This is a genomic window from Photobacterium sp. GB-56 (assembly GCF_003026105.1).
GTDB lineage: Bacteria > Pseudomonadota > Gammaproteobacteria > Enterobacterales > Vibrionaceae > Photobacterium.
Window position 1 is genome coordinate 57,672 of record NZ_PYNW01000012.1, and the last position, 57,671, is coordinate 115,342.

General features: G+C 38.8%; 50 protein-coding genes and 3 pseudogenes (2 of these 53 cut by a window edge). 23 read left to right on the forward strand and 30 right to left on the reverse strand.

The features are described 5' to 3' along the window. Positions 1–1,304: the 3' portion of a S9 family peptidase gene (locus C9J42_RS15610; RefSeq protein WP_107302137.1), read on the forward strand. The gene continues 625 nt to the left of window position 1, outside the view; the window shows 1,304 of its 1,929 coding nt (coding positions 626–1,929); the start codon falls outside the window, past its left edge; the stop codon is at positions 1,302–1,304. Positions 1,305–1,538: 234 nt separating this feature from the next. Further along, a complete protein-coding gene (locus tag C9J42_RS15615; protein ID WP_005364537.1) occupies positions 1,539–1,916 on the forward strand; it encodes a DUF2541 family protein in 378 nt (125 codons plus the stop codon). 75 nt (positions 1,917–1,991) lie between these two features. On the opposite strand, the gene C9J42_RS15620 is transcribed toward C9J42_RS15615, so the two are convergent. Beyond that, positions 1,992–2,330, reverse strand: a complete 339-nt coding sequence (locus tag C9J42_RS15620; protein ID WP_107206857.1) for a gamma-glutamylcyclotransferase family protein — start codon at positions 2,328–2,330, stop codon at positions 1,992–1,994. A gap of 210 nt (positions 2,331–2,540) precedes the next feature. Between C9J42_RS15620 and C9J42_RS15625 the strand changes: the two genes are divergently transcribed. Together C9J42_RS15625 and C9J42_RS15630 are read left to right on the forward strand one after the other, a co-directional pair. Further along, positions 2,541–4,187, forward strand: a complete 1,647-nt coding sequence (locus C9J42_RS15625) for an ABC-ATPase domain-containing protein (RefSeq protein ID WP_045127646.1) — start codon at positions 2,541–2,543, stop codon at positions 4,185–4,187. 339 nt (positions 4,188–4,526) lie between these two features. After that, positions 4,527–5,825, forward strand: a complete 1,299-nt coding sequence (locus C9J42_RS15630; protein WP_107247257.1) for a DEAD/DEAH box helicase — start codon at positions 4,527–4,529, stop codon at positions 5,823–5,825. Positions 5,826–5,898: 73 nt separating this feature from the next. On the opposite strand, the gene C9J42_RS15635 is transcribed toward C9J42_RS15630, so the two are convergent. Beyond that, positions 5,899–6,921: an HAD family phosphatase gene (locus C9J42_RS15635; protein ID WP_233217792.1), complete on the reverse strand. Its 1,023-nt coding sequence runs from the start codon at positions 6,919–6,921 to the stop codon at positions 5,899–5,901. A 75-nt stretch (positions 6,922–6,996) separates the two neighbouring features. Next, positions 6,997–8,847 carry a beta-ketoacyl synthase gene (locus C9J42_RS15640; RefSeq protein WP_107302138.1) on the reverse strand — a complete coding sequence of 617 codons (1,851 nt, stop codon included), beginning with the start codon at positions 8,845–8,847 and terminating at the stop codon, positions 6,997–6,999. 156 nt (positions 8,848–9,003) lie between these two features. Between C9J42_RS15640 and C9J42_RS15645 the strand changes: the two genes are divergently transcribed. After that, the gene (locus C9J42_RS15645; protein ID WP_107302139.1) at positions 9,004–9,981 is read left to right on the forward strand and encodes a GlxA family transcriptional regulator; all 978 of its coding nucleotides are present in this window, start codon (positions 9,004–9,006) and stop codon (positions 9,979–9,981) included. A gap of 165 nt (positions 9,982–10,146) precedes the next feature. Here the strand turns inward: C9J42_RS15645 and C9J42_RS15650 are convergent, their stop codons facing one another. Beyond that, the gene (locus C9J42_RS15650; protein ID WP_107206853.1) at positions 10,147–12,051 is read right to left on the reverse strand and encodes a DEAD/DEAH box helicase; all 1,905 of its coding nucleotides are present in this window, start codon (positions 12,049–12,051) and stop codon (positions 10,147–10,149) included. Between the two features lie 739 nt (positions 12,052–12,790). On the opposite strand from C9J42_RS15650, the gene C9J42_RS15655 reads away from it, so the two are divergent. The 4 genes from C9J42_RS15655 (at position 12,791) to C9J42_RS15670 (ending at position 17,512) form a co-directional block, all read left to right on the forward strand. Continuing rightward, positions 12,791–14,815, forward strand: coding sequence for an exoribonuclease II (locus C9J42_RS15655; protein WP_107292204.1), 2,025 nt, complete (start codon positions 12,791–12,793; stop codon positions 14,813–14,815). Positions 14,816–14,889: 74 nt separating this feature from the next. Continuing rightward, complete coding sequence (locus C9J42_RS15660) at positions 14,890–15,465, forward strand: DUF1415 domain-containing protein (protein ID WP_105062492.1); 576 nt, start codon at positions 14,890–14,892, stop codon at positions 15,463–15,465. Between the two features lie 145 nt (positions 15,466–15,610). After that, the gene (locus C9J42_RS15665) at positions 15,611–16,852 is read left to right on the forward strand and encodes a GGDEF domain-containing protein (protein ID WP_107206850.1); all 1,242 of its coding nucleotides are present in this window, start codon (positions 15,611–15,613) and stop codon (positions 16,850–16,852) included. 474 nt (positions 16,853–17,326) lie between these two features. Next, entirely contained in the window at positions 17,327–17,512 is a 186-nt protein-coding gene (locus tag C9J42_RS15670; RefSeq protein ID WP_045147560.1) for a hypothetical protein, read from the forward strand. 57 nt (positions 17,513–17,569) lie between these two features. Here C9J42_RS15670 and C9J42_RS15675 read toward each other — a convergent pair whose 3' ends face one another. Further along, positions 17,570–17,845 carry a PepSY domain-containing protein gene (locus tag C9J42_RS15675; RefSeq protein WP_107206849.1) on the reverse strand — a complete coding sequence of 92 codons (276 nt, stop codon included), beginning with the start codon at positions 17,843–17,845 and terminating at the stop codon, positions 17,570–17,572. 469 nt (positions 17,846–18,314) lie between these two features. Here C9J42_RS15675 and C9J42_RS15680 point away from each other — a divergent pair, with 469 nt between their 5' ends. Further along, a complete protein-coding gene (locus C9J42_RS15680; protein WP_107206848.1) occupies positions 18,315–18,806 on the forward strand; it encodes a hypothetical protein in 492 nt (163 codons plus the stop codon). 74 nt (positions 18,807–18,880) lie between these two features. Here the strand turns inward: C9J42_RS15680 and C9J42_RS15685 are convergent. Then, positions 18,881–20,619, reverse strand: a pseudogene (locus C9J42_RS15685) (amidohydrolase). 224 nt (positions 20,620–20,843) lie between these two features. Here C9J42_RS15685 and C9J42_RS15690 point away from each other — a divergent pair. The 3 genes from C9J42_RS15690 to C9J42_RS15700 all read left to right on the forward strand — a co-directional run bounded on the left by C9J42_RS15690 (position 20,844) and on the right by C9J42_RS15700 (position 23,142). Further along, complete coding sequence (locus C9J42_RS15690) at positions 20,844–21,170, forward strand: hypothetical protein (protein WP_233218490.1); 327 nt, start codon at positions 20,844–20,846, stop codon at positions 21,168–21,170. 152 nt (positions 21,171–21,322) lie between these two features. Next, positions 21,323–22,024, forward strand: a complete 702-nt coding sequence (locus tag C9J42_RS15695; protein WP_107206846.1) for an HAD family phosphatase — start codon at positions 21,323–21,325, stop codon at positions 22,022–22,024. A 344-nt stretch (positions 22,025–22,368) separates the two neighbouring features. Continuing rightward, on the forward strand, positions 22,369–23,142 hold the full coding sequence (locus C9J42_RS15700; protein ID WP_107206845.1) for a DUF2076 family protein: 774 nt from the start codon (positions 22,369–22,371) through the stop codon (positions 23,140–23,142). 60 nt (positions 23,143–23,202) lie between these two features. Here C9J42_RS15700 and C9J42_RS15705 read toward each other — a convergent pair whose 3' ends face one another. Together C9J42_RS15705 and C9J42_RS15710 are read right to left on the reverse strand one after the other, a co-directional pair. Continuing rightward, positions 23,203–23,961, reverse strand: a complete 759-nt coding sequence (locus C9J42_RS15705; RefSeq protein WP_107206844.1) for a hypothetical protein — start codon at positions 23,959–23,961, stop codon at positions 23,203–23,205. A 44-nt stretch (positions 23,962–24,005) separates the two neighbouring features. After that, entirely contained in the window at positions 24,006–24,419 is a 414-nt protein-coding gene (locus C9J42_RS15710; protein ID WP_107206843.1) for a septal ring lytic transglycosylase RlpA family protein, read from the reverse strand. Positions 24,420–24,665: 246 nt separating this feature from the next. Here C9J42_RS15710 and C9J42_RS15715 point away from each other — a divergent pair, with 246 nt between their 5' ends. Next, a complete protein-coding gene (locus tag C9J42_RS15715; protein ID WP_005364493.1) occupies positions 24,666–24,917 on the forward strand; it encodes a DUF2999 family protein in 252 nt (83 codons plus the stop codon). Positions 24,918–25,016: 99 nt separating this feature from the next. Here the strand turns inward: C9J42_RS15715 and nirD are convergent, their stop codons facing one another. From nirD to C9J42_RS15760, 9 genes are all read right to left on the reverse strand, one after another. After that, positions 25,017–25,388, reverse strand: a complete 372-nt coding sequence (gene nirD, locus C9J42_RS15720; protein ID WP_107302140.1) for a nitrite reductase small subunit NirD — start codon at positions 25,386–25,388, stop codon at positions 25,017–25,019. Beyond that, positions 25,385–27,901, reverse strand: coding sequence for a nitrite reductase large subunit NirB (nirB, locus tag C9J42_RS15725; protein WP_107302141.1), 2,517 nt, complete (start codon positions 27,899–27,901; stop codon positions 25,385–25,387). The genes nirD and nirB overlap by 4 nt, the downstream gene beginning before the upstream one ends. A gap of 9 nt (positions 27,902–27,910) precedes the next feature. Further along, positions 27,911–28,744, reverse strand: coding sequence for an ABC transporter ATP-binding protein (locus C9J42_RS15730; protein ID WP_005364475.1), 834 nt, complete (start codon positions 28,742–28,744; stop codon positions 27,911–27,913). A 20-nt stretch (positions 28,745–28,764) separates the two neighbouring features. Next, positions 28,765–29,691: an ABC transporter permease gene (locus C9J42_RS15735; protein WP_107206973.1), complete on the reverse strand. Its 927-nt coding sequence runs from the start codon at positions 29,689–29,691 to the stop codon at positions 28,765–28,767. Between the two features lie 57 nt (positions 29,692–29,748). After that, a complete protein-coding gene (locus tag C9J42_RS15740) occupies positions 29,749–31,209 on the reverse strand; it encodes a CmpA/NrtA family ABC transporter substrate-binding protein (RefSeq protein WP_107302142.1) in 1,461 nt (486 codons plus the stop codon). A gap of 255 nt (positions 31,210–31,464) precedes the next feature. Beyond that, positions 31,465–32,040: an ANTAR domain-containing response regulator gene (locus C9J42_RS15745; protein WP_107302143.1), complete on the reverse strand. Its 576-nt coding sequence runs from the start codon at positions 32,038–32,040 to the stop codon at positions 31,465–31,467. Positions 32,041–32,163: 123 nt separating this feature from the next. Then, a complete protein-coding gene (cobA, locus tag C9J42_RS15750; protein ID WP_107302144.1) occupies positions 32,164–33,051 on the reverse strand; it encodes a uroporphyrinogen-III C-methyltransferase in 888 nt (295 codons plus the stop codon). A 15-nt stretch (positions 33,052–33,066) separates the two neighbouring features. Beyond that, on the reverse strand, positions 33,067–35,766 hold the full coding sequence (locus C9J42_RS15755) for a nitrate reductase (RefSeq protein WP_107302145.1): 2,700 nt from the start codon (positions 35,764–35,766) through the stop codon (positions 33,067–33,069). A gap of 247 nt (positions 35,767–36,013) precedes the next feature. Further along, positions 36,014–37,051, reverse strand: coding sequence for a potassium channel family protein (locus tag C9J42_RS15760; protein ID WP_107302146.1), 1,038 nt, complete (start codon positions 37,049–37,051; stop codon positions 36,014–36,016). A gap of 417 nt (positions 37,052–37,468) precedes the next feature. On the opposite strand from C9J42_RS15760, the gene C9J42_RS15765 reads away from it, so the two are divergent. Then, positions 37,469–38,047 carry a hypothetical protein gene (locus C9J42_RS15765; protein WP_107302147.1) on the forward strand — a complete coding sequence of 193 codons (579 nt, stop codon included), beginning with the start codon at positions 37,469–37,471 and terminating at the stop codon, positions 38,045–38,047. A gap of 775 nt (positions 38,048–38,822) precedes the next feature. Here the strand turns inward: C9J42_RS15765 and C9J42_RS15770 are convergent. The 4 genes and pseudogenes from C9J42_RS15770 to C9J42_RS15785 all read right to left on the reverse strand — a co-directional run. Continuing rightward, positions 38,823–38,945, reverse strand: a pseudogene (locus tag C9J42_RS15770) (ISAs1 family transposase); the annotation flags it as partial. Positions 38,946–39,491: 546 nt separating this feature from the next. Next, positions 39,492–39,902: pseudogene (locus C9J42_RS21855) on the reverse strand (JmjC domain-containing protein); the annotation flags it as partial. Between the two features lie 15 nt (positions 39,903–39,917). Then, a complete protein-coding gene (locus C9J42_RS15780) occupies positions 39,918–40,280 on the reverse strand; it encodes a hypothetical protein (RefSeq protein ID WP_107302149.1) in 363 nt (120 codons plus the stop codon). Further along, the gene (locus tag C9J42_RS15785; protein WP_107302150.1) at positions 40,264–41,490 is read right to left on the reverse strand and encodes a hypothetical protein; all 1,227 of its coding nucleotides are present in this window, start codon (positions 41,488–41,490) and stop codon (positions 40,264–40,266) included. The genes C9J42_RS15780 and C9J42_RS15785 overlap by 17 nt, the downstream gene beginning before the upstream one ends. Positions 41,491–42,007: 517 nt before the next feature. On the opposite strand from C9J42_RS15785, the gene C9J42_RS15790 reads away from it, so the two are divergent. The 5 genes from C9J42_RS15790 (at position 42,008) to C9J42_RS15805 (ending at position 44,856) form a co-directional block, all read left to right on the forward strand. Continuing rightward, positions 42,008–42,211 carry a hypothetical protein gene (locus tag C9J42_RS15790; protein ID WP_107206832.1) on the forward strand — a complete coding sequence of 68 codons (204 nt, stop codon included), beginning with the start codon at positions 42,008–42,010 and terminating at the stop codon, positions 42,209–42,211. A 65-nt stretch (positions 42,212–42,276) separates the two neighbouring features. Continuing rightward, positions 42,277–42,402: a hypothetical protein gene (locus C9J42_RS21810; protein WP_255418314.1), complete on the forward strand. Its 126-nt coding sequence runs from the start codon at positions 42,277–42,279 to the stop codon at positions 42,400–42,402. Positions 42,403–42,878: 476 nt separating this feature from the next. Continuing rightward, entirely contained in the window at positions 42,879–43,478 is a 600-nt protein-coding gene (locus tag C9J42_RS15795; RefSeq protein WP_107302151.1) for a LemA family protein, read from the forward strand. Continuing rightward, a complete protein-coding gene (locus C9J42_RS15800) occupies positions 43,478–44,236 on the forward strand; it encodes a YgcG family protein (RefSeq protein ID WP_107302152.1) in 759 nt (252 codons plus the stop codon). The genes C9J42_RS15795 and C9J42_RS15800 overlap by 1 nt, the downstream gene beginning before the upstream one ends. 2 nt (positions 44,237–44,238) lie before the next feature. Beyond that, on the forward strand, positions 44,239–44,856 hold the full coding sequence (locus C9J42_RS15805; RefSeq protein ID WP_107247242.1) for a TPM domain-containing protein: 618 nt from the start codon (positions 44,239–44,241) through the stop codon (positions 44,854–44,856). 49 nt (positions 44,857–44,905) lie between these two features. Here the strand turns inward: C9J42_RS15805 and C9J42_RS15810 are convergent, their stop codons facing one another. Next, positions 44,906–45,232 carry a hypothetical protein gene (locus C9J42_RS15810; RefSeq protein WP_233220750.1) on the reverse strand — a complete coding sequence of 109 codons (327 nt, stop codon included), beginning with the start codon at positions 45,230–45,232 and terminating at the stop codon, positions 44,906–44,908. Between the two features lie 532 nt (positions 45,233–45,764). Here C9J42_RS15810 and C9J42_RS15815 point away from each other — a divergent pair. After that, positions 45,765–47,864 carry a S9 family peptidase gene (locus tag C9J42_RS15815; protein WP_107287803.1) on the forward strand — a complete coding sequence of 700 codons (2,100 nt, stop codon included), beginning with the start codon at positions 45,765–45,767 and terminating at the stop codon, positions 47,862–47,864. A 165-nt stretch (positions 47,865–48,029) separates the two neighbouring features. Here C9J42_RS15815 and C9J42_RS15820 read toward each other — a convergent pair whose 3' ends face one another. Together C9J42_RS15820 and C9J42_RS15825 are read right to left on the reverse strand one after the other, a co-directional pair. Continuing rightward, entirely contained in the window at positions 48,030–48,380 is a 351-nt protein-coding gene (locus tag C9J42_RS15820) for a GlpM family protein (protein ID WP_107206825.1), read from the reverse strand. Between the two features lie 108 nt (positions 48,381–48,488). Continuing rightward, positions 48,489–48,986 (reverse strand): DUF2867 domain-containing protein, encoded by a 498-nt coding sequence (locus C9J42_RS15825; RefSeq protein WP_107247240.1) that lies wholly within the window; start codon positions 48,984–48,986, stop codon positions 48,489–48,491. Between the two features lie 726 nt (positions 48,987–49,712). Between C9J42_RS15825 and C9J42_RS15830 the strand changes: the two genes are divergently transcribed. Next, complete coding sequence (locus C9J42_RS15830; protein ID WP_107291226.1) at positions 49,713–50,642, forward strand: VirK/YbjX family protein; 930 nt, start codon at positions 49,713–49,715, stop codon at positions 50,640–50,642. Between the two features lie 466 nt (positions 50,643–51,108). Here the strand turns inward: C9J42_RS15830 and C9J42_RS15835 are convergent, their stop codons facing one another. Both C9J42_RS15835 and ppsA read right to left on the reverse strand, forming a co-directional pair. Next, complete coding sequence (locus C9J42_RS15835) at positions 51,109–51,513, reverse strand: DUF2007 domain-containing protein (RefSeq protein WP_107206822.1); 405 nt, start codon at positions 51,511–51,513, stop codon at positions 51,109–51,111. Between the two features lie 111 nt (positions 51,514–51,624). Then, on the reverse strand, positions 51,625–54,000 hold the full coding sequence (gene ppsA, locus C9J42_RS15840; protein ID WP_107206821.1) for a phosphoenolpyruvate synthase: 2,376 nt from the start codon (positions 53,998–54,000) through the stop codon (positions 51,625–51,627). Positions 54,001–54,168: 168 nt separating this feature from the next. Here ppsA and C9J42_RS15845 point away from each other — a divergent pair, with 168 nt between their 5' ends. Beyond that, on the forward strand, positions 54,169–55,002 hold the full coding sequence (locus tag C9J42_RS15845; protein WP_107206820.1) for a pyruvate, water dikinase regulatory protein: 834 nt from the start codon (positions 54,169–54,171) through the stop codon (positions 55,000–55,002). Positions 55,003–55,162: 160 nt separating this feature from the next. Here C9J42_RS15845 and C9J42_RS15850 read toward each other — a convergent pair whose 3' ends face one another. The 4 genes from C9J42_RS15850 to C9J42_RS15865 form a co-directional block, all read right to left on the reverse strand. Continuing rightward, complete coding sequence (locus tag C9J42_RS15850) at positions 55,163–55,588, reverse strand: lysozyme inhibitor LprI family protein (RefSeq protein WP_107206819.1); 426 nt, start codon at positions 55,586–55,588, stop codon at positions 55,163–55,165. 91 nt (positions 55,589–55,679) lie between these two features. Beyond that, entirely contained in the window at positions 55,680–56,222 is a 543-nt protein-coding gene (locus C9J42_RS15855) for a DinB family protein (RefSeq protein ID WP_107302153.1), read from the reverse strand. Positions 56,223–56,297: 75 nt separating this feature from the next. Continuing rightward, positions 56,298–56,723, reverse strand: coding sequence for an N-acetyltransferase (locus C9J42_RS15860; RefSeq protein ID WP_107206817.1), 426 nt, complete (start codon positions 56,721–56,723; stop codon positions 56,298–56,300). Positions 56,724–56,919: 196 nt separating this feature from the next. Beyond that, positions 56,920–57,671 carry the 3' portion of an HAD-IIB family hydrolase gene (locus C9J42_RS15865; RefSeq protein ID WP_107302154.1) on the reverse strand. 61 nt of this gene lie beyond the right edge of the window, so 752 of the gene's 813 nt are visible here — the last part of the coding sequence; the start codon falls outside the window, past its right edge; the stop codon is at positions 56,920–56,922.

The window sequence follows — 57,671 nt, forward strand, 5'->3', positions numbered from 1 at the left end:
TCGCTTATATAAAAGATAACAGAAAAATATATCAATTCGGCACTGATAAATTATTATTTGATGCAGGTGAAAATGGTAAGGTTACCAATGCTAAGATGAATCATAGCAAGAATACCCTCACTATTTTAGCCAACAATAATTCAGACAAGATTCAACTTATTGAGCTAGATCTTGCAACAAATGACGTTATTACTCTTTATTCAAATGATACTGTTGATGTAGACAAATATTACTATGACAATAATCATGCTCCAGCATTAGCAGCCAGTTATCCTAATTATCAAGAAATCATAACTTTTAACCCTAATTATAAAAAATTAGCCTCTACTTTTTATCAAAAAGGTAAAAATGGAATATTTATTTTTAGCACTGACAATAAAAATGAGAAATTCACAGTTAAGCAATATAATGAATACGGCTATAACATTTATCTATATGATACAACTAACAACAAGAAAGAACTTTTATCACAAAGTAAATCAAACAATTACACGCAGTTTCTTGCCAGCCAAAAGCCCATTCAATTCACGAGCCGAGATGGTTTAACCCTCAACGGTTATATCACCCTACCTAAGGGTATTAAAGCTAATAACCTTCCAACGGTATTACTGGTTCACGGTGGCCCACATGCGCGCGACTACTGGGGCTTTTCTCACGAGGCACAATTACTTGCCAACCGTGGCTATGCGGTTATTCAAGTTAATTTCAGGGGATCTACAGGTTACGGCTATGCGTTTACATCTTCAGGCTATGGTGAGTTTTCTAAAGCTATGCATAACGACCTAATTGATGGTGTAAATTGGGCAGTAGAACAAGGAATAACAGATCCGAACAATGTCGCAATTATGGGCGCTAGTTATGGTGGATACGCAACCTTAGTCGGCATGACACAGACTCCAGATAAGTTTGCTTGTGGTGTTGATATTTTCGGCATATCAGATCTTGAGCTGATGGTAAAAAACTTCCCTGAACCATGGAAGCGATATGAAGATATTTGGGTAAACTATATTGGTGATTTCAACGATCCAGAGATGAAACAACAGCGTGCACAGCAATCGCCAATCAATTTCGTTAATAATATGAATGCACCTCTGTTAGTCATTCAAGGTGACAGTGATGCTGTTGTGATCCCAGAGCAATCTCGTCGTTTTGTTGAAGCGGCAAAGAAAGCAGGAAAAAATGTACAGTACTGGGAAATGAATAATGTTGGTCACCATTATGGAACACCAAGGCAAGCAAGGAAACTTGCGAGAAAAGTTGATAATTTCTTAAGCCAATGTATTGGTGGTCGCTCAGCTGGCTAACTATTAATAATAAACGGTGTCATCTCCTTTCAGATGACACCACGTTTTTTCTTATGCATTATTGCTCAAACTGATTTTCAAGTGACGACAACATAACCAAAATAAAACAAAAAACACCCAACTATTTGACATATGTTCTGTATTACTAAATTACAGATACTTACAACAAATTATTTAGCCATTTCGAATTTATCTCATTATAATCAGTGCAGTTTTTACTTGTGAGATTTCTTTATGAAACTAAAAGCGACAATGGCTGCTGCAATCATGCTTTCTACGATGGCATTTTCAACAACAGCTTCAGCTGATACATTTACATTAGGTCGTACTATTCTTCTTGAAGCTAAAAATAGTCACGCTAAGATCCCTGTACCACTTTGTCGTAATACTAAATCGATTCAGATTAAAGCTGAACGTGATGTGTTTTTAACAAAAGTCGTCTTTAAATTTCAAAATGGCTCTTCGCGCGTATTCCAGTTTCAACGCAAATTAGATAAAAACGAAAAAACAGATTGGCGTCGATTCTCTTATGAGCGCTGTGTAACAGATATTCAAGTGCATGGCCGTGCTGAAGATGGCAGTGCTGGCATTAAAGTTCTCGGTCGTCGATAAGCCAATTTATTTAAAACAAGATCGCTATTAATAGCGATCTTGTTTTTTATATCTCTATAATCTTGCCAGACTGACTTACATTTCACTTGGACTTAAACGATACACAAATGCCGATTGTTCAGAGCCATCGTCAAGCATAACGGTGATCACTACACGGTCATACCCCTCGCCTTCGAAATCATCAATACGCTGCCAATGCGTTGTCAATTCATCAGACGTAAAGAGTAAGCCTTGAACACGTTCCCCTTCTGATTGCGGTACAAAAGCAGGATAACCTAATGTCGCTCCTTTACCGTTTGGGTAAATAAATCCAATTGCACTCGCTTTTTTCCAAGAACCTTTCAAATCAGAAAGCACATAGGCATTAGATTGTTCTGGCGCCAAAGTGCCATAAACAAATAATGTATTAAGCACGAAGAATGAGTCCTCACTATAAGTCACATCTTATTAACTAAACTATAAACCTAAGGACAAAACATATTTAAAGCCATAATGAAAAAGCACTAATTATTGTGATCTCGTTTAAAGTTTACATGCTAACTATCAGACTTTAGTGTAATATCCAGCCCCCGAACACACTAGATTTTAGGTGCTGTGCACCATAACGAACGATATCGAGGCGATATGCAATTACTCGAAGCCAAACTCCATAAAATTGACCGTCATAATTACCGCAGCTATACGAGTATGCGCGGTGAATACCACTTCGTTGATTTCGACTTTTATATTGATACCGTTCAATCGGACCCGTTTGCGCCGGCTTCTCGTGTACGTGCCCGTCGAGCATGGTCACTCACCGATCTAGAATGGTTACGTGAAAAATCTTCAGTCTATCAATGTGCAGCACGAGATTTTATTGCTCGCTTTTTTGCAGATTTATCGCAACAAGATAATGCAGTACTTATTGATATGCCAGGACAGGTGATCCTTGACCGTACAGCGGTGGTATTTGATGACGAAGGTATCGAATTACGTTTTCGTGTAAACCTTCCGGCTGACGGTCGTACCATCATTGCTAAGCGTACAATGAATCTATTAACTTTCCACCTACCAAAAATGATCCGCCGTGCAACGATTGCACGCGAATTACCAATGGAAGAGTTAAAAGCCCACTGTGAAGCAGCAGAAGATCAAGTAGCACTTCGCGCACAGTTAAAAGAACATAAACTCTTAGCTTTTGTTGCTGATGGAAGTATTCTTCCTCGCCTTGCGGGTAACAGTGATTTACCACTTCCGAACGCTGTACCTTTTACAAGCCCTGATAACCTAGCAGTAGAGCTTGAAGCGCCACACAAAGGTAAAATCCGTGGTATGGGTATTCCTGAGGGCATTACTTTAATTGTTGGTGGTGGTTTTCATGGTAAATCAACGTTATTAAGTGCCATTGAGCGTTCTGTTTACGATCATATCCCTGGTGATGGTCGTGAGTACGTCGTAACCAATTATAATGCCGCTAAGATACGCGCTGAAGATGGTCGTTGCGTTCATAATGTTGATCTATCGCCTTACATCAGCAACTTACCTATGGGTAAAGATACCACAGCCTTTACTAGCCAAAATGCATCAGGTTCAACCTCACAAGCTTCTTGGTTACAAGAATCGATCGAAGCTGGCGCTGAAGCATTATTGATTGATGAAGATACTTCTGCATCAAACTTTATGATCCGTGATGAGCGCATGCAGGCACTGATTTGTAAAGATGATGAGCCAATTACGCCACTTGTTGACCGTATCGCTTTACTTCGCGATCAGCATGATATCTCAGTAATGCTTGTTATGGGTGGCTCTGGTGACTATTTAGATGTGGCCGATACTGTTATTCAGATGCATAACTATGAAGCAGTAGATGTAACAGATAAAGCACGTGAAGTTGTTGCTTCTCACCCTACCCGACGTAAAGCTGAAGGTACAGAAGTGATTGTTCGTCCTCGTACACGCCAAATAAACCGTAGCGCGCTGCAAGCGTTACTTGAAGAAGGAAAATTCCGTATTCAAGTAAAAGATAAAACATCGTTACGCTTTGGTCGTGAATACGTTGATTTGCAAGCGTTAGAACAAGTGGCTCATCCTAGTCAGTTACTTGCTATTGGTTACTTATGGTTCCAACTTGCACAACTTAAAGGTTGGGAAAAAGTCCCTGCGCGTGCATTTGCTAACATGCTGCATGATAACTGGGCTGATATGATGCCTAAATACGGCGAAATGTCGAAACCTCGTGTCATTGAGGTAATGGCTGTGCTGAACCGTATGCGCAAAGCTGAATTTAAGTAATAAGTTTAAATCTCAATAGCAATAAATGATAAAAGCCCACATATCGTATTAAGCTATATGTGGGCTTAATATTATCTAGGCTTATTTTAAGACCTGACATATTAATAAAGCCATCTTCTGATAATGGTTTGCTAAAATAGTAACCTTAAATCAAGTCAATTGATAAATAATACAAATGAAAAAGGCGTAACTCAAAACCACTAACATATTACGTTAAGATAGCGAATTAACCTAAAATCAACTATAATATGCGACCATTTTAACGGCAAGATGATTACATTCATAAGCAACTGAGTTTATGAATGTAATCGGCTATAGCCGACAGTTTAGGAACAAAGCATGTCATTCTTATCACAAGGTTTTTCTCAAGATTTAGTTAAAGCATTAACTGAAATCGGTTATGAAAAACTCACACCAGTGCAACAAAAAGCTATCCCTCAAGCACGTCGCGGTGCTGATATTCTTGCACTAGCACAAACAGGTACAGGCAAAACTGCCGCTTTTTCACTGCCAATTATTCAAAAATTAATTGAAAAACCAAAATCAAAAAGCCGCTTCAATGTTCGTGCTCTAATTTTGGCACCGACTCGTGAACTGGCAGAGCAAATTGCAAATAACATCAGCGACTACACTAAATACACTAGCATCACTTGTACTGCTGTTTTTGGCGGTAAAAAAATGTCGTCACAAGAAAAACGCCTAGAACAAGGTGTTGATATTCTTGTTGCTACACCTGGCCGTCTGATCGAGCATATGGAACTAAACAATGTTTCACTAGCAAACCTTGAATTCCTTGTTTTCGATGAAGCAGACCGTATGTTAGATATGGGCTTCATCGGTGCGATCCGTGTGATCCTTGATGATATCCGAACCAAGCCTCAAACCATGTTGTTCTCAGCAACGTCTTCAGCACAAATGAATGCTCTGGCTGCTGATATTCTTCATAAACCACAACGTATTACGGTAACCCCTGAGAATAGTACAGCTGATACCGTCTCTCACGTGGTTTACCCTGTTGATGAAGATCGCAAGCGTGAAATGCTGTCTGAATTAATTGGCAAAAAGAACTGGAAACAAGTACTCGTTTTCGTCAATTACAAAGAAACAGCGAATCAACTGGTTAAAGAGCTTAAACTAGACGGTATTAAAGCAGTACTTTGTCACGGTGATAAAGCACAGAGCGCGCGTCGTCGTGCATTGGAAGAGTTTAAAGAAGGCAAAGCACGTGTAATGGTTGCAACAGAAGTTGCTGCCCGTGGTCTTGATATTCAAAACCTGCCGTATGTTGTTAACTACGACATGCCTTTCCTTGCAGAAGATTATGTTCACCGTATTGGTCGTACAGGCCGTGCAGGACAAAAAGGTAATGCCATTTCTTTTGTTAGCCGTGAAGAAGAGCTAACACTAGTGCAAATTGAGCGCTTGATCGGTCAACGTATCCACCGTGTTCAATTAATTGGCTATGAACCAAAAAGCCGCGATGCCTTACTAGAGCGTATGCACTCAAAGCCTGCTTTCAGTCAACGTGAAGGGAGAAAGAATAACCCGACACAAGATCAATCTGCTGCTGAGCGTCGTGCACGTTTACGCCGCGCTATCAATAGCAAAGCTACGAAGATCACGACACTTAAAAAATAAGTTTTTTGTTAGTGTTTGATTCAAAATAGAACGATAAAAAGCCGAGCATATCATTATGCTCGGCTTTTTTTATTTATGGCAAGACACGCTGTTGTGATTGCGTTGGATAGATTTGACACCAATCATTCTTCATGTCAACGACTTGCCATTTATTTTGTTTCGCCGCTTCCATCAGTGCTGGTGTAAACTTACCCTCAAACGAGTTTGCGCCATACTTCCACTCACGCTTTGCATCAGTGTGGTGGATCAGCATACCAAGACTTATACCTTTTTGAGAGGTCGTCCATTTCAACATTGCTTCGTCACCAGTTGAATTACCAATAGCTAAAATTGGACGTTTTCCGATAATCGTTTCAATGTTGATCGCTTTCTGTGGGCCATCATTAATGTAAATCAGCTTGCTGTTTTTCTCTAATTGACCATCTTTATAAGTATAACCAAAAGCGGTACCAATCACATTTTGTGCTGGAATATGGTATATCGCTTCGCTCCATGGTTTAACGAAAGAGCTACCTCCGCCCGTTACAATGAAGACATCAAATTGATTAGCTTGTAAGTAATCAATCAGTTCAATCATTGGTTGAAACACCAACGATGTATAAGGGCGTTTAAAACGTGGCGATTGATTATTTTTAAGCCAGTTAATTACATCTTTGCTATATTCCGCTGGTGTCATCTCTGATTGCGAAGTTTCTAAAATAGGCAACAATGCAGCCCAGCCTTTTTTAAAGATCGCATCAGTATTGTTATTTAAAACCCAGCTATAAGGTGTGGTAGTTTTCCACTCTGGGTGATTAGCACTCTTCTTTTTTATTTGATCAAAGGCAAATAAGAACTGAGTATAGATTGGCTTTTCTGACCATAATGTACCGTCATTATCAATCACAGCAATACGATCAATAGGTTTTACATAATCCTTACTTCCTTCTGTTGTTACTTTTTCAACAAAACTCAAAAGTGCACTTCTTGGTTGGCTATTTGCCCATAACGGTAACGAGGCCGTATTCTGCTGACATTCAACACTGAAAGCCGGTAAGGTAAAAAGTGATAACACTACACCCACAAGCCCTATTACTATTGCTTTATTCTTATTCACACTGATGTTCCATATATTAAAAAGGGTAAGTCAAATAATAACTTACCCTTTCAGAAATGCGAGAAAATATACTTATTAGATATAATCTAAGTATGGATTTCCCGTGCTCAAATCAATTGCTTGCTCAAATTCAGATAAACGTAGACTATCTTGTGTCATGGTGATTGAATTCTCATCCATCACCGCTTCCCCAAAGTGGTAACGAATGGTTTCTTGCCCATAGCAAGCGGCTTTATCATTACTACAAGATACATCGGAAATAGCTTGGTTAGACTGATAATAGCGAGCCATCACATTCTGGCCATGTTTTGCCGTTAACATGGTCAGTGTTTGCTTAGGTGATAAAACAAGACCTGAAGCATTATTACCACCAAACCCTTTAGCATTTAATATTACCGCTTTATAATCTTGCCCCATCTCTCCAGCAAATTGATGATCCATTAATATATTCAAGTTTGAGTGATGAACATCATCTGCAATATGGTCAATGGTTTTAATTCCCGGGATCCAGCCGTGTTGCCATACACCAAGTGATGCGACTAACTGATCCCCAGCCGCCGCACTCATTGAATGCCCAACATAAGATTTGATTGCGGTTACTGTCCAATTATCAATATTAAACGTTTTAGCCACTTCATTGAGAATATGACTTTCTGTTACACGGTTTTGAGGCGTCCCTGTACCATGCGCTTGAACAAATGTTTGCTTAACGCCTTCTTCGCCTAAAATCGCTTTGGCTAGTGCTGCAGCTTTTGCAACCGTGACATAGTTACCTACACCGGGTGCCGAAATCGACTTTTTATTAGCATCAGCATTAACGAAGACATCAGCCACTGACCCGTAAATGTTTGCACCAAGTTTTAATGCTAATTCATCATCCATTAACACAACAAATTGTGCTGATTCAGCCATCGTGAAGCCAGCATTGGCAGAAAATGGACGACATGCACGGCGGTTATCTACCTCATCACTGCTATCAAGCGCTTTTAATTGGGCATCTTCTGCCAGTGCGCCCATAACACGGAACCCTTCCATAATTTCAGGTATCACCGGTGCTTCAGCATTACCGACAATCACTACTTTTGATTTACCATGCTGAATGTCATACATACCTTGGCGTAGGTTATACAAAAACGTCGCGCAAGCCCCCATGTTTGTACCAGTTGTCCCAATACTATTAATCACGTAACCATTGATAAAATCAGCTGGCATTTCAGCCAATGACAACGCCATCATTTTAGAGCTAACACGCCCACCTGTGAGAGAAGCTGCAAGCATACCACCCAATGAATTCTCATCAATTTGCGCTAAACCACTACCCGCATAAACTGACACTTCATCGGGTTTAATATGTTTAAGAATCTCATCCCACTCAACGCCTAATGAATTTAATGCATCAGATGCTCCATAGATGGTTAAGCTAAGTCCACGAGGATGAAAACGTGAGTTGTATAATGAAGCTGGATTGAAACCCGCGGGAATATTTCCGCCACTGGTAACAGGGAAAGCAACACGATCTTCAATCAATGCATCAAGGTTACCATTAACCGTGATATGTACTTTGCTCCCATCCTCTACGACTTCCCAATTATCAGGGATTTTGGTCGGCAACTTCGACTTACGTAAAGTAAAACAGATCTTATCGTTGTCTGTATTTAAATTAGCTTTGTATTGATACAGTAAATTATCAGGATCAAAAGAATCGATACGACGAACAAATGTACCTGCCTTAATCGCATCAATAACTTCAGCAGTCACTTTATTATCAGCTTCCAATCCCATTCGAGAAGCAAGATCTTGCCATGTTGATTCCATCACATCAGCTGAAAGAACATCAGCAACCATCAATTTATAGCTATGAAAGCCTGAACTACGACCAGCAGCATTGATGCCACCTAAACCTACAATTAACGGTAACTTTGCCATTTAAAATCCCTGACTTTTATTTAAACACTGTTTTAAAACAGGATAACAGTATTAGATTGTTTATCACCTAATATATGTGCCAAAATTACTGCCATATGTGCCACGCATTAAAATAATAAGCAACATAACTAATATACTGATCACACAAGGGAAAGTATGAAAATTGGATTTGTGCTCTATCACCGTGCTTTGATCACAGGAATATCACTAAGCGCTGAAATGCTCACCAGTGCTGCTAGCCTTCGTGACCGAAAAAGCCAAAAAGAGAGCCCATTTGAAATAAAAGTGATAGCGCCTAGCCTAATACCACCCAAATTAACTGCAGGTATTCGTATTCAACCCGATTGTACCTTTGCAAATGACGAGTCATTTGATGTCATTATATTGCCGCCTATGTGGGGGAACCCATTAGCTTCACTCTCCAAACATCCTGAAATTCCATATTGGCTTATTAAGCAATACCAGAATGGAGCCAAAATTATTGCGACAGGAACTGGCGCTATCTGGCTTGCTGAAACGGGTTTATTAGACCACCAAGCAGCCACAACTCACTGGTATTTTCACGATAAATTCTCTCAATTATATCCAAAGGTAAAACTCAATAGGCAGGCATCAATCACCTCGGCCAATGGACTTTATTGCACCGAAAGTATTAACTCACAAACAGAAATGGTGCTGTACTTTATAACAAATAATTTTGGTCAGAAAATTGCTAAAACGATAGAGACACATTACGGGCATGAGATCAGTAAATCTGATCATCAACCGTTTTATGAAATTGGAGGGCAGGTACAATTTGATGAATCAATTGCTTTAGCGCAAGACTGGATCAGACTCAATATGAGCAAGTCGATCACCGCAAAAAATATGGCAGAACATTGCCAATTACCTTTACGCACTTTTAATCGTAAATTCAAAGATCAGGTAGGACTTGCTCCTCACCAATATCTTCAAAAGATCCGAATGGTTACCGCGAAAGAACTTCTGCGCGATTTTGGAATGACAATCAATGATGTTTCAGAACAAGTGGGTTATAAAGATTCCTATTATTTCTCAACCATCTTTAAAAAAGAATTCGATGTTACTCCGAATCAATACCGAAAAATGGTAAGAGCTAAAGCTTATAACGCTTAGGTAATTTTAAAACTAAAGACTGAAAGTTCTTAATATATATAAATGTATACCACATCAAGATAATATTAACTGCAAGGCAATATATCTCATCCAAACATTGATAAACACAAAAAAGCCGAGTTAAATAACTCGGCTTTTATTTAGCAATCTAATTTAATGAATAAATTATGCTTCTGTGCGAGGCTTGCGATCTGTGCGAGGTGCACCATCACGGTTACCACGGTAACCACCACGTGTGTCATTACCACGATTACGGTCAAAGCGACGCTCACCACCACGTTCACCACCACGATTACCGTCACGGTTACCACGGTAGCCACCACGGTTGCCGTCACGATTACCATCACGGTTGCCGCTACGAGGACGGTGTTCACGAAGAACTTCGCCTTCAACAACTACAGCTTTAACATCATTTTGACGAATGCGTAGTTTCTTAAGCTGAGAAGCTACTTCTGCTGTCATCTTCTTAGGAAGCTGAACAAAAGTATGCGTTGGAGCAAGTTTGATTGCACCAATGAACTCTTTGCTTAGGCCTAGTTCGTTTGCGATTGCGCCAACGATGTCTTTAACTTGAACACCTTGCTCACGACCAACTTGTAACTGGTAAGTATCCCAATCAGCATTGTTGTATGAACGACGTTCACCGCGCTCACGACGGTCACCACGCTCGCCACGCTCACCGCGGTCACGATCGTTACCACGACGCTCACGGCGTTGTGATTCACGCTCGATAGCAGCGATCATTGGGTCTGGACCTTTATAGAATAAAGGACGGTTACCTTGCTGGCGCTGAAGAAGCATTGCTGCTAGTGTTGCTGCATCAACATCGATTGATTCTTGTAGTTTTTCTACAAGTTCAACAAACGCTTCTACACTTGTTTGTTCTTTTTGTGCTGCTAGTTCTTCGCCTAAACGGTTTAAACGAGATGCAGCAACTAAATCACGTAGAGGAAGTTGAATCTCTTCCATGCGAGACTTAGTAACACGCTCGATAGTACGAAGCATACGAATTTGGTTTGTGCGAACGAGTAGAATCGCTTTACCAGTACGTCCTGCACGACCTGTACGACCGATACGGTGAATATAAGATTCAACATCGAACGGGATATCGTAGTTAAATACGTGAGTAATACGTGGAACATCAAGACCACGTGCTACAACGTCAGTTGCAACTAGAATATCGATAACACCACGTTTGATGTGATCAACAGTACGCTCACGTAGCGACTGTGGAATATCACCGTGAAGTGCCGCAGCTTTAAAGCCACGAGAAGATAACCAATCAGCTAGACGTTCAGTATCTTGACGAGTACGAACGAATACGATTGATGCATCAGTATCTTCAGTTTCAAGTAGACGACTCATTGCTTCGTCTTTCTCTACGCCTTTAACAACCCAAAACTGCTGCTCTACTTTCGCAACAGTACGGTTTTCACCAGCAACGTCAATGCGTGCAGGGTTACGTAGGAAACGATCAACGATTTCTTTAACGATTGGAGGCATAGTTGCAGAGAAAAGTACACGCTGTGCTGTTTCTGGTGCTTGTTCCATGATCCAAGTTACATCGTCAACGAAGCCCATCTTCAACATTTCATCAGCTTCATCAAGAACAAAAGTATGTACTTCGTCTAGTTGAAGTTGCTTACGTGAGATAAGGTCTTTAACACGACCAGGTGTACCAACAATAATGTGAGCACCATTTTTAAGTGCACGCATTTGATCAACGATTGAAGCACCGCCGTAAATTTCAAGAACCTTTAGGCCTTTGATATTTTGACCAAGTACTTTAATTTCTGCAGCAACCTGAATTGCAAGCTCACGCGTTGGAGCCATAACAATTGCTTGTGGTTTGTGCTGAGATAAGTCAACTTTGTTTAGTACAGGCAGTGAGAATGCTGCTGTTTTACCAGTACCTGTCTGCGCTTTACCAAGGGCATCAGTACCAGTTAGTAGTAGAGGTATAGACGCTGCCTGAATCGGCGTTGGCGCTACAAAGCCCATGTTGTCTAGTGCAGATAGAAGTGTGTCGGCCAAGTCTAGTTGGCGAAATTCTGTTACAGTTTCTTGCATTGGGATCCCAATATATGAACGACTTAAAAACGGGGCCCCTTTGCTACATACGGGTTCTGCAACAGCAACCTCAAGCACGGGCCTCGACTAATAGGGGGCGTATTGTGAGGCAATACTTGATAAAAAGCCAGAAAAAATTGAGGAATGTCACAGAATAAGTCTCAAGTTACTATTTCTTGAACAATTAGCACATCAGATAAACATAAATATTCATAAGCCAGTTATTATTTAATCTATCTTACTGTTAATACATTAAATATACTGAGCAAAGTAACCTTAGTGGTTAATCACCTCTCACTTTATAGCCAACACATTCTTATCTTATAAATAGAGTTTCAAATTGCTTTCTTTTATCTTTCTTATTTGAAAGATGATGAATTAACACTCATCAATGCGCACTAACTTCATTCTAAAAACAAAAGACATAATACATTGATAAATAATGTTATATCCGCATTGCTTCTTCAATTAATTCAAGACTTATGTATCAATCATTAGTTCAAACATTATAAAGGTCGTATTAGCCCCCCTTTATAATCTCAGTGCTTTATTTTTAATACCTTTACATTTCCAATATTAACCTTTCCCTGAAATTTTTTCGTTGTTATGCAAAATATGCATCGCTTTTATTAAACCCAACTAATGAAAAGCACATTTAATGAAAATATCCTGCTCAAATATTGGTTTTATCAACCCAAAAAAGTATAGTGTCAACGTCAATAATCTGAGACCAGGTATAATGTTTCAAGATAATCCGCTGTTAGCACAGCTTAAAAAGCAAATTCAAGAAACACTTCCTAAAAAGGAAGGTTATATCAAAGCAACTGACCGTGGCTTTGGCTTTCTAGAAACCGATAACAAAGAAAGCTTTTTTATTCCGCCTCTGTATATGAAAAACGTTATGCACGGTGATCGTGTTATGGCTGTTATTCGAACAGAAAAGGAACGTGAAGTAGCTGAACCACAAGAGTTAATTGAACAATCAATGACACGCTTTATTGGTCGAGTGAAGCTAATTCGTGATCGCTTGCACGTTGTGCCTGATCATCCTCAGCTTAAAGATGCCATTAAAGCCAAAGCAGTTAAAGGTTTGAACCCTGAAACGCTTAAAGAAGGCGATTGGGTTGTAGCAATGCTAACCCGCCACCCTCTTACAGACAAAAACAAAACATTCTTCTGTGATATTAAAGAGAAAATCACAGACAGTAATGACAAAATTGCACCATGGTGGGTTACATTAGCACGCCATGAACTACCCAATGCAGAACCAGCACCACAAGAAAGCTGGACTATGCTAGATGAAGCACTTGAACGCCAAGATCTCACTGATTTACCTTTCATTACTATTGATGGTGAATCAACTAAAGATATGGATGATGCCATCTACACAGTTGCAAATGCTGATGGTAGCTTTGATATTACTATTGCGATCGCAGATCCAACCTCTTACATCGCTGTTGGCGATAAGATGGATGATGAAGCACGTGAGCGTGGTTTTACCATTTATTTACCGGGTCGCAATATCCCAATGCTTCCTCGTGAATTAAGTGATGAGCTTTGTTCATTAATTGAAAATGAGCAGCGTCCCACTCTCTGTTGCCGAGTAACTGTCGATAAAGATGGTGTTATCCAAGATAATATTACTTTCTTCGCAGCATGGATAAAATCGCAAAGCCGTCTATCTTACGATAACGTTTCTGATTACCTAGAAAATGGTAATTGTGAAAATTGGACACCAAACGCTGAGATCGAACAACAAGTTCGTGCATTACAAGCATTTGCTGACGCACGTACTAAATGGCGTAAAGAGAACGCTGTTGTATTCCCAGACCGTCCAGATTACCGCTTTGAATTAAGTGAAGATAACGATGTTGTTGCTATTCATACCGATGCGCGTCGTACAGCAAATCGTATGATTGAAGAGGCAATGATCACAGCTAATATTTGTGCTGGTCGTGCGCTACAAGAAAAATTCGGCACTGGTGTATTTAACGTTCATAGCGGTTTTAACCCTGAAAAGTTAGATGCTGCAATGGAGTTTTTAACCAATGCTGATGCACCTTTTGAAAAAGAGCAATTACTTGAATTAAATGGGTTTAGCGCTTTACGTCGTTGGTTAAATACACTTGATAGCACTTACTTAGATAATCGCTTACGTAAATTCCAAGCATACAGTGAAGTGGCAAATACGCCAGCTCCTCACTACGCAATGGGCTTAGATGTCTACGCAACTTGGACATCACCTATCCGTAAGTATGGCGATATGATTAACCACCGCCTATTAAAAGCGCTAATCACAGGTAATGAGCCAAGCCAAACCCCTGATGATAATGTTGGTGATGAAATTGCCTTACATCGTCGTCGCCACCGCATGGCAGAGCGTGATGTTTCAGATTGGCTATATGTTCGTCTGCTAAAAGACGCCGTTAAAAATGCTACCGTCTTTAATGCTGAAGTATTCGATATTAATCGCGCTGGAATGCGTGTACGCCTATTAGAAAATGGCGCTGCCGCATTTATTCCTAGTTCATTAATTCTAGATAATAAAGAACGTATTAGCTGTAGCGGTGAACTTGGTATTATTACCATTGATGGCGTGAAAGAATATCAATTGGGCGATAGCTTTGAAGTTACACTTGCTGAGATACGTAGCGCAACTCGTCAACTTATTGCTAAACCAGTAAAACAATTCCCTGCGCCCGAAAAGCCAGAGAATACTGAGTCAGCAATCGCTGAAGAGAATAAAGAAGAAGTTAAAGCGTAAATCTTCTTTTATCACTTTAAAAGGTCAGCCTTTGCTGGCCTTTTTTATAACTAAAACTATTGGAAAGTCAGTCTATGAAGTCAACAATCGCCGAAAATGATCAAGCGCTTAATGATATTGAGCAAAGTGTTCAGCAATGGCTCAATGATGTTGTGATTGGTTTAAACCTTTGCCCTTTTGCTGCTAAACCTCAACGTAACAAGCAAATTAAAGTTCATGTAAGCAATGATAAGACTGAAAACGATCTGCTTGAGTCCATTTATTTACAACTTAAAGAGCTCGACGAAACCCCACCACAAGAATTAGAAACGACACTTGTTGTCGCACCTTATTTACTTGAAGATTTCGATGACTACAATCAATTTCTTGATTTAGTCGAAGGACTTGTCGTCCAACTAGGTAAAAGTGGGATATATCAAATCGCTAGTTTTCATCCAGATTACTGCTTTTATGGTACAGAACCTGAAGATGCTGAAAACCTAACAAACCGTTCGCCCTATCCTATTTTTCATTTGATCCGTGAAGAAAGTATGGAGAAGGTACTCAAGCACTACCCTGATCCTGAGGCGATCCCTGAACGAAATATTGACTGTGTTGAAAATTTAACGCCAGAGCAAATTAAACAACTTTTTCCCTACCTAAAAAAGTAAATAGATAATTTAAGTTATTGATGTGTTAGCCGATATAGCTAAAATAGTCGCTATGGCTAACATATTCATGGAAGATGATAAATACGAATAATTATTAGGCTCGTATTCGCTCATAAACAAACGTATTTATTTAAGGTTGAGATTAATGCTCCTTTTTTCACACTTTCGTTCAGCAGGCATGCGGTTAATAATCCCGTTAACGATAGCAATCTTAATGTTAATAGCATTACCTTTTTCCGCAGTATCTTTGGCTAACTATCAAGATCTTCTTGTCAATATTCCCTACATTCTATTTACGATAGTTATTTTTCTGAGCCAACCATTTAATCAAGGCAGAACCGGTTATGTTGCACTAATTATGTTAGTTGCATATCTAATCATCATTCATTACCTGCAAACGCCTTTAACAAACGATAACGTTAAACTCATTTTTAGCTTACTTGCAGGTTTACTCCCCTTTAATCTTCTGCAAGTACATATCATGCCTGATAAGCGCTTATTTTCTCGATTTGGCGCACTATTTTCTGTATTTTTACTCTTACAAGTAGGATGGGCTGCTTTAGTATATAAACACTTTAACGCTACAGATCTTACATCTTGGTGGGATACATACCTTTTTACTTATCGAAACTTGTCGCTATTACCATTGGTTATATTGTTATTAAATCTCGCCTTGGTATGTAGTAGCGCATCAACACTTTTGAAACGAAACCATAGTTCAGATCAAGCCGTCTTCATCTGTTTGCTGTTTAGTTTTGTTACGTTTACCTTTTTCCAATACTCTTTCATCTCTAGTGTTGCCTTCAGTATTGTCGCGATATTACTACTTATTAACATCATCAGTTGTAGCCATGAATTAGCCTTCATTGACCAGCTGACAGAAATCCCGGGGCGTCGTGCGTTAGATAATGAGCTTAAGCATTTAGGAAGAACCTATACCTTAGCGATGATCGATGTTGACCATTTTAAGAAATTTAATGACAAATATGGCCATGATACTGGTGACGACGTACTCAAGTTAGTTGCTACTCTTATGAAAGACATTGATGGTGGTGGCAATGCCTACCGTTATGGTGGGGAAGAGTTCACGATTTTATTCAAAGGAAAAAGTATCGATGAATGTTTGCCATTTCTTGAAGAATTAAGAGAAAAAATTGAAAAATATAAAATGATTATTCGTGATCATGACAAGCGTCCTACTAGCAATCGGTCAGGATCTAAAGCTCGTGGACAAGAGAAAACATCAAAATCAGTCAAAGTAACAGTCAGTATTGGCGTTGCAGAAAACTATTTAGAACAAGAACCAGAAGATGTTTTAAAACAAGCTGATAACGCATTATATAAAGCGAAAGAGGCTGGAAGGAATCGTGTGCAATGTACACAGTAGCCAAAATAATATCATCATGCTAGTAATATAAAAACAAGCCCGATATGCATCGGGCTTAATACATTATAAACTTGCACTCATATAGCTAAAGAACAACCAACCAGTATTGATAATCAGCGGCCAAACTTTATTCAATACTATTTTTGGAGAACATCCACAGACTCTTTTTTATTCATAGCCTCAGATTATTCACAATCTGCTTGTTTTTATCTTTATAAAACTATCAACAAATCAAACATATCACACAAATTTTACAATCGACCACTTTATTTAACTAAACAGAATAATAGCTCGTTTATTGATATAAAATGACCGTTTTTATGAATATTATACCTCTTTGATTCATTTTATTACTGCAAAAAACCGGGTTGTTAAGCCATTGTTATATATTTTTAGTATAAAATTATAAGGTCAATCACAATTGGCCAATTATTCAGCGCGGCATATGATAATGATATAGATGGAGGACTGAACATGAATAACCAAGATAGAATTGAAGATATCGAACAAAAAATATCTATTGCCTATCAAGAAGGTCATTTTGATCAGGCCAGAGCCCTAGAGAAGCAATTAAAGAAAATGCGGGGACACCATAATTTATATGATCAAAATGACCCTTACTCGCTAGAGGGACGTTTTTATTATGATGATCACGACTAAAGAAGTCGTCATTTAATATCAGGCGATGATCAATCATCGCCGTTTTTATTATAATGCCTAATCCAGCTGCGCTTGCATGATATTACCGGTATAGAGATCCATTTCTATCTCAACACGATGGCCGTCTTTATTTAATGCATCGACTTCTATCTCATTATATTCTCGAACTACCTTAATTTTTCGAAAATCATAATAGCCATCTTTTTCAAGAATTTGCATTGCCTTAGGGATACTAATTACGTCTAAAGCCTTTTCTATCGGATCGGCATGAGCTGCTGATATAAAAAACAACCCCATAGTACTGACTGATAGTACAAATAGCTTAAATTTCATCTTTTTCATCCATCTGAGCTGCAGTATTTATCAATAGCTTTAAACAACACAAGCTATGATTAACCAAAATAAAATTAGGTATCACTACCACCACGGTTCCCATGCTATTTTCCTACATCTATAATTTTTATCTCTTCCTTGGCCTGTTTTAATTTCAGTGTAACGAATTAATCAACAATAAGACTCTCGATTTAGAGAATTATGTAATGGAGTAAGGCAATGTCAATGTCCTTTATCTTAATCAACAAAAGCTAGACTTACTTCTATTTGTACATATGTTGCATTATTACATCACTTCTATCTTATTCTTTATTAAAAATATTTTTATGTATATTGCAATGTAAAAAAACACCCATCAATTTCGCATACAATTGTTAGCATTAGGAAAGATTTGCTAGTACAGACTTGCTCCTTACTCATTCAAAGGGTATAAAATAAAGTATATTTTATCGTTTAAAGAGCGTTATCAATGAAAAAGTTTGTTTTAGCGGCAGCGATTGCATCATCAATATTACTAACCGGATGCAGTGAAAAAGTTGACGAATCAACAATCAGTAATGTTGTACAATCAAGCCAATACGAGCAACCAAATCTTGGTATAACAGCTGACACGACTCCGTTTGAAGTTAAAAACCTAAAGATTGATAAAGTATTACTTGATACAAAAACTGATTACAAAGCAAAAGTAACTTACGACCTTGTTGCAACAAAGAGTCTTGAGCAATTTAAAGAATCAATGCGTAAAGTTGCAGAGCAACCAGCAAAAGAAAATAATGCCACAGATCAAACCAAAAACGATTTAGGTTCGGCATTAACTAGCCTTAAGAAAAATCTATCTTCAGAAGTGATGGTTGTTGCTTACGGCGCGAAATACGGCGATTTCAAAGCAGGCCAAGTTGTTGATACGATCTCCGAACAAGTTTCGTTGAAAAAAGTCAATGACCAGTGGGTTAAAGACTAGTTTAATCAATAAACAAAAACGCCTATTACCAGTGAACCACTTTTAATAGGCGTTTTTTGCATGTTTATAATCGACTATTTATCAATTGGAAACAGTTTTCCTTCAAATACCGTACCGTAAATTGGGATATCTTTAAGAGTCTTAATTTCTACTTTATACGGGTCTTGCTCTAAAATAGTAAAGTTAGCTATTTTTCCTGTTCTAATACTGCCTAGTGTCTCTTCTTGACCCCAAGAATAAGCTGCTTCAATTGTTATACCACGCAAAGCAGCATCTCGAGATAGTGCTAAGTCTGGACGAATAACATTACCTTCATTACTTATACGTGTTGCAGCACTCCAAGCTAATAACAGTGGATAAGAAGGAGCCATTGGTGCATCAGAGTGAAGCGATACCGGAATCTCTTGTTTTTCTATCGTTGCCAAGCGAACCATTGAGTGAGCACGCTCTTCGCCTAAACCAACCTCTCCGAACTTTTCGCTAAAACCAGTAACATAATAAGGGTTTACACTAATAATAGCCCCGAGTGATTTTAGCTTCTCGACTTGCTCATCTGTAGAGTTTGCAAAGTGGATAATGGTAAAACGATGATCTTCACGTGGGTATTCAGCCTGGCGCTTTTCTAAAATCTTAATTAGCTTCTCAACGCCAAGATCGCCATTTACATGCACCAAGATTTGATAATCATTTTCCCAGAAGATTTTAGTGATCGCTTCAACATCTTCAGGTGTTTGAATCCATTCCCCATGATGTCCATCGGTATAGCCATCTTTCATCTTCATCAACTGAGAGATAATCGCACCATCAAACAACAACTTAACTTGTTTATCAAAGAAACGAACTTTGCCATCTTCAGGTAATATTGTCGTTATGCGTTCAACCTCTTTCAATACACCTTCTTTACCCTTTGCAAAATATGGCGTTTTACTTTCTGGCGTAAAGAATGAATACATAGGTGTAGATTCACCACCTAGGATCTCAAGATATGTATCGATCATATAATCAGGGATAAATGCACCAGGCTCGTTGTAAGCGGTAACCCCTTTTTGATGCAGCATCGTCACCATTTGCTTTAAACCGGCAGAAAAGCGCTCTTTATTACCTAATTCAGATGCAATTCGTGGCAATAAATAAATGAGTGCCCCACCTTCTAAGAAGTGACCTTCATCTAGATTCGCCTGATCAGCCACTTCTTTACCTAGCTTATCAATATCCGTTTGATTAAGACCAAATTTCTCGATAAATGCAGAATTAACATAAAACTCATGTGCTGAACGATGCCACACACCAATTGGACGTGTTTTAGAAATTTTATCTAACTCTTGACGAGATATTTCACCATGGAAGAAATTGTTAAATCCCCATGTCCATAGCACTTCATTCGGATCTTTTAACGCTTTTTCTTGTAATGTTAAAGCTGCAATATAATCATCATGGTTTGTTACTGCTGGCCATGTTTTTGAAGGCAGCTGCCATTCTTCTGGCGCAATAACTGGCATATTTAATGTTAACGCCGCTAAGAAAGGATGTAAGTGTTGTTCAATAAATCCGGGCATTAACACTTTATCGTCCAAATCTACTTTTTAGAGTTTGGATACTGTTTCAATGCTTCTTGTTCAGATCCAACATAAACAATTTTGCCATACTTACTCGTCACAACCGCTTCTGCTCTTGGTTGCGACTTTTCCATAGTGATAACCGGACCACCATAGAAAATGGTGGTTTGAGATTCTTTATTTTCATTTGCATGAGCGCTAAATGATGTAGATGCGAGTAGCAGCATTAGTGAAGAAGAAAGTGTTGAATATTTCATAAATCCCTTTATTTAGTGTAATTATCTAGATCTAACTTAAACAATTTAACCGTAATTACTGTTCCTTTATTAAAAATAGATATATTAGTCACAAAAAAAGTACTGTCCCATCATCACTTTATATATCAATACGTTATGGGAATAATTGAGTAATGTAATTTTTATAGTGAAATACAATCTTTTTCTGTAGAGTATAATTATCATCAAGACGCAATGGAGATGACATGATGAGCATGACTAGCGTAACAATCACAGTTCCAGCGCACTTAGTACCCGGTGGTTTACCCACCCCTAATGTTAAAGCATTTGGGTATAATGGCTTTGAGCGAAGTTTTGTTAATTCAGGCCAAGACGACATAACAACCTTTACTTTTTTTTCACCTGTCACCGGTTGTACTGAGAGCCAGTTTAATAAAGAGCTCGAAAAGTACTTTTGGCACTTTGCAAAAGGAACGCCTTTTAACATCACGAAAGAGTTTGATGATCAAACAACCAAACATCACAGTTGTAAATACCTAAATGAACAGCTCATTCAAGAAAGCATCGCTTAATCTTATCTGCTCTCTCAATACTTTCCGTTTACATTTAGCTGTCGTGATCATGAATTAGTAAAAATTACATGATTACGACACAAAAATGTCACGCTAGCTCCCTACCCTCAGTCAGCAATTTATCGTGATAACTAACTAGTAAGGAATGAGATTTGTCACTTAATCTTGAGCGCAACATTCGCCCTTGTTTGGCCATTTTTGATCTTGATGAAACACTTATCGCAGCAGATTCAGCTAGCCTTTGGACAACATTTCTCGTTAACAACCAACTTGCTTCATCATCGTTAGAGCAACAAGAAGCTGAAATGATGCAAGCTTACCAAAAAGGTAAGCTTGATATGGAGAGCTATATGGATAAAACATTGGCTCCTTTAGTAGGAAAAACAGAACAAGAAATATCTGCTCTCGTTACACGTTTTATTGAAGAATACATTTCACCTGCCGTTTATTCTGATGCCATTAAGCGAATTGAATGGCATAAAAAGCGCGGAGATGAAATCATAATTGTCTCTGCTTCATCTGAACATCTCGTAAAACCAATTGCGGAGAAACTCGGCGTCTCTCATTGCATCGCTATTAATTTAGAAACGATTAACGGTGTATATACAGGGAAAACATGTGGTGTTCTCAGCTATCGCGAAGGTAAAATTACACGTCTTGAATCATGGCTAGCAGAACAATCACAATATTATCGTCACTATTACGGCTATAGTGACTCCATCAACGACTTACCTTTACTTAAATTCGTTCAAAAGCCTTTTGCTGTTAACCCGGATCCTTCTCTTGCGCTTCACGCACAAATGAATGAATGGACAATTATGGACTGGCGACACGATAATAATATCTTACGCTAACAACAGACATACACATCATACCAACAGCATAGTTTTGATTTTATGCTGTTCTAAACTATAACTGTATTGATATTTCACATTGCAGCCCTCATTTACAGATAGTAACAATAATCGTCCCTATTTTTGTGGCGAAGAGTAGATGTGTTACAACTTTCGTAATACATTATCTGGGCATTTTATTTAGATTTAAGACTTGTACTAGTATGTTCAGCTACTGTTCAAGTTAATAATGTGAATAATGCAGTAACGAACTAACCTATAAAGCAAGGTTGATTCTTTTTATTTCAGAGTCAGCTATGCAACTAAGCTATCCCTGCACATAGGGTATTGAGAAGGTAAAAACCATGACTCCACAAGAAAAAGATCTTATTCAAAGTGTTGCTACTAAGCTCAAACAAAGCCCAGAAAGCAAAAAAGATGCAGATGCTGAAAAATTCATTGCCGATGAAATAGCATCTCAGCCCGATGCTATTTACAAACTTACTCAAGCTGTTCTAGTACAAGAAATGGCATTAAAGCAGCTAAAAGAAAAGAACGACTATTTAGAAAAGAATGCTGAGTACTATAAAGAAGAATCAAACCGTGGCTCGTTAAGTCGTATGTTTGGTGGCTCTCGTCCTGCTCCTCAGCCACCACAACCACCTGCTCGCCAACCAAGTGCATTTGGTGGGTTTATGCAAACAGCGGCAGGTGTTGCTGCAGGTATGGTTGCAGGTAGCGTAATTAGTAACATGCTATTTGATCACGATCAGCCAGCAGATACAGCAGCAGCCGATCCAGCGCCAGCAGCCGATGCAACTGATACAACCCAAGATGCGGCACCTGATACAGCATCTGCAGATCAGGCTGTACCAGAGGCGGATGTTGCAAACCCAGCGTTTGACGACCAAGGCGGTAGCAGCTTCTTAGACGACACCGCTAATAACTTTAGCTCTGATTACACTGGTGGATTTGGTAACTCAGGCTTTGATGATAACCAAGGTTTTGGCGATTCAGGTTTTGGCGGTGATGACAGCGGCTTTGGTGACGATGATACATTCGCTAACAATGGTTTTGGTGGTGGCGACAGTGGCTTTGGCGACGACAGTGGCTTTGGCGATTTCGACGACGACCTCTAATCGATTACAAAAACAAAAAAGAGCGCATCAGCGCTCTTTTTATATCTCTAAGATTTGCATTTATTCTACGCTAGAAATTTCGGTTGCTTCTGAATTATCCATTAAAGCACGATAAGCCGTAGCTTCAACTGCCGCAATAATAAATGGAATTGCAATAACAATAACTCCCCAGATAAACACATTAATAAATTTTAGGCTCATCGCAAAGTTAGGGTTAGCAAATAATAAGAAAATGGGTAGACCGATAAACAACATATAAAATGCTACAGGTAGCAGTCCGGCAATCACAAAGGCATATAACCTTTTATGCTTAGTCAGCTCTAGTGCATCTTTAAAAGACGCTTTTTTCCCCGCAGCAATAGCAGGTAAAACAAAAGATAGACGAGAAAAAATCACCCAACCTGCACAGCCTAATAGTAACAATATACAATACAGTACGCCGTTATTTACCCAATCATAATCTACTTTAAAAACAGCCCAGATAGCATATAACAATCCAAATAGTAGGAATAAATAAGCCGTATAGTGACGCTGCTGGACATCAAAACTGATACCTCTCCAATTAGAAAAGCGGGTATCGTCTGTACCATGGCTGTCTAGTATTTGCTGAGTTCGTAGACAGATAATGGAAGAAACTAGGAAAATTGCTATATTTAGGACAAATATAATCGCTTCCTCATATATCTCAATACCTGCCATTGATACTTTTAATGAACGTAATAAATACGTCACTATAAATGGAATGAGTAATGCCTTTACTAACCGTATTTTATTAGCAAAGACGGTTTGTACCGACTGGTGAAGTGTTTCTAAAATCATCTAATATCCTTTCAATCATCGTCATGGCGATAAACTAATACAGGTTAATTTAATGTCTCAACTTTTACCTTAAGTACACCTGACGCTGTATTTCCGATCGCACTAAAAGCTGAACGGGATAAATCTATTACTCGCCCTTTTGTGAATGGGCCGCGATCATTTACTGTCACAACAACACTTTTACTATTTGCTAAATTAGTTACTTTAACTTTGGTACCAAAAGGTAATGTTCTATGTGCTGCTGTTGGTTTATTTTGATCAAAGTGCTGCCCGCTTGCTGTCTTGCGCCCTTGATATTTATTTGCGTAATACGATGCTTTACCGTATTCACTATGGTGCTTATAGCTCAAAACAGGTTTTGTTGATGTCGTATTACCTGAGTTTGCACACCCTCCTACTGTTAATAAACAAACAAATAATAAAATACAGTGTCGAATAGCGATTTTCGGTACAAACATCATTAATCCTATTTATAAGCATCAGAGCAATTTTACGCTATCATATAACTATTTGATAATTCGTATGTAAAGGTTATGTAAAAGTTATAACCCATAGATATATAAGTAACAAATTTAATCACTTATTCTTTATGGGTAATTAACAATACTTCTTCCCCTCCAAGTAAGCATCATTTCTCAGTACTCACAACGAAAAGCTAGTGTTAAACTAATTGTCTATTGTATTTAGTCCTAAAAGGTCATGTGATGAACCCAATTATTGCCCTGTTGAAAGAGAACAATATCAGCGATTCCCAAATTAATGAGATTTTTCAGACATTGACGCAAAACCCCCTTGCAGCAATGACAACAATTAGTCAGTTAGGCTTACCACAAGATAAGCTGCAACAATTGATGGCGCAGGTAATGCAGAATCCAGCATTAATCAAAGAAGCAGTAGAAGAGCTTGGTTTAGACTTTTCAAAAGTTGAAGAAGCAAAAGCACAATTGAATAAATAACTGTGCGTTAACTTCTAGATCAAAAATGCCGTTAATAGTTTACCTACTAACGGCATTTTTATATTTAGACAAAAGCGTACTGCAATAACGATAGGCTCACTAGCCTGTATAAAGCCATAACTCGTTATTGTTCCAACGGGTTTTCCATGTACCAAGGATATGATCAGGCACTTCTATGCACTTTCCTGTAGCCAGATCATAATGTTGTTTCAATAATGGTGAGGCGACACATAACACACCATCTTGATCACCAACAATACCGCGACTCATGACATAAGCTTTTGCAATAGGATCCCAATTATCAACGGCATAAACTGCATTATTTTGTTTAGGCAAGTAATACAGCGCAATTTGTTGTTGATTAACTAAGGCAGCAATACCTGAGTCAGGAACTAAATCATCTTTATGGCAGATCTTAACCCAACGAAGATCTGATTTTATTGATTGAGGTATTTCCGTCACATCACTCATAATTCCTCCTTAATAGGGATACGCTGACCTCGAATACGTTGATATGGTAAGGAGATCTCTTCATCTTTCAGATTAATAAACTGACGAAAACGATTCAGTTTTTGCTCCGATGATAAGGTTGTTTTCCATTCACATTGATAACTATTAATTACATGTTCCATTTGCTGCTCTAATGAGGTGTTGATGGCAAGTTTATCTTCAATAACCACTTGTTTGAGATAATCGAGCCCACCTTCTAAATTTTCTAGCCATACTGATGTTCGTTGTAGACGATCAGCTGTTTTTACATAAAACATTAAAATTCTATCGATATAAGCAATCAAGGTGGGTTTATCTAAATCAACAGCAAATAGATCACCATGACGTGGACGCATACCACCATTACCGCCAACATAGAGGTTCCAGCCCTGCTCTGTTGCAATAATACCAATGTCTTTACTTTGTGCTTCTGCACATTCTCGGGTACAACCTGAGACAGCAAATTTCAATTTATGCGGTGAGCGTAACCCTTTATAACGATTTTCTAATTCAATCGAGAGTGCCATTGAATCATCAACCCCATAGCGGCACCACGTTGACCCCACGCAAGATTTAACGGTTCGTAATGATTTGCCATAGGCATGACCCGTTTCAAATCCCGCCTCAATCAACTCAGCCCATATATCAGGCAATTGTGATAGTTGTGCACCAAACAAATCAACCCGTTGTCCACCTGTGATTTTGGTATATAAATCGTATTTTTTGGCCACTTCACCAAGGGTGATTAATTTATCGGGGGTAATTTCACCACCGGGAACCCGAGGCACAACTGAATAGCTGCCATCCTTTTGAATATTTGCAAGAAAGGCATCGTTAGAATCTTGCAGTGGTTGATAAGGTGATTCGAGAACATGCTCATTCCATAATGAAGCAAAGATTGATGCTGCTGTTGGCTTACAAATATCACAGCCTAACCCTTTCCCATGAGTAGAGAGTAAGGTTTCAAAATCTTGAATTTTTTCCACTTGGCATAAATGGAAAAGCTCTTGACGAGTATAAGAAAAGTGCTGGCAAACATGGTTGTTTACTTCCATTCCCATGCTCGCTAATTGTTCATCAACAATCTGTTTAACCATGGAGCTGCAGCCGCCACACCCTGTACCCGCTTTCGTCACTTGTTTAATTTCACCAAGTTCGTGACAACCCTGCTGTACTTGGCTAATTAATGCGCCTCGAGTAACGTTATGACATGAACAAATCACACTATTTTCATCAGTGGATGGCGCTAACATTGAGGTATCAAATAACAGTTGTGCTGGGTGCTCGGTTAATACTGTTTGATTTAAATAACATTGTAATAAGGCGTCATAATCACTGCTATCTCCCACTAAAATAGCGCCTAAGATTTTCGTGCTGTCAGCATTCACAACTAACTTCTTGTAACGTCCACCAGCACTGTCTTGCAATACAACTTCCTTCGCCCCTTCAGTGCGCATCTGTGCATCACCGATAGAAGCCACTTCAACGCCTAGTAGTTTCAATTTGGTGCTCATATCCGCACCAACAAACTTGGCCTCTGTCTCGCTAGCTAATTGCGAAGCAACAGTACGCGCCATGCTATAACCTGGTGCAACAAGACCAAAAATTCGAGCTTGCCATAACGCACATTCACCAATCGCGTAAATATTCGCATCACTGGTCAAGCAGGTATCGTCAATCACAATACCGCCACGTTCGCCAATTTCTAATTCACATTGGCGAGCAAGGGTGTCTTGCGGTCTTATCCCTGCTGAAAAAACAATCACATCGACATCTAATGGCGTATCATTTTCAAACCATAAACGATGAGTGGCGGTTTCCCCATCAGTGATTTTTTCTGTACGCATATCGGTGTGGATATGAACACCTAATTCAGTGATTTTCTTTGCCAGTAAATCACCGGCTAAATCATCTAACTGAACAGGCATTAGCCGAGGAGCAAACTCAACGACATGGGTTTCTAACCCTAATAAACGTAAGGCATTTGCCGCTTCAAGCCCAAGTAACCCACCGCCAATAACAGCGCCAGTTTTGGCTTGTGAACAGGCATTCTTTATCGCCGCAAGATCATCAATTGTGCGATAAACAAAGCAATTCTGACGATCGTTGCCTTTAATCGGTGGAACAAATGGTGTTGAGCCCGTCGCTAACACTAATTTGTCATAATCTAAGCAAATCAGCTCAGAGGTAACTACATCACGAATATTAACCGTTTGCTGCGCGCGATTGATCTCAACAACTTGTTGCCCTAACCGTAAATCTATACCTTGGTTTTGATACCACGACACATCCCCCAACATAAGATCTTGTTGAGATTTATCAGCAAACATCGCTGATAATTGCACCCGATCGTAAGCCGCTACCGACTCTTCGCCAATAACCGTAATGCAATAGTGTGCTAAACCGCCTTTATCGACTAATTGATCGATAAAGTGATGCCCCACCATGCCGTTACCAATCACAATAAGATGTTGTTTATCCATTCCGTTGTTCATATTGCCTCCTTACGCGACTTCTTGCGTTCTTGGCTGAGTCATTGGCTTAACTTTGCAGTGCTTCTCATATAAAAATTGTAAAACTTGCTGACGTAGATATTGATACCGTTCGTTATTTGCGAGAGAAACACGATTTCTAGGACGAGGCAGATCAACTGCTAATACTTGACCGATTGTGGCTGCAGGACCATTTGACATCATCACAATACGATCAGATAACAGCACGGCTTCATCGACATCGTGGGTGATCATAATAATGGTATTATTAAGCTCAGCTTGAATTGCCATTAAGGCATCTTGCAGATGTGCTCTTGTCAGTGCGTCTAAAGCACCAAATGGCTCATCCATCAGTAAAACATTGGGCTGCATTGCTAAAGCACGAGCAATCCCTACCCGCTGTTTCATACCACCAGAAATTTCATCAGGCTTTTTGTCACTGGCATGGGTCATTTGCACCAACTCTAAATAGTGCATCACTTGCTGATTAAGCAAAGTCTTACTCACTTTCTGTTTTTGATGTATCGCGACCTGTTTAAGCGCTAACTCAACATTTTGATAAACCGTTAACCACGGTAATAAAGCGTGATGCTGAAAGACTACCGCCCTATCTGGCCCCGGCCCTGCAACTTCTTTATTACTGACAATAACCCCACCATCAGTTGGCATCTGAAGACCTGCGATTAAATCAAGCACGGTTGATTTACCACAACCAGAATGTCCAATTAAGGAGATAAACTCTCCTTTATTGACGGTTAGATTAACGTCTTTCAAAGCAACAAATTCGCCCGTTGCGACAGGGTAACGCATCCCTAATTGAGTTAACTCAAGTAATGGTTTTTGCATCTTACTTCTCCTTTTTCGCCTTATCGCAACACTTGCTGCTTATCCCATGAAACACGCTTTTGGATCATGAGCATTAATCTATCGAGCATTAAGCCAATAAAACCAATCATCACCACCGCAACCATGATTCGGCTTAACGATGCTGCACTGCCATTTTGAAACTCGTCCCATACAAACTTGCCTAATCCCGGATTTTGCGCGAGCATTTCTGCGGCAATAAGTACCATCCATGCGATACCAATTGATAATCTTAAGCCGGTAAAAATCATCGGAATGGCAGAGGGCAAAACAATCGTTCTAATATGCTGCCAATAAGATAAACGCAATACTCGACTCACATTGACTAAATCTTTATCAACATTCGTTACGCCAACGGCCGTATTAATTAAGGTTGGCCATAAACTGCATAAGGTGACGGTAAGCATTGAATTAAGAAAGGATTTTGCGACTAACGGATCTTTCGTTACGTAACTTGCACTTACTACCATGGTCACTAACGGCAACCATGCCAATGGTGAAACAGGTTTTAATAATTGAATAATAGGGTTAAACGCCATGTATAACTTGTGATTGAGTCCCAGCACTAACCCCAATGGGATCGCAATAACGGATGCTAAAATAAAGCCACAAGCAACGGTCACTAAACTGGTAACTATTTGATCAAAGAATGTCGCTTTACCCGTGTAAGCACGCACTTTGATATTGGCATCAGGATCAGCGGCTAATTTTTTAGCATTACGTACTTCCTGACGCTCATAGAAAGCCTGTTCTTTTTCTCCCTCTTGCAGATGATCTTCAACCAGTAACACAAATTGTTCAGCGGTTTGAACCGGTCCCGGTAATGAACCAAGTGATGTTTTCACTTGTAGTGCCGAAAAGTGCCAAATCACAACAAAAAACAAGACGCCTAATACTGGTAGTAACCATTCGGATGAGCGTTTTAACATGACTTTTTGCTCGGGTAATTGTTTAAGAAAACTAATCGTTGCTGACATGATCTCTCCTTAGATCTGCTGATCGCCTTTTAAGCCAATCGAAAATTGCTCGAGATACGCATTCGGGCTACGACCGTCATAGGTAATATTGTCAATGAAATGACTATGTGGAGGGCGGAAACCCGTTTCATTATCGACGTCTGAAAAATCTGATTGCTTCATCAGGCCATCTGAAATCAGGGCATTAACTGCTAATCGATAAATATCAGGACGATAAACTTGTTTGGCGATATCGATATACCAGCTATCTGGTTTTGCTTGTGGTATTTGTCCCCAGCGACGCATTTGGGTTAATGACCAAACAGCATCACTGTAATAAGGGTAAGTCGCGTTATAACGAAAGAACACATTGAAATCGGGTGCAGGTCTAATATCACCAGCTTCATATTCAAAGCTCCCTGTCATGCTATTCGCTATTACCTTTTCATCAGCCCCTACATACTCACTACGAGCAAGTATCTTTGATGCCTCTGCACGATTCTCATTACCATTATGATCAAGCCACGCCGCCGCACGAATTAAGGCTTTAACTAATCGAATATGCGTATTAGGGTTTTCTTCCGCCCATGATTCCGTCACACCAAAGACTTTCTCTGGGTTATTCTTCCAAATATCATTATCTGCAATGATCGGGACTCCAATTTTTTTCGCTACCGCTTGTTGGTTCCAAGGTTCACCAACGCTATATCCTTGAATTGTCCCTGCTTCCATCGTGGCTGGCATTTGCGGTGGTGGCGTGACATTCAGTAAGATTTCAGCCTCACGTTGCCCACTGTTATCGCCTTTTTCAGGGGCATAAAACCCAGGATTGATCCCAGCGGCTGCTAACCAATAACGTAATTCGTAGTTATGGGTTGATACCGGGAAAACCATACCCATTTGAAATGGCTTTCCGGTATCTTTGTAATGTTCCAGTACAGGCTTTAACGCTTCAGCTTTAATCGGATGGATAACTATTCCATTCTCATCAACCGGTAATTGTGGCTTAATTTGTTGCCATACTTCATTGGAAACAGTGATCGCATTACCATTTAGATCCATGCTAAATGCCGTAATAATCGGTGCTTTGGTACCAATACCGATTGTTGCACCGAGAGGTTGACCAGCCAGCATATGCGCGCCATCTAACTCACCATCAATCACGCGATCCAGTAGCACCTTCCAATTTGCTTGCGCTTCCAGTGAGACATACAAGCCTTCGTCTTCGAAATAGCCCTTCTCATAAGCAATAGCTAGCGGTGCCATATCCGTAAGTTTAATAAAGCCTAGTTTTAGTTCTTCTTTCTCAGGCTCGCCTAACACCAATGGCGATGCATTGACCGTTAGCGCTCCAAACAGCAAAGCAGATAAACTGACGCCGTACGATTTTTTGATGAGCTGCATGAGTCCTTTTATAGCCATAATATTTCCTACCCAACTTAAAAAATAAAAGCCACTGCTTCGGTTAAGAAACAGTGGCTTCGGTGCCATCCCAAGTACCTTCATGGTAGCTATGGATTTTTATCGCTCTCGTCGGTTATTCAAGTGCGACCAAAAATTTTGTGTAAGTGATGCGCTTGCACAACTTACACATTAATTAATCCATCATTTATGCCAATTTTTTTAAAATCGTAAAAAACATTAAAAACAGCTAGTTACGATATTTCGATTATTTGTTTTATTTATATTTGCCTTAATATGGTGCAGGTCGCACCAGATAAGTAACAGATAACAAAGTAAATAAGGCTAATATTGTTCGGTTTTCTGTAATGTTGAAATTAAGTTTCTCGCTATTTTCACCATCGGCAAACCATTATCCATCGCCGCTTTTCGTAGTGCGTCATGAGCTTGATTCTCATTAAGACCATGGTGCTTTTGGAGTAAGCCTTTCGCTTTATCGATCCATTTTTTATCCATGATTTTTTGCTCTAAATTTGCAATTTCCTGCGTCAGTTTTATTTGGTTATCACGCACTTGTTTTGCTCGCCCAATCCACGTTTCAAACTCACAGTCAACCGTTGATGGCAGTAATAAATACCCTTCAGGATCTGGTAATATATTGAAAGTATTAATATTAAATTTACGAATAAAAACAATAAGCGGCGTACTATTTAAAGAAGTGAGTTTAATGATCTCTTTTAATTCAGCACAAGGCTGTAGCCATGAAGTCACAATAGTAGCGTCAGGATATTGCGATAACATCCCAGCTAATTGATTAAACTTAACCTCGATAACAACGCGGAGATCAATGGCAACACGCTGCGCTATTTTGCTTTGTTCTTCTTGGCTGTCGCTGCAAATAATAATAGGGATAACTGGCATAATCTTTCCTTGATAACAACATCTTTCTATACAAGTGGTTATTTTCCTATTACGTACACTGCAATTAGACTGCCAACTCTAAAAACAAAACTATAAATAAACCTATTTATTAAAATCAGCCCCTTAAAGCAAACACACTTGCTCAGTTAATTGCCTTGCTGTGCGCTGTAATTGCTCACGTAGTGCTACCACATCACCGATGATGATCAAGGCGGGGGATTCGCCTTTAAGATCCTCTGCTAATGACGCGAGTCCTTTCAGTTGTTCAATATAGACAGCTTGATTAACAGAGCAGCCATGACAGATCACGGCAACAGGCGTCTCTTCATTTAACTTGGCCTCAATCAATTGGTTTTGTATCTGTTGTGCCTTCTCTAGTCCCATATAAAACACTAAGGTTTGCCCATTCGCGACAAGTTGCGACCACGCATTAAAAGCCCCAGTTGCTACATGTCCTGTGACTAAGGTAACGGAACGCGAAACTTCACGATGAGTAAGAGGAATACCAGCAGAAGCCGCGCAACCAATCGCGGCAGTAATACCTGGAATGAACTCATAATTAATATTTGCATCCACCAAGGCTAACGCTTCCTCTCCCCCTCGCCCAAAGATCAAAGGATCGCCCCCTTTAATTCTCACCACGTACTGCCCTTTATGTGCTTCTGATATCAAGATCTGATTAATTCCCTCTTGCGATAAACTCGGTTTACCACAACGTTTACCCACATAAATGTGGATAGCTTCAGGGTTGGCTAACGCAATAATATCTTGGCTGACTAAACGGTCATAAACGACAACATCGGCATGCTCAAGTGCGCGCAATGCTTTTATCGTTAATAAATCAGGGTCGCTCGGGCCAGCTCCTACTAAACTTACAAACCCGCTATCAGGCTTACGACTTGCAGATGAAAGTGGCCTCAGTACCTTTTTGTACCCCTGATCATCATGAGACTGAAATCGACTTTTTAAGACTTGTTTAGCGGTTCGTTTGATTATTGAAAAATCATCCATGATTTCATCCTTCATTTATAATTGAACAGTTGGAATAAGTTGCTGACTTTCTGAAAAATGTCGTTCAACTTGAGGTAGGCAAGTACCACAATTAGTACCGCATTTTAATTGCTTAGTAAGATCGGATAATGATGTGATGTTATTGGTAACAATGGCTTGTTCAATCATCAGATCCGTAATTTGGAAACAACTACAGACAAGCGTTTGCTTACTATGCTGACAACCTAAGGCTTCTAGCACATCCGTCATCACAAAGGGTTGATTAACACAGTTAATCAGTGTCGTCATATCAACATTAATTGGCTGATCACTAAAAAGATGGATCGCCGTAGTATTCAATTTAATATCAGGGTTAATTACCTTGGCTAACTGCACTAAGGCAAATCCCCACTTTTGTTCTACTAATAAATACTGCTGTTTAGATCCAGCTAAAGATCGCAATAGCGCCGTTTTGTCTAAGCAAGTCTTACCTGCATATCGCCAGATCCCTTTCTGCTGATAATGTTCATTCTGATACGTTTGGAAACTGGCATATTCATAGTCCAATTGTGCCGGAATATCCCCTAATGACACGCCATGAAATTCCATTGAGATCGGTGTTAGTTTTACTTGTGCGGACTTAAAACTAGGCTGACCAGATATAGGATCACAAGCCACAATCACACTTTGATTGATAGCCGATTTTGCACCGTATTTCCCAGCCCAGTGCATAGACATAAACACTTGCTGCTGGCTAAGTGTCGAATCAAAAACAACCCGAGCAAGGTGTTTATTCAAATCTTGATAGCTCTCAAGCGATTCAATACAAACGAAGTCACCATCCACTAACCCAACATGTTTAGCACTGGTTGGATGAATATAAAGACTCGGCTCGACTTCAGACTGTGCCAATACTGGAACATGCCCAGTTCGTGTCATGGTATGCCATTGATCACGTTGTCGACCAGTGTTAAGCCAGAAGATCGATTGAGAGGCATCTTGCGCTAACATCACATTTGACGACGGGTTTTCACTTGCTGAAGGCGTGACGACTAATTGGGCTTTTCTGGTTGGAGTCGAAAATAAAGGAAGGTCATTGTGTTGTTCAAATACGCCATTACTGGTCGCATTGAGAGGCCATTGCTGCGGCTGCCACGTTTGATAATCATCATCGCTAATCAATGCTAAACATGAAATATCAAATAACAAGTCAGTGCTATTGTTAATACCACTCAAGGCGGCATGTTCACGAAAAATATCAGCTTCTGATTGATAATCAAACGCTTTACTAAAACCTAACTGCTTCGCCACATCACAAATCATTTGCCAATCGGCTTTAACCTCACCTGGCATTGCGGTAAATGCCCGCTGTCGACTCATCATACGCTCTGAGTTTGTTACCATGCCTGATTTTTCACCCCATGCCGCTGCTGGTAATAAGCAATCTGCATACGCTGCTGTATCTGATTCAGGTGTAATATCAGAGACAATCACATATTCACACTTTTCTAATGCTCGGCGTACTTGCTCGTTATCTGGCATTGATATCACGGGGTTAGTTGCCATGATCCACAACACGCGGATATCACCGTTTTCTACGCTTTTAAATAAATCGACCGCTTTATGCCCTGCCGTTGTTGCGATATTAGGCGCTTGCCAAAACGCTTTAACTTGCGAAATTGAAATATCATCAAAGCCACGATGAACGGCGAGTTGATTAGCAAGCCCGCCAACTTCTCTTCCTCCCATCGCATTAGGCTGGCCTGTTATAGAAAAAGGACCACAACCTTGTTTGGCCATTTTTCCACTAACTAAATGACTATTAATAATACTATTGGCTTTATCTGTGCCACAACTTGCTTGATTCACCCCTTGGCAAAATACAGTTACAGCACGCGGCGCTTCCTTCATCCATTGGTAAAATGTTGCTAGTTGCTCAATCGCAATGCCACTACTTTTACTTACTTCAAGCAATGAATATTTATCTTTCATTACCTCTTGCTGTAATGCATCAAAACCTTCAGTTACCTGAGCAATAAAATCACGATCAATAGCGTTGTTTTCTATAAGGTAACGAATTAATCCATTGTAAATATCAATATCAGTATCATTGGCCAACGCTAAATGTAAATCCGCCTGCTCTGCTGTTACCGTTTTACGTGGATCTATCACCACTATTTTTAATAATGGATTTTGTTTTTTTGCTTGTTGGATACGTTTAAAAACAATGGGGTGAGTCCACACTAAATTAGAACCCACCAGCACAATTAAGTCGGTGTTGTCTAAATCGCTATAATTGGTAGCAACAATATCTTCACCGAATGCTCGGTTATGTGCAGCAACAGCAGAAGCCATACATAACCGAGAGTTTGTATCGACATGGCTACTACCAATAAAGCCTTTCATTAATTTGTTGGCAACATAATAATCTTCCGTCAATAACTGACCAGATAAGTACATACCAATGGCTTCAGGACCGGATTCTGCTATCACACGGCTAATGGTTTCAGCTATTTGACTGGTTGCCTGATCCCACTCGACAACCTTTCCTTTAATTTGAGGATATAACAAGCGATTAGGTTGGCTCATACTGGCTACGAGTGACGAACCTTTTACACAAAGTGCACCACGATTTGTTGGGTGAGATACATCACCAATAATCTCAGACTGCTTTGTTACAACGCCACAGCCAACACCGCAATATGGACATGCTGATTTAATTCCTTGGCTAATCATCCCTTCCCCTTAACAATATCGCACTGCCACTGAAATAAAAAAAACGCTTATCCCGAGAAGAGATAAGCGCCAATGCTTAACGAAATAGTGAATGTGCAATAAGATTAATGCAGTGAGTATGCCAACCTAAAAAAACAAGAAATTACTATTAGATAACAGTGAGTTAATTGCCACCCCTTTACTTTTTAATTTCTACCGTAATCACCCACAGCACCAACATAATGCGTCGTTGCACAACAATGAGTCATCAAGATGCTGGCTCTGGCCACGTCATATCATCAACACGTTCATCCGCAATATAAAATAGACGAGTAACAGGAGTAATAGATTGGTTTAATGGTGGATTGACTTGAATCCCCTTACCATCGTCATAGGCAATAAGGATAGCATCGTGCTGATATTTAAAATGCTCAAACAATAACGCAAAGGTCGCTGGTTGTTGTGTTGAAGGGTAATCAATCGCATATTGAGTCATCCCTTTATCCGTACTTAATAGCTCTTGATGAAGCACACTCGACCCCGGATCAACCGCTGATTTAGCAATCATTTCAATCGCAACCGAAGGAATACATTCCGCATTAGGACAATGAAGCTTTAATAAATCGCTCAGCCCCTCGTCATCAAAATAAGCCAGTAAATGTGCACTTGGATTACGACCTGCGGCAAATAATGCTGCAGTTAAGGTTACGTCATCATGTAGCGCATCAACAATAATACAACTGGCTTTATCTATACTGGCACGCGCCATTTCCTCGGCATTGGTATAGCTAGTGACACGGACAAATTCTATCTTATCAGGCATAGGGTTTTCGATTTCAGAACGCGTACATAACACAATCGTCCGACGCCCTGCTTCTTCATGTAGTAACATTCGTAACATGCTAAGCGTTCGATTTTCATTCCACCCCAACAGTAAAATATGCTGCTCCATTTCAAGACTCCTTTTTCCTAACATGCCACGTCGCCAAACACTCACGAACAAGGTTGCTATCCGGCCAACAACAATCGCAAATAGCCCTAAACCACCCGGAATAATAAATAGCGCAGCCACCCATTTACCGAGTGCGGTTTCAGGAGAATGATCGCCGTAGCCCACAGTAGAAGCGGTTACGACTAAGTAATAAAAGAAAGTGGAGAAAGAACGACTTAATTGTTTTTCACCCACAAGAAACAGTAGTAACCAACTTATTGCGATGTATAAACCCGTGATAACTGCAATATTTCGCCCAGTTAGTTGAGAGAAATATTTTACCGTGACCCGTTGTAGGTATAACCACAGCCCCATATTCACCCCACACTCAAATAAATATAACCCTCAGATTTAAGCGTAGCTTGTTAAAGGTAATTATTTAAAAGCCGTACTTAATTTGTAAAACACTCACATACCATAAGAAATAAATAACCAAAAAACCACTATTATTAAAACATTGAATACCACAAGTTATTCACAGAACGCTAATTCTATTATCGGTTACTGTATATTGTTTTTTTATCAGTATAAGGATATTAATCTCCGTGTTAATTACGCCGCCTTAGTTTCTCTTCCCCTCGCCAAAAACTTAACAATGACTATCTTCGTCTTCATATTCGATTCACGTTTGTCATTTCTTTGTGATACTCGCTTTGCCCTTGTTCAAGTCTATTTACAGCCCTCGACCCCTCGTTTATCGTCTGCAATAAAACAACAGTCAATTACATAATTATGAAGAAATATGGACTTATAGGCGCAGTAGCACTAATTACGATTTGTTGCTTTTATTACAATAAATCCGAACAACCGACGGCTAATATTGCGCATTTTTCTAAGCAAGAAAAAACACAGCAATCAAATTTAGAACTTGATATAAACCAAACCATTCTAGAGCAGGCAAAAAAGTGTATTAATAAAACACCAACAAGAAAAAACTTTCATTGCCCGATTGATATCAATACTGCTGAAATCGCAATAAATGGAAAGCTCAACATTATGCGAACAGGTAACCATTACGATATTCATACCACAGATTTTGTTTATAACGATAAAACAAGAAAAATACAGACCTCAGTAACCACCGAAGATCAGGGCTTTTATCAAATTAACGATGCATTACAAATTGTGAACTTTCGCCTTACTTTTCAACAAGGTGATAAACATTGGTATAGTGAATCAACCAAGCCATTTACGTTTTCTGAATCTTCAGATAATACGATCAAAATTGTAAAAGGCTCAGCAAGAAACTATGGTTGTAACAACTCCTATTTTGATTGGCATTCAAGCAATCAGAAGGTGTTAAACGCCTAATATCAAGCAACCCAATTGTTCCCCCGATTGGGTTGCTTGATACCTTAACTATTAATCATAACAATGGGTTTATAGCTACGTTTTTGTTGGATAGTTAAGATGCGACAGAGTCGCTTGGTGATCACAATGAGCTAGCTATGAAAGCTAGCTCGTTTGTGGACAGAAATGAGTTTCGCGAAAACTTACATTAGCAATGTCATGAATAACTATAGGTATGGCAAATAGCAAAAATGGCATGCATGACACACCAGATGATGTAGCGCCCCCTCTGCCTTACGAACACCGAACTCGCCTTGAGAAAAGCATCAAGGCTGCCACCCCTCTAGAGCATATCGCACAATTTACTTATACAGAGGCTCGGGCTTGTTCAACACTTGGGATTTAACGTTGGCTACGCAACACTTAATCCTTACTTGTTATGTGTGTGCTAAAAGCCCAACAGATCTTTTAATGAAAAACCATCAAGCGTGTTTGGGGTTAACATGCCTGTAGCAATTAACACTAAAAACACTGCGATAGTCAGAAACACAGGAGTTTTTAACCATACAATAAAGACATATATATACGTCCTTTATAGCGTTCCAGTCTTTCAATATGTCGACTCTTAGCCAAACTAAAAGCTAGTATTAGGTAAGAAAGAAGTGAGATCGTAGCGATTTCATCAGTAGCTTTGGAAACTGAAGTGCCCCAATACCCGCGGTAAAAAACAGCGTGCTAAACGCTTTGTCCATGTAGTTATACCTACCACAGGGCGGGATTCAACTTTGGCTAAATATCAACCAAAGATCATTTTTGAGCGATATTCGCCAGACCAACCTGATTTTCTACGTTTGGCAGCTAAGCTATCTTTGTCACTCTCATCTAGCTTTATCGTGTTCAAAGCAGCACGATTAAATGACACCAAGCGAGAAAGCAACAGCCCAACAAGTATCATACCCAAACCGATATTTACGGAGTAAAGTAGCGTTTTATTTTGAAGTGTAAACTCTTCAATTGTTAAAGTCCAAAATCCATTAATTATAAGCAAGATAGTAATAAACTGTCGGAGCTATATTCCTTCTTGCCTTTATTTTCACAAGTTTTGTTAGGTTCTGGTTCTCTGCGCGTATCTATAGTATTCAATATTATTATCCTCACTTTTTAGTTATTGTTTTATTCGACTCTTAAGCAAGTGAACTGATTTGGTTGTATGGCGATTACTTCAATGTTCTCGGTTCGCCACACATAGACGAGAAATAGTAGCGAAGAAGAAACCAAGCCGCTACTCTAGCAAAAACAATGCCGCTCACCTTAAGTGAACAGCATTAGAGTTACCACTCCTGTCTTGATTGGCTTTTTAAAAATGTCTATAGGTGACGCTAGAAGGAATATTATTCCGTGATATTAAAGCCAAGTTTATGAACAAGGCGCAACATAATTTAAATGTATCTTGTTAGCTTGTGAATCATTCAGGCAAAAAATATGGCGCGAGCATATAGTCTTTGCACGAATAGCTAACATTATTGCCATTTGGTATACTTTTTCCTGTATAAGCCAAAGAACTCTCGGAGTTGGTCTGAATACCTAGAGTTAAGTGCAATGAGTGTGTATCAGAAGTAAATGGGGTATGGACATAACCTTTAGGAATATAAAGAATATCACCTTCATGAACAAATTCATCAATAATAGGTTGACCTTTAGCTATCTCATTAACTCTCTTGTCTAAATCTAAAGATTCTAATAGAGACTCTTGAGTGTCGTCAAAAGCCCTCCCCCAAACAAGCCATCTCTTCTTTCCCGAACACTGTATTAAAAGGGTTGCATGTGGGTCTGCATGTATTTGAACACCTTGGGTGTCACTCGGTGCTAAATACGCATTGGCTTGGACGGTCTAAGGAAACAATTCCTCGATAACTTTGTTTTTAAGTGCCGCAACAGCTGGAAACCTACGGTCAATGTGCTTCATGATTATAGAGCTACCATTTAAAAACTCCTGTAAAATAATAGAGGAGTCAAAATATCCAAGTTCTCTTTGTTGAAAAGGCACATCAGTCAGCTGACTATATTTTTTCTTTGTGTTAGATATTGCTATATACGGTAGCCTTGCTCCATCAACTGAAATAAAGTCATCTATATCATTTACAGATATTATATTTTTAAACTCACTACCACCACCTTTTATTATACAAGGGTTAGATGGTAGGCCGTGACTATCAGTATTTCTGTTTAAAAGGATATCAATTATTTTTTTCATTCTCTTGTCCTTTAACTTGATTTATAACATCAGTGGAAAATGTAAAAGCATTGTAAAAAAAATAAGCAAGAATCGAAAATGAAATACAGAAATAAACGTTTTGAACGTTATTAGTTAAATCGTACTTATACATATAAGATATAATTAGAATTGAAATTGGATTTAAAAATAGGCTCCAAAAAGTCAATGATGATAGATACATGGACTTTTTGTCTTTCGGTATGTTATTTACACGAATAGTAGTTATGTTTATAACAATTAATGGTAGCCCAAGCCCCCCTAAAAACAACATTGCAGGTGCCATATAAACGTTATCTCCAGAACCAAACGACAGCATAAGAGCTAATAAAAATAACCCAATAAGAATTGCTTGCTTATCAGGAATTTTGTTTGAAATAAATTTGTTAGCAATGAATATCCCTAATCCGAAAAGCATATCTAACAAAACAACAAACTCAGGAATTGGATAAATTCCATTTGCAGCATTGTGTGGTAATGAAACCATGAAAAATGGAGTCATAAGTAAATTAATCACAGCTAAGGTGGGAATAAAGACCTTTTCGTATTTTATTGATAATGAGTTGAACAAACTCGTAAAAGTATCGCTAAACTTTACCCTGTCAAGTGATTTTACATTAGGTATATTTATTAATGCATACTCTTTTATAAAAAAAGCAATACTTAGAAGAACAGTACTTATTATGACCGTATTTAAGCTACCAAAAGATATAGTAGTTAGCATTCCTATTATCGGAGATAGAAATATTTTATAAGACGCAAAAATAGATCCAACCCTGAATGCAACTTTAGACCTACTACCATACCTGTCATGCAGTAAAGATGTTGTGTTTGTTGGGAGTATACTCACTACACCACCTAACAATAAACATGTAACTACTGATACAATCATTTGCAAAGTTGATTCAAGAACAATCAAGGCAGTTAACGCAAGTAAGCAACAAATAAAAGCGGAAATGTAACAATAGTTATATACCGTTTTTCTTCCAAATTTATCGGGTAAATATGAACTAAATGGCATTAAATATATCTCAAAAGTCCTAAATGCCATGTATGTAATACCACTTAATATAGTATCATCAGATAAGTAAAACCACAGAAATGAGAATATTGTCGCATCGACTGATATCCTAAGCATCATATTACTCAAAAAAAAGGCATACACATTTTTCTTCATTTTATAAAAGAACATTCGTGAGTTCCTGTTTTCAAGTTTATGTGCTCAGCGCAAGCCTTAGCTCTAATGCCTGATTTACAAATAAAGGCAGCACCTATGAATTCCTTCGGGTCATCATTATTCATAATTTTTGTTCATTTGGTTTGATTTGTTTTGCATATTCAATCTTCAGTATTGTTAAAAAATGTAATTGAAATTTAATTTACTGTAAATAAATTAAATCTTAGAGAAACTATAGGCAACAAAATGTAACTTCAAGACTATAACAACAATTGCAGCGACTTTAATAACGCGGTGTGTTTCACGTCATGAAATTAGCTTACTTTGTGTTCAGAAAGCACTAAATATCATTACGTTATATTATTCGTGAGTGTTCTGCTCTTGCAAAGTTCATTATGGGGTGGTTAATTATTGAACAGCATGGTTAAGGTTATAATTATTTCGGATGAAAAACATACAATAGTACTTAACATACGAAGAACAATGTTAATTGATTACCGACGAGAAAAGTTACTTCAAGTTATGAAGAGCATTGACCGCATTTGAAGTTAAAAGAACAATCCGTAAAGAGCATATTGTCTATCTCAACGATAGTCAGCATTCAATCGATGATGATCGATGTTTAGTGATTCAAGAGGCAGTGGCACTGAGCAGTGATAATGACACCCTCTATCAAAGCTTACGAGGTACCATTTATTTCGGGCTGCTGGGCTTAGATATCACTAAAGATGATTAGTAGATAATTCGCCAGTGTAAAAGCCACGTTCAAAGACGTACTCAATAAACCGGCACCAAGGATAAATGGATACTGTTTGTCAGATTCTTCCCGATATAGATCTTGCCGTTTGGGTATGTGATTTTGTAGATAACCTTGCTATTACTATCAATATTGATCTTCAACTAAGCTGGCTACTCATGAGCTTCTAACATTAGAAAATGTTGGTCAATATGAACATCGTCGTTTGGTGAGGAGCATCTACTCTACGTTTTGGGGCAATTCCGAGTTAGATGAATTAGTAATTCATTGTGAATTACTAATTCATAATGTCGAAAGACATCTTCAGCATGACGAATGTTGCTGTATCTCTCCTCTTTAACTTCAATTCGCAAGAAACCGAGACTACCAAAGAAACACACCTTCTTTACTTACAGCCACCAAAAAGCCAGCGAGTAACAAGCAAAATAGTTATTACACATTTAGATGTGCTAACCACCTAATACACTCTTTATTTTTGCCATAATAATTGCGTCTTATTGATTTTTTATACTAAAAATAACAATGACATATTGATGATAATTATTTAATTTTATTTATACTTAACATGTATAAACTCCATTATTTTGCATTGTTCAATTATCAATAAACAACGTAAATATAATCATACATAACAGAAGGGATACGAATGTTTAATTTTCCAAAAATACTGAAATGGGTATTTAGCTTGGCTTTACTGCTCCAACTGACCGGCTGCGGTATTAATACAATTCCCATGCTCGATGAACAAGTAAATGCAGACTGGGCACAAGTTGAAAATAATTACCAACGTCGCGCTGATTTGATCCCGAACCTTGTCGCAACGGTGAAAGGCTATGCTAGCCATGAAAAAGACACATTAACTGCCGTTACAGAAGCGCGTGCAAAAGTCTCTTCAATGCAGGTTACTCCTGAAACAATAGATAACCCTGAAGCATTTAAAAGGTTTGAAGCAGCCCAAGGACAATTAAGTAGTGCGCTATCTCGTTTAATGGTTGTGTCTGAGCGTTATCCTGATTTAAAAGCTAATGAGCAATTTATTACACTGCAAGCGCAACTTGAAGGCACAGAAAACCGTATTGCCGTTGCTCGTCGTGATTACATTAATAGCGTTAAAGCCTTTAATACAGAAATTCGTACTTTCCCAGGTCGTTTCTGGCATTGGATTATGTATAGCGATTTAACGATTAAACCAAACTTCTCAGCGACGACACCCAATGCTGATGTTGCACCTAAGGTAGCATTCTAATGATAAAAAAAGTCCTGTATTTTACCGGACTCTTGTTGCTAGTTAGCCAAGTTTGCTTTGCACAACCCGCCTTCCCAAAACTCACGGGACGTGTGGTGGATGATGCGCATATCCTTAATGCTTCGCAAATCAAACAACTAGAGCAACTGCTTGCGAATGAAGAGAAACAATCTTCAAACCAAGTCGTTGTTGTTACCATTCCATCAACAGATGGGATCCCTATTGCCGATTACGGGTATCAACTCGGTCGTAAATGGGGTATTGGCAATAAAGAGCATGACAACGGTGTGCTATTAATTGTTGCCTATAACGACAAGAAAATCCGGATTGAAGTCGGTTATGGCTTAGAAGGCGCACTGCCAGATGCGACAGCCATTAGTATTATCAACCACGAAATAAAACCTGAGTTTAAATCAGGCCAATTTGCCAAAGGGATTGAAAATGGCGTATTAGCGATCCTTGGGGCAATTAAAGGTGAATATAAGCCTGTGGTTCAAGAAGAAAAACCGTCTTATGATCTTTACCTATTCATACTCTTTGTCATCGTGATTCAAATTATCGCCTTTAGCCGACGTAGAAGTCATCGTTCACAGTATTATCGTCGTAATGGTGATGTATTCACCAGTGGTGGTTTTGGTTCGGGAAATTCCCCTCGCTCTGGCGGAAATGGTGGCGGCTTTGGCGGAGGCAGCAGTGGTGGAGGTTTTAGTGGCGGCGGTGGTGGCTTTGGTGGCGGCGGCGCATCAGGAGGATGGTAAATATGAAGTTATTTACTAATGAACAACTAGAAACAATCAGCCAAGCAATTGGTGAAATTGAAAAAACAACCGATGCTGAATTAATGACTGTTGTGGCGACTAAAGCCGACGACTATTATTTTGTACCGACATTATGGGCTGCAATTATTGCGTTATTTATTCCCGCCCTACTCAATTTCTTACCTTTTTGGTTAGAGTTAAACGACGTTCTATTATGTCAGTTAGTCGGCTTTATCGCGTTTACCTTGTTATTTAGGATCCCTGCGATTAAATATCGTCTGGTGCCAAAAGCAGTGAAACATCGTCGTGCTAGTCTTGTGGCAAGAGAGCAATTTCTCGCCAATGGTATTCATCGCACCAAACAGCATTTAGGCGTGATGATTTTTGTGTGTGAAGCCGAACATTACGTTGAAATATTAACGGACTTCGGTATTAGTGAACAAATCAGTGATGAAGCATGGCGCTCTATTGTTGCTGATTTCACAACCAATGTTCGCGCAGGAAAAACCTATGAAGGCTTTCTGCAGTGCTTAGAGCAATCAAGCAAGTTACTGGCTAATGCTTATCCATTAACTGAAAATAAAAATGAGTTACCTAATTGCTTAGTCGTGATTAGTTAATCTCAGATACCACAACCCAAAGGCGCTCAGTGAGCGCCTTTTTTTATCACTATACTTTATGGATAAATGAATATTGTTGATGAAAAAGCGTATCCATTTTCTGCGCGTAGGTATTTAACATATCGACGGCTTCAGCAAAGTGATACTGCTCGCTGGCATGGTGTGGTAGCTCGGTTTCATCAATCGTTAACTGCATATCTTTCTGATATTGAGAATGGTAGGCCACTTCTGTGGTTAGCTCAATGTTCACATTCGTATCAAAATAGGCGGTTTCTAATCGCATTTTTTCATGTGCAGGTAGCGTTTCATTGGCTTCTTTTACCATTTGATTCAGCTCTTGCTTCACATCCGTTGTTATCTGATCTGTGTCCGTCATGATCATCAAGATGGGCATCTTATTATCTGCATCTGTAATCGTAACTGTCGTCGTTAACTGTTCGTCGTAAACGTCACCTAACCTAACTTCACCACTTGGTTCGTTAAGAATATTTTGTGAGTGAAATCACGTTATTTCGTTTTTATGAACCACAACTGACTATATGATCAAAAAACACATGGTTTATCTTGTAAATTTACAATAAAACCAATGCGTTAGCTTTTTTCCATATAATAAAAATCTTCAATTACAATTCTCTCTGTTTCATATAAGAAAAAATAGCAGCTACGATATTACTTTTTATCTTAATTCTTCGATTTTAATTCTAAGGATTGAAAAATAGAGAAATACCCCAAGATATAGGATGTAAGCAGAGCATAATAAAACTATAAATGCATTCTTATCGCGTTTATTCATGCCTAAATCTGTCTTAAAAAATAACAAAAATACAACACCTTATGGTAATCGTTGTATCCTATTTTAAATTTTCTTTTATGCTCAATGAAAAGAAAATACTTGGAAGGACATTATTGTGAATACAAAAACAACAAACGTGGTTCATGCGTCTTCATTTAAAGCGCCAGTCGCAAAGAAAGTACCACATGAAATGACCATCCATAATGATACACGTACTGATAATTACTATTGGATGCGTGATGATAAACGCTGTGATCCTGAGATCATTGCGCATCTTAACGCTGAAAATGCTTACACCGATGCTGTAATGGCGCATACAGAAGCATTACAACAGCAGCTATTTGAAGAAATTAAAGGCCGTATTGTAAAAGATGATAATTCAGTCCCTGTAAAACAAGGCAATTACTTCTATTCCAGCGAAGTAACGGGTGATAATGAATATCCTGTTTCAGTTCGAGCAGACGATTTTGCAGGAACGAATAAAACCGTATTGCTTGATATTAACGAACTGGCTAAAAATCACGAGTATTACAATGTATCAAGCCTAAGTGTAAGCCAAGATGAAAATTTACTGGCTTATGGTGAAGATACTGTTAGCCGTCGTATTTACACCATCAAAGTAAAAAACCTGACTACGGGTGAATACCTTGCTGATGAAATCACAGGCGCCAGTGGATCTATTGCGTGGCAGAACGATAACAAAGCGTTTTATTACATCAAGAAAGATCCGCAAACCTTATTGGGGTATCAAGTATTCCGTCACCAATTAGGTACAAACCAGACTGAAGACGTGTTGATTTTTGAAGAAAAAGATCAAACGTTTTATACCTCGATAGGTAAAAGTAAAGATAACGAATTGGTGTATATTTGGCATTCAAGCACTGAAACCAGTGCTGTTTCTATTATCGATGCTAACGATCCAAACGCTACGGCAAAACCATTCTTAGCGCGTGAAGAAGGCTTAGAGTACAGTATTTCGAAACTTGGGCAGCAATTTTACGTGTTGACCAATTATAAGGCTGTTAACTTCCGCTTAATGAAAGTTGATACCGATCAAATCGGTGATAAGTCAAAATGGCAAGATGTAATAGCACCTGCTGAAGGTGTGATGCTAGAAGATTACGAATTATTTGATAACTACCTTGTATATCAGCAACGTTCAAATGGTTTAACCCATGTGACTGTACGTCAATTAGATACCAATGAAGAGCGTGAATTACACTTTAATGATGAAGCATTCACCGCTTTCTTCTATGGCAATAAAGAGCTTAATACCAATAAACTCCGCCTTTACTATTCAAGTATGACAACGCCAGCGTCTCACTTTGATATCAACCTTGATAACAGTGAGTTCGACCTTTTAAAACAGGCTGAAGTACTAGGCGATTTTGAAGCAAGCAACTATCAATCAGAGCGATTAATGATCAACGCTCGTGACGGTAAACAGGTACCTGTTTCTTTGGTTTACCGTAAAGATTTATTTAAAAAAGATGGCACCAATCCGCTTTACCAATATGGTTACGGTTCTTATGGTTCAACCATTGATCCTAGTTTTTCATCATCACGTTTAAGCTTGCTTGATCGTGGTTTTGTCTATGCTATCGCGCATATTCGCGGCTCTGAAATGCTAGGTCGCCCTTGGTATGAAGATGGAAAGAAACTCACCAAGCAAAACACCTTCAATGATTTTATTGATGTAACAAAAGCACTTATCGAACAAGGTTACGGTGCGAAAGATAAAATCTTTGCTGTTGGTGGCTCTGCAGGCGGTTTGTTAATGGGCGCTATTGCTAACCAAGCGCCTGAATTATATTGCGGAATTGCAGCGCAAGTGCCATTTGTTGATGTGGTAACGACCATGCTGGATGAGTCTATTCCATTAACGACAAACGAATATGACGAATGGGGTAACCCTAATCAGAAAGAGTATTACGAGTACATGTTAAGTTACTCGCCATACGATAATGTGGGTCAGCACGACTACCCAAACATGCTTGTGACAACAGGGCTACATGATTCACAAGTGCAATATTTTGAGCCAATGAAATGGGTAGCAAAACTGCGTGAGATGAAGACAGACAACAATCGTTTACTGTTTAAAACCGATATGGAAGCTGGTCACGGTGGTGCATCAGGTCGTTTTAAAGCACTCCACGAAGATGCATTGGAATATGCTTTCTTCATCGACCTTTTAAACGAAAAAATGACTAAATGAAAAGTCACTAATCTAAGCAAATAGGTATCATCGCATTAATATTATGGCGTGTTCACGAGTGAAATAATCACCGAACACGCCATATTCTTTGCATTAATGTAAATAAGCTTTAGATTGAGTGTTCATGTCACGATTCCCTATCTCACCCTACTCACGACCTCTCACCTAACTCAATGCAGGGCTAAACTTCGTCCACCCCATCAGTAACAAACAAGCAAAGAAAGCCCAAACTAATGCAGCCAATGATAGTGTCCAAACTAATTCATATTTATAACTAAAGTAATAAACAGCAATGAGATATGCCGCATAAGGGATTAGTGAATACAGTCCAAATAATGCAGTAACACGCAAATCTGCCATGGTGCGCTCTGTGCCAATAATATAGTGGGCAATTAAAGCAAAGGTGGGAAATAAAGGCACTAAACCAGAGATATAAAAGCTCTTACTTTTAGAAAGTAACGCAATGAGCAAAACGGCAAAAGCCCCTAACAAACACTTGAAAAATAGCGCTACCATCGATGATCTTCCTTTATCAGATCGCAGTGATCACTTATTAGATAGCAGCAATTTACCTTAAAATTCTAAACAAGAGTTAATAGAAAAATGTTACACCTTATTAACTGTTTAAATACGCTTTGCACGCAATGCTTGAGCAATACAGAACTTAGCAACCAACTTATGAAAAGGTTTAATGAACGCCATGTATAAACATCCAGATCGTGTTTTTAAATTCACCAATGTTGAAACCGCATATTCTTTTTCAGAGAGCTTCAACACGGATAACCACATATCCATATTTTTATCATAAGCTGCTGCAACTACCTCCGCTTCCGATACCGACTCAAATACAAGAAAACCAGCTTGCTTACCTGTGGCTATTTGTTCTTTCGGTAACGACATTTCCGTTGCGCCCGCTGAAAACCCCAGCCAACCCATGATCTTATTTCTTATTTTCATTGCAATAATCACAGGCTTTGGTAAATGGGCAAAAATAGCATAATACACATCAATGGCATTTAAGTGCTGTTGGCTAATATTGACCGAAAAGGAATCACGATAATATCGTCCTTTTTCATTGCCTAAGATCCCTGTTGAACTCGGAAAAGTGATTTCTTTGATCATTGTAAGCTCTCCCTAATGAATGTATCTCTACATTAGCAATGTATTCCATTTCCAGATACTTTAGATTAGTAGTGCGAGCGCACATTCCTAAATGATATTCACAATTAGCCTACATCATCGTAATTACACTTGTTCACCTTGGTCCTTTTATCCCGTCCTAACACTTAAATAAACTGTTTTTTCTTGGCAGCATGGGAATACTCTTAAGTCATATTGGATTGCTGCACCTTTTAATGAAGTATTAACTGCTCCACACTTTCGTGCTGTCATGATTTACCTACACATATATTACAAGCAGGATGAATGTATAGCTCTCTCTTCATCACTCATTTCGAATTCAAACAATTAAGTTTCAGGTGGCTGAACTTTGCAAACATATTAATATACGCGTTAAATAACAGACAAACTTTAACTAAAAAACAGCCATTAATTACCTTTTCATTGGTAGTGAATAAACATTAATCTACTTTATAACACCCGCCACATGTTACAGGTAGAAACACTTTTTTCATAAAAAGCTATAAAAACAACGCTATTGTTTTTATAAATGAATAAAACCTCAATAATGTTGAATATGATTAACAATGAAAATACTAGATTTCAAATATTAACATTCCGTTCAGCCTTTATTAAACAAACACTGTTTAATTTGTAATTTATATTTAAGTCTTATTAATAGAAAAATATCCATAATTAAAAATATAAATATCTACAAGGTTTATCAAAATGTCTCATTTAGCCATCACATCAAACACGGTATTTAAGCGTGGATCATTTTTATCCAACATGCTTTATCCAAACATCAAAGGAATGGATAAAATAAGAAAAAAATTTCGTCTCTATTGCTGGTGCGTTTTCTCACCCAAAGTTACTGATGAAGTAATGGGCTACTTCGATAACCCATTACTTCAACAATTAATCACGGTATATCCGTCATTTATTGAAAAACCACTTAAGCCATATGGCTGTGTGGCATGGGATAAAAAACAAAGAATGCAGATGTTGAAAAAACATCTTCAATTTATGCTGAACAACTTTTCTTCAAAACTTTTAAATATATACCAGCATGAAGGTCTTAAGTTATCTCAAATAACAGATAAAAATGACAACGTATACAATATCTATCTTGATGCTGGTTACTCAAGAGAAGGATCACTGGGTCTCACGCTCACAGATAGTAACAACAAGCAATTATATTGTATTAGTTTTACCGTTAATCAAGATCAAAGCCATTTACATATTGGTGCTTTACAAGGCCCAGACAGTGATATTGAGAACCGTCAAGAACTCATCAAAGAGTTAACAAAAGGACTATATGGCTTACGTCCTAAGGCATTAATGGTGGAATTAGCTCTCATTTTTGCTGATGCTTATCAATTAAAAAACATTACCGCTGTCAGTAATAAAGGTCACATTTATCAAGCACTCCGTTATATCGGTTCAAAACGTCATGCGGTTAGCTGTGACTATGACCAGATCTGGCAAGAATATCAGGGTGTTAAAGAAAGTAACGTAACCTATAAATTACCTTTATTACCAGAGCGAAAAGACTTGAGCACACTCAATCGTAATAAACGCAAGCTGTATAAAAACCGTTATCAGTGGCTGGATGAATTAAAACAAACATTACCGTTAGCACTTAAATCGGTAAATTAATAAAGTAAATATGAATGATATTCGTCTTTATTACTCATGTTTCTAATCTTATTTAATTAAAAAAATTAGCGTTAAATGACCATAAACAGAAAAACCGCTCACAAGGAGCGGTCTTTATGTCGATGGGTGTGCGAACCATCAATTATTAATTATCAATTCAGGAAATTTAGCTAGATAAATAATGAGGAAATCATATATCAAACTACACTCCTCTTCAAACAGATATAACGCGCTATTTAATTGAATAATCAACTACTTTTAAAAAACGTGATCATTTTTAAAAGTTCAAGGTTACGTACTAGAAAAAAGGGTGATAAATGACAGACATAGAAAAGTCGTTATGTAATCAAATAAACATTTAGTAAACTGAAGTATCTAGATTAACGTTCCGTTATCGTATCCCGTTAAACATTCTTTTGTAACAGCGTGCGGATAAGTAATAGCATTAAGCTAATACTTTAAAATTTTACAACTCCTCACTAAATTTACCACACTGGTTACATTTATAACCATGTTGATATGTAAACAAAGGGAAACCTAGCACAATAAACATTAAAAATGCTGGGCGCTTACCTTTCGTATAAGTCACTACATCATGACTACCGCAATAAGCACAATGTTCATGCTCGTTATCATAAGGTGGTATTTGTTCTTCTAACGCATCAGAAAAATCACTTTCAAGTAGCACTCTCGCTGACTCTATATCTTTTTCTTCTACCAACAAACGCACTCCCCCCATTGCATTAGAATAAAGCCATTGCGTATTGACCGTAAATTCGTCAGCAAGGCAACAGTGAATACCGGCACTTTCTAGATTGGCTTTCGCTATATGCGCTTCATGTGCAAAAGAAAATCGCTCTACAACAACCATATGTCCTCCTAACTTAGGTGTACGACACTTAATTTTCAATCTGCTATAAAAAAGCTCTGATCATTAATCAGAGCTTAATTTTACCTTTAGCAACTAAACCTAACCTGTCTGCTAATGATTTTTATTTACATCACCTAGCTTTAACCAAGTATTGATCACAGTATCCGGGTTTAGTGAAACAGAACTAATACCTTGCTCCATTAACCATTTTGCTAAATCATCATGATCTGATGGTCCTTGACCACAAATACCGACGTACTTGCCCGCTTTCGTTGCTGCATCAATCGCCATTTTCAGCATAGCTTTAACCGCAGGGTTACGCTCATCAAAGAGATGCGCAACATCACCAGAATCACGATCCAAACCTAGCGTTAACTGAGTCATGTCGTTCGAACCAATCGAGAAACCATCAAAGTATTTCAAGAAATCATCCGCTAATACGGCATTTGATGGCAGTTCACACATCATGATCACTTTCAAACCTTGATCGCCTCGGCGTAAATCATTTTTTGCCAGTAACTCAATCACAGATGCAGCTTCACTCGGCGTACGTACAAACGGGATCATAATTTCAACGTTCTTTAACCCCATTTCATTACGAACACGTTTCATCGCTTGTGTTTCAAGTTCAAAGCAATCTTCAAATACCGGTGATATATAACGAGAAGCACCACGGAAACCCAACATAGGGTTTTCTTCATGGGGTTCAAATTCTTTACCACCAATTAAATTACTGTACTCATTCGATTTGAAATCAGACATACGAACAATCACACGCTTAGGCCAGAACGCTGCAGCAATGGTAGAAATGCCTTCGGTTAACTTGCTAACATAAAAATCAATAGGATCGTTATAGCCCTTAATTTTCTCTCGAATTTGCGCTTTTAACTCGTCACTTTGTGCATCAAAGTTCAATAATGCTTTCGGGTGAATACCAATCATTTTATTGATGATAAATTCTAAACGCGCTAAACCTACGCCTTCATTCGGTAATTGTGCAAAATCAAACGCACGCTCTGGATTACCGACGTTCATCATCACTTTAGTTGGTAATATTGGTAATTCATCTACCTCAGAGCGTCGAACTTCATAGTTCAATTCGCCTTGGTAAACATAACCTGTTTCACCTTCTGCACATGAAGCGGTAATAACAGCACCATCTGTTAATACTTCTGTAGCGTTACCACAACCCACAATCGCAGGGATGCCTAATTCACGAGCGATAATGGCAGCATGGCAAGTACGACCGCCACGGTTAGTAATAATCGCAGATGCACGTTTCATCACAGGTTCCCAATCAGGATCTGTCATATCTGTGACGAGTACATCCCCTTCTTGTACCAGTGACATTTGATCAAGCGAATCAACCAGGCGTACTTTACCGCTACCAATACGTTGACCAATCGCGCGACCTTCTAATAACACATCCGCTTTATTGTTCAGCTCATAGCGTTCAATTACGTTTTGAGATCCTTGCGAACACACTGTTTCTGGACGTGCTTGAACAATGTACAGCTTGCCATCAATACCATCTTTCGCCCATTCAATGTCCATCGGACGTTGATAGTGCTTTTCAATGATCATTGCTTGTTTAGCAAGCTCTTTAATTTCTTCATCATTAATCGAGAACTGATATTGTTCTTCATCTGTGGTATCAACAATGTCTACTTGTTTACCAATTTCTTGATTATCAGAGTAGATCATCTTGATGAGTTTTGAACCAAAGTTCTTTCTTACTATTGGTGCATGCCCAGCTTCTAACATTGGTTTATGGACATAAAATTCATCAGGGTTAACTGCCCCCTGAACCACCATTTCACCTAAACCCCAAGAAGAGGTAATAAACACCACTTGATCAAAGCCTGATTCAGTATCAAGCGTAAACATCACCCCTGACGCTGCTTTATCAGAGCGCACCATGCGCTGAATACCTGCAGACAGTGCAATACCCTTATGATCAAAACCTTGGTGAACGCGATAAGAAATGGCGCGATCATTAAATAGCGAGGCATAAACGTGTTTCGTTGCCTCTAAAACGGCATCAACACCTTTTACATTAAGAAATGTTTCTTGTTGACCCGCAAAGGAAGCATCAGGTAAATCTTCAGCGGTTGCAGACGATCGAACCGCAACGGAAAGTGCTTGGTTACCATCAATCAATTCAAGGTAATCACGACGGATACTCTGTTCTAATTCAACAGGAAATGGCGCAGCTAAAATCCAGTTACGGATTGTCGCCCCAGTGCGCTGAAGTGCTTCAACATCATTAACATCAAGAGCGCCAAGCAAATCGTAAATACGATTATTTAGCCCTTCATACTCTAAAAACTCATGGAATGCGTAAGAGGTAGTCGCGAATCCGTTAGGAACAGACACTCCCGCATTTGAAAGGTTTGATACCATTTCACCAAGCGAGGCATTTTTTCCGCCAACTTGGTTCACATCATTCATTGATAAAGTGTTGAACCAAAGGGTGTACTTTTGCATGTGTATCTCCGAAATAATTCAGCTACCAATTAAAAGCAATCGTTTGCGTTGCTGCGTAAAAAAAACCACTTTTTCGTCAGGTTGTGGCATTAGTTACAGAACGTACGACGACTTTTCTATACTTTATTCACATCTTATCTCAAAAATAAATCCTTATTTGAACTTATTATGCATCACAAAATTGAAACTCGTGACGTGTTCTACATTTCTGATGGAACCGCCATAACATGTCAAACCGTTGGTCATGCTGTCCTTGCGCAGTTTCCATTAAAAGTCAATGAGCAGACTTTCCCTTTTACTGAAAATGGGCACAAGGTCGCTGAAGTGGTAAAAGAGATAGAGCGATCTTTTTTAGCGACGGGAGAAAAGCCTTTAGTTTTCTTCTCTATGGTCGTACCTGAAATTAAACAACAGCTATTGTCAGCCAATGCACTGTTCTACGATGTATTACAAACCATGGTTAATTTTGTTGCCGACGATCTACAGCTAGAGCCCAAGCCACAATTGCAACGCTCACACAGTGTTGGTAAGGATCAAGACGGTTATTTTGATCGAATAGCGGCTATCGAATACACCCTTTCCCACGATGACGGTATTTCTCTTCGTGGTTTAGAGGAAGCTGATTTGATATTACTTGGCGTATCACGCAGTGGGAAAACGCCCACCAGCCTTTATATGGCAATGCAATTTGGTTTAAGAGTGGTGAACTACCCATTTATTGCCGAAGATCTTGCCAAACTTCGTTTACTGCCTGAATTTGAAATACATAGACATAAGCTTTTTGGCCTAACTATAGATCCAGAAAGATTGACAGAAATCCGCAACAACCGTCTCGCCAATAGTGATTATGCCAGTGAAAGCCAATGTGAGTCTGAACTGTTCAGTGTAGAGAGTTTATTTCGCAGAGAAGCGATCCCCTATATCAATACATCCAGCATGTCCGTCGAAGAGATCTCAACCAGAATATTAGAAAGAACAGGATTAAAACGCCGTCTGTTTTAGCCCTTCATTAAAGGCAAAGAAAATAAAGCTCTGAATACATACACGTGAACAGAGCTCTTATTTATTCAATTACAACGCGTTAGCTGAGATTTTTTATTGAGAGTAATATGCATTAATAACAGTTACTTGCAAACATCCCCTTCTCTAACACATCAAAAAATCACTTTTTAAAATAGGTTGAAGGCTCAGGTAAAACAGGTGGTGTACTATCCATATATGTTAAAAAATGCATCCAAATATCATGCGTTCTTTCTTTGGTTAATTGAGTTTTACAATCCAATGCCATGACATTACGAATAGTTCCCTCACGCCATTGGGTGTAAACCGCATTACATTGCGCTTTCATATACACTTCCCAATCTTTTTGCGCTTGCTCTATCGCCTTCACTAACTCGGGATCTTTTTTATTGTGCTCAACGCTGGCAGCTAAATATTTGGACAATTCATCTTGTGCAGAGGCTAGCGTTAACGAGGCACAATCATTAATTTCCAACGTGTTACGTGGGTTATCGCAATCTAATACTTTTTTGGCTGCAAAAGACGGGAACGACAAACAAACAAATATAATTAGCCAGTACTTTTTCATCGATAAGCCTCATTTAAATATAAGCAACAAGTGTTAACAAAGAGATTAGCTCAATTATAGCGTTATGAATCTAGTCTACCCGAAAATACATCTAGCAACGGGCCCCTTCTGGCACAATTATGGGTAAATCTGTACAACCGAAATCAACCCCAAACTGACTCAATAGACAGGTCATTTGACCGCGATGATGCGTTTGGTGATTAAAAATATGCTGACAAAACTCACCAACATAGCGTTCAATGAGCTGACCATCTGTTGTTGTATATCTCACGACTTCATTACAGGTTGCTACGGTAAATCCCTTTGTTATATCAATATACACAGCATCAACTAACGAACGTAATTGTGATAGTTCGTCCATTGTTGTTACAAATGTTTCATTAATCCTTTTCGCTACCGGTAACTGCTCTAGGATTTCCGAATTAACCTCAACAATATTATTAGCAATTAAACGTCGCAGCATAATTAAGTCGCCAAACAGAATATGATTCCAATGCGCCATTACAGTTGGAAAAAATGCATTGGTATTTTGAAACAGTTGTTCATCTGTAAGCTGTTTACATGCATTTAAAAGCTGATTATTCATCCGCTGATTGTATATTGCCAACATTCTAAAATTTGAGGATAAATCCATTTTTGCCTCTTATTATCATGACTTATTTATTAAAAAGTACCACTCAGCAAATTAAACTACTGGTATGTAATTTTGTTATAACACTTTTACCAAAAAGTACGTTTTATGCCCTTTGGGCGAATCATCAATTTCGCCATAGACTTTAAATCCCAGCTTTTCATAAAACGGTTTTGCTTGAAAATCTAACGTCTCAGTACGTATTTGTGTTAATTGTTTTTCTTTCGCTAACGCCACTAATTGTTCAATAAGTTGAGAGCCTACACCATGCCCACGCGTTTCTTCAGAAAGCCAAAGTAACTCCAATACGCAATAACTCCACACCACACTTGCTTGCAGCCCACCGACATATTCACCTTGATCATTCTGCGCCATAATCGCAAAACGTAAACCTGATTCAAACTCTCCATCACTCGGTAAATACGTTGCGTTAAAAGCGCTGATACCATCACTTATCACTTGTAATTGATGCTCAGAGGGTTGAACAGATACTTCAATTTTCAATGTTTGCTCCAATGACGATAAAGAAAATATTAACGCGAAGAAATTAGCATGAAAATTATCTTAATGCTTTGGGTTATCGGCTATTCTGCGACGTCAGTTAGCATCATTAATAACAAGTAAAAACACGATTTCAGTGTAATCAGTTATTAAAAAAGAAATCGCTAATAAAAAAGCACTCAATTGAGTGCTTTTTTAATTAATGGGTTTGTTTTGCCTTAACTATCTTTTCCGCTAATTCGGCAAACCCATATCCCCCATTTTCTGTCGTAATAAATTGGGGATGATGAATTAACTTAGGTAATAATGCGCGGATATTATTAACCCCAAACGTTAATGGCAGCCATGCAAACATACCTTCATCATTTAAAGAATCGCCAATATAACTGACTTCAGTTAAATCAAGTTTTTCATGGAGTGCAAATTGTTTTAAGTAAGCTTCACTCGTTTGCTGTTTACTATGATTACCGACCCAAGCATTAATATGAATTGAGCTTTGTGTTGCATGAACTCTCTGCCCTTCAATATCAAGATGCTTTATTTCTTCAAGAATGTTTTTTGTTACATCCGAAGATAACGGCAGTCTATCTTGTGCAATATTGACGGCAACATCACAAAATCGAAAAGGCTGATCAAGGCTCAAACTTACATCTGGATAATCCAGTAACAGACTCTCAATCGCATGGCTCAGTGTTTGTTGTTCTCTTTTCATCATCTCAGCGTTACGAATATAGTGTGTCGTAAAACCTTGCTGATCTTTACGCATCCAAAACGCGCCATTTTCGCCAATAACACCATGTAAAGGCCATAACTTTGCCATTTGATCGCACCAGCCTGCACATGCGCCCGTAACAGCAATAACGTTAACACCAACGGCTTCAAGCTTACTTAATGCTTGTAACGTCTCGGGCGGTAACTTACCTTCCCACGTTAACGTATCATCGACATCTG

Bases quoted from the DNA above. Each gene is read 5' to 3' on its own strand.
- C9J42_RS15705 (WP_107206844.1), bottom strand. From the start codon at position 23,961: ATGATTTTAGAAACACTTCACCAGTCGGTACAAACCGTCTTTGCTAAT.
- C9J42_RS15740 (WP_107302142.1), bottom strand. From the start codon at position 31,209: ATGGCACCGAAGCCACTGTTTCTTAACCGAAGCAGTGGCTTTTATTTT.
- C9J42_RS15650 (WP_107206853.1), bottom strand. From the start codon at position 12,051: ATGCAAGAAACTGTAACAGAATTTCGCCAACTAGACTTGGCCGACACA.
- C9J42_RS15710 (WP_107206843.1), bottom strand. From the start codon at position 24,419: ATGTTTGTACCGAAAATCGCTATTCGACACTGTATTTTATTATTTGTT.
- C9J42_RS15680 (WP_107206848.1), top strand. From the start codon at position 18,315: ATGAAAAAGTTTGTTTTAGCGGCAGCGATTGCATCATCAATATTACTA.
- C9J42_RS21810 (WP_255418314.1), top strand. From the start codon at position 42,277: ATGGATACTGTTTGTCAGATTCTTCCCGATATAGATCTTGCCGTTTGG.
- C9J42_RS15780 (WP_107302149.1), bottom strand. From the start codon at position 40,280: ATGAAAAAAATAATTGATATCCTTTTAAACAGAAATACTGATAGTCAC.
- ppsA (WP_107206821.1), bottom strand. From the start codon at position 54,000: ATGCAAAAGTACACCCTTTGGTTCAACACTTTATCAATGAATGATGTG.
- C9J42_RS15765 (WP_107302147.1), top strand. From the start codon at position 37,469: ATGAAGAAATATGGACTTATAGGCGCAGTAGCACTAATTACGATTTGT.
- C9J42_RS15760 (WP_107302146.1), bottom strand. From the start codon at position 37,051: ATGGGGCTGTGGTTATACCTACAACGGGTCACGGTAAAATATTTCTCT.
- C9J42_RS15755 (WP_107302145.1), bottom strand. From the start codon at position 35,766: ATGATTAGCCAAGGAATTAAATCAGCATGTCCATATTGCGGTGTTGGC.
- nirD (WP_107302140.1), bottom strand. From the start codon at position 25,388: ATGAGTGATGTGACGGAAATACCTCAATCAATAAAATCAGATCTTCGT.
- C9J42_RS15640 (WP_107302138.1), bottom strand. From the start codon at position 8,847: ATGGCAAAGTTACCGTTAATTGTAGGTTTAGGTGGCATCAATGCTGCT.
- C9J42_RS15675 (WP_107206849.1), bottom strand. From the start codon at position 17,845: ATGAAATTTAAGCTATTTGTACTATCAGTCAGTACTATGGGGTTGTTT.
- C9J42_RS15805 (WP_107247242.1), top strand. From the start codon at position 44,239: ATGAAGTTATTTACTAATGAACAACTAGAAACAATCAGCCAAGCAATT.
- C9J42_RS15800 (WP_107302152.1), top strand. From the start codon at position 43,478: ATGATAAAAAAAGTCCTGTATTTTACCGGACTCTTGTTGCTAGTTAGC.
- C9J42_RS15795 (WP_107302151.1), top strand. From the start codon at position 42,879: ATGTTTAATTTTCCAAAAATACTGAAATGGGTATTTAGCTTGGCTTTA.
- C9J42_RS15845 (WP_107206820.1), top strand. From the start codon at position 54,169: ATGCATCACAAAATTGAAACTCGTGACGTGTTCTACATTTCTGATGGA.
- C9J42_RS15690 (WP_233218490.1), top strand. From the start codon at position 20,844: ATGATGAGCATGACTAGCGTAACAATCACAGTTCCAGCGCACTTAGTA.
- C9J42_RS15820 (WP_107206825.1), bottom strand. From the start codon at position 48,380: ATGGTAGCGCTATTTTTCAAGTGTTTGTTAGGGGCTTTTGCCGTTTTG.
- C9J42_RS15850 (WP_107206819.1), bottom strand. From the start codon at position 55,588: ATGAAAAAGTACTGGCTAATTATATTTGTTTGTTTGTCGTTCCCGTCT.
- C9J42_RS15670 (WP_045147560.1), top strand. From the start codon at position 17,327: ATGAATAACCAAGATAGAATTGAAGATATCGAACAAAAAATATCTATT.
- C9J42_RS15630 (WP_107247257.1), top strand. From the start codon at position 4,527: ATGTCATTCTTATCACAAGGTTTTTCTCAAGATTTAGTTAAAGCATTA.
- C9J42_RS15825 (WP_107247240.1), bottom strand. From the start codon at position 48,986: ATGATCAAAGAAATCACTTTTCCGAGTTCAACAGGGATCTTAGGCAAT.
- cobA (WP_107302144.1), bottom strand. From the start codon at position 33,051: ATGGATGATTTTTCAATAATCAAACGAACCGCTAAACAAGTCTTAAAA.
- C9J42_RS15625 (WP_045127646.1), top strand. From the start codon at position 2,541: ATGCAATTACTCGAAGCCAAACTCCATAAAATTGACCGTCATAATTAC.
- C9J42_RS15655 (WP_107292204.1), top strand. From the start codon at position 12,791: ATGTTTCAAGATAATCCGCTGTTAGCACAGCTTAAAAAGCAAATTCAA.
- C9J42_RS15700 (WP_107206845.1), top strand. From the start codon at position 22,369: ATGACTCCACAAGAAAAAGATCTTATTCAAAGTGTTGCTACTAAGCTC.
- nirB (WP_107302141.1), bottom strand. From the start codon at position 27,901: ATGAACAACGGAATGGATAAACAACATCTTATTGTGATTGGTAACGGC.
- C9J42_RS15730 (WP_005364475.1), bottom strand. From the start codon at position 28,744: ATGCAAAAACCATTACTTGAGTTAACTCAATTAGGGATGCGTTACCCT.
- C9J42_RS15810 (WP_233220750.1), bottom strand. From the start codon at position 45,232: ATGACGGACACAGATCAGATAACAACGGATGTGAAGCAAGAGCTGAAT.
- C9J42_RS15660 (WP_105062492.1), top strand. From the start codon at position 14,890: ATGAAGTCAACAATCGCCGAAAATGATCAAGCGCTTAATGATATTGAG.
- C9J42_RS15830 (WP_107291226.1), top strand. From the start codon at position 49,713: ATGTCTCATTTAGCCATCACATCAAACACGGTATTTAAGCGTGGATCA.
- C9J42_RS15835 (WP_107206822.1), bottom strand. From the start codon at position 51,513: ATGGTTGTTGTAGAGCGATTTTCTTTTGCACATGAAGCGCATATAGCG.
- C9J42_RS15645 (WP_107302139.1), top strand. From the start codon at position 9,004: ATGAAAATTGGATTTGTGCTCTATCACCGTGCTTTGATCACAGGAATA.
- C9J42_RS15785 (WP_107302150.1), bottom strand. From the start codon at position 41,490: ATGTTCTTTTATAAAATGAAGAAAAATGTGTATGCCTTTTTTTTGAGT.
- C9J42_RS15735 (WP_107206973.1), bottom strand. From the start codon at position 29,691: ATGTTAAAACGCTCATCCGAATGGTTACTACCAGTATTAGGCGTCTTG.
- C9J42_RS15855 (WP_107302153.1), bottom strand. From the start codon at position 56,222: ATGGATTTATCCTCAAATTTTAGAATGTTGGCAATATACAATCAGCGG.
- C9J42_RS15715 (WP_005364493.1), top strand. From the start codon at position 24,666: ATGAACCCAATTATTGCCCTGTTGAAAGAGAACAATATCAGCGATTCC.
- C9J42_RS15665 (WP_107206850.1), top strand. From the start codon at position 15,611: ATGCTCCTTTTTTCACACTTTCGTTCAGCAGGCATGCGGTTAATAATC.
- C9J42_RS15745 (WP_107302143.1), bottom strand. From the start codon at position 32,040: ATGCCAGTTATCCCTATTATTATTTGCAGCGACAGCCAAGAAGAACAA.
- C9J42_RS15615 (WP_005364537.1), top strand. From the start codon at position 1,539: ATGAAACTAAAAGCGACAATGGCTGCTGCAATCATGCTTTCTACGATG.